At 33.2% G+C, this 57,671-nt stretch carries 48 protein-coding genes and 1 riboswitch (1 of these 49 running past the window's edge); of the genes, 16 read left to right on the forward strand and 32 right to left on the reverse strand.

Going from position 1 to position 57,671, the window contains the following annotated elements:
• Window positions 1–609: 609 nt before the first annotated feature.
• Entirely contained in the window at window positions 610–1,842 is a 1,233-nt protein-coding gene (locus B0I03_RS09945; protein ID WP_111567295.1) for an ABC transporter permease, read from the reverse strand.
• Between the two features lie 7 nt (window positions 1,843–1,849).
• On the opposite strand from B0I03_RS09945, the gene B0I03_RS09950 reads away from it, so the two are divergent.
• Window positions 1,850–3,133, forward strand: coding sequence for an exo-beta-N-acetylmuramidase NamZ family protein (locus B0I03_RS09950; protein WP_111567448.1), 1,284 nt, complete (start codon window positions 1,850–1,852; stop codon window positions 3,131–3,133).
• Between the two features lie 122 nt (window positions 3,134–3,255).
• Here the strand turns inward: B0I03_RS09950 and B0I03_RS09955 are convergent, their stop codons facing one another.
• Window positions 3,256–3,753 carry a YkgJ family cysteine cluster protein gene (locus B0I03_RS09955; protein ID WP_111567296.1) on the reverse strand — a complete coding sequence of 166 codons (498 nt, stop codon included), beginning with the start codon at window positions 3,751–3,753 and terminating at the stop codon, window positions 3,256–3,258.
• An 80-nt stretch (window positions 3,754–3,833) separates the two neighbouring features.
• Here B0I03_RS09955 and B0I03_RS09960 point away from each other — a divergent pair, with 80 nt between their 5' ends.
• Window positions 3,834–4,538, forward strand: coding sequence for a class I SAM-dependent methyltransferase (locus B0I03_RS09960; protein ID WP_111567297.1), 705 nt, complete (start codon window positions 3,834–3,836; stop codon window positions 4,536–4,538).
• Between the two features lie 40 nt (window positions 4,539–4,578).
• Here B0I03_RS09960 and B0I03_RS09965 read toward each other — a convergent pair whose 3' ends face one another.
• A complete protein-coding gene (locus B0I03_RS09965) occupies window positions 4,579–4,956 on the reverse strand; it encodes an energy transducer TonB (protein ID WP_111567298.1) in 378 nt (125 codons plus the stop codon).
• A gap of 5 nt (window positions 4,957–4,961) precedes the next feature.
• Complete coding sequence (locus B0I03_RS09970) at window positions 4,962–5,594, reverse strand: 7-carboxy-7-deazaguanine synthase QueE (protein ID WP_111567299.1); 633 nt, start codon at window positions 5,592–5,594, stop codon at window positions 4,962–4,964.
• A 141-nt stretch (window positions 5,595–5,735) separates the two neighbouring features.
• Here B0I03_RS09970 and B0I03_RS09975 point away from each other — a divergent pair, with 141 nt between their 5' ends.
• Genes B0I03_RS09975 through B0I03_RS09985 form a run of 3 tightly spaced genes read left to right on the forward strand, consistent with a single transcriptional unit; the run spans window position 5,736 to window position 7,988 of the window.
• Window positions 5,736–7,253, forward strand: a complete 1,518-nt coding sequence (locus B0I03_RS09975; protein ID WP_111567300.1) for a helicase HerA-like domain-containing protein — start codon at window positions 5,736–5,738, stop codon at window positions 7,251–7,253.
• Window positions 7,253–7,621 (forward strand): DMT family protein, encoded by a 369-nt coding sequence (locus B0I03_RS09980; RefSeq protein WP_111567301.1) that lies wholly within the window; start codon window positions 7,253–7,255, stop codon window positions 7,619–7,621. Before B0I03_RS09975 ends, B0I03_RS09980 begins: the two co-directional genes overlap by 1 nt.
• Before the next feature lie 4 nt (window positions 7,622–7,625).
• Window positions 7,626–7,988, forward strand: coding sequence for a cupin domain-containing protein (locus tag B0I03_RS09985; protein ID WP_111567302.1), 363 nt, complete (start codon window positions 7,626–7,628; stop codon window positions 7,986–7,988).
• Window positions 7,989–8,012: 24 nt separating this feature from the next.
• Here the strand turns inward: B0I03_RS09985 and B0I03_RS09990 are convergent, their stop codons facing one another.
• On the reverse strand, window positions 8,013–9,353 hold the full coding sequence (locus B0I03_RS09990) for an FAD-dependent oxidoreductase (RefSeq protein WP_111567303.1): 1,341 nt from the start codon (window positions 9,351–9,353) through the stop codon (window positions 8,013–8,015).
• 149 nt (window positions 9,354–9,502) lie between these two features.
• On the opposite strand from B0I03_RS09990, the gene B0I03_RS09995 reads away from it, so the two are divergent.
• The 4 genes from B0I03_RS09995 to B0I03_RS10010 are packed head-to-tail and all read left to right on the forward strand — an operon-like array spanning window position 9,503 to window position 13,117.
• Complete coding sequence (locus B0I03_RS09995) at window positions 9,503–10,138, forward strand: flavin reductase family protein (protein ID WP_111567304.1); 636 nt, start codon at window positions 9,503–9,505, stop codon at window positions 10,136–10,138.
• Complete coding sequence (locus tag B0I03_RS10000) at window positions 10,138–10,278, forward strand: DUF2256 domain-containing protein (protein ID WP_111567305.1); 141 nt, start codon at window positions 10,138–10,140, stop codon at window positions 10,276–10,278. The genes B0I03_RS09995 and B0I03_RS10000 overlap by 1 nt, the downstream gene beginning before the upstream one ends.
• Window position 10,279: 1 nt before the next feature.
• Window positions 10,280–11,584, forward strand: coding sequence for a DASH family cryptochrome (locus tag B0I03_RS10005; RefSeq protein WP_111567306.1), 1,305 nt, complete (start codon window positions 10,280–10,282; stop codon window positions 11,582–11,584).
• Entirely contained in the window at window positions 11,585–13,117 is a 1,533-nt protein-coding gene (locus tag B0I03_RS10010; RefSeq protein ID WP_111567307.1) for a cryptochrome/photolyase family protein, read from the forward strand. It begins immediately after the preceding gene.
• Window positions 13,118–13,140: 23 nt separating this feature from the next.
• Here B0I03_RS10010 and B0I03_RS10015 read toward each other — a convergent pair whose 3' ends face one another.
• From B0I03_RS10015 to B0I03_RS10035, 5 genes are all read right to left on the reverse strand, one after another.
• Window positions 13,141–13,716, reverse strand: a complete 576-nt coding sequence (locus tag B0I03_RS10015; RefSeq protein ID WP_026725890.1) for an NUMOD4 domain-containing protein — start codon at window positions 13,714–13,716, stop codon at window positions 13,141–13,143.
• Between the two features lie 70 nt (window positions 13,717–13,786).
• Window positions 13,787–14,863, reverse strand: coding sequence for an agmatinase family protein (locus B0I03_RS10020; protein WP_111567309.1), 1,077 nt, complete (start codon window positions 14,861–14,863; stop codon window positions 13,787–13,789).
• A gap of 77 nt (window positions 14,864–14,940) precedes the next feature.
• Window positions 14,941–16,221 carry a kynureninase gene (gene kynU / locus B0I03_RS10025; RefSeq protein ID WP_111567310.1) on the reverse strand — a complete coding sequence of 427 codons (1,281 nt, stop codon included), beginning with the start codon at window positions 16,219–16,221 and terminating at the stop codon, window positions 14,941–14,943.
• Between the two features lie 107 nt (window positions 16,222–16,328).
• Window positions 16,329–17,378 (reverse strand): tRNA preQ1(34) S-adenosylmethionine ribosyltransferase-isomerase QueA, encoded by a 1,050-nt coding sequence (gene queA, locus B0I03_RS10030; protein ID WP_111567311.1) that lies wholly within the window; start codon window positions 17,376–17,378, stop codon window positions 16,329–16,331.
• A 176-nt stretch (window positions 17,379–17,554) separates the two neighbouring features.
• Window positions 17,555–19,486 (reverse strand): LamG-like jellyroll fold domain-containing protein, encoded by a 1,932-nt coding sequence (locus tag B0I03_RS10035; RefSeq protein WP_111567312.1) that lies wholly within the window; start codon window positions 19,484–19,486, stop codon window positions 17,555–17,557.
• Between the two features lie 193 nt (window positions 19,487–19,679).
• On the opposite strand from B0I03_RS10035, the gene B0I03_RS10040 reads away from it, so the two are divergent.
• Together B0I03_RS10040 and B0I03_RS10045 are read left to right on the forward strand one after the other, a co-directional pair.
• On the forward strand, window positions 19,680–22,538 hold the full coding sequence (locus B0I03_RS10040) for a sensor histidine kinase (protein WP_111567313.1): 2,859 nt from the start codon (window positions 19,680–19,682) through the stop codon (window positions 22,536–22,538).
• A 1-nt stretch (window position 22,539) separates the two neighbouring features.
• The gene (locus B0I03_RS10045) at window positions 22,540–23,286 is read left to right on the forward strand and encodes a LytR/AlgR family response regulator transcription factor (RefSeq protein WP_111567314.1); all 747 of its coding nucleotides are present in this window, start codon (window positions 22,540–22,542) and stop codon (window positions 23,284–23,286) included.
• Here the strand turns inward: B0I03_RS10045 and aroA are convergent.
• The 8 genes from aroA to B0I03_RS10085 form a co-directional block, all read right to left on the reverse strand.
• The gene (gene aroA, locus B0I03_RS10050; protein WP_111567315.1) at window positions 23,283–24,569 is read right to left on the reverse strand and encodes a 3-phosphoshikimate 1-carboxyvinyltransferase; all 1,287 of its coding nucleotides are present in this window, start codon (window positions 24,567–24,569) and stop codon (window positions 23,283–23,285) included. The two genes, B0I03_RS10045 and aroA, sit on opposite strands and share 4 nt — an antisense overlap.
• On the reverse strand, window positions 24,569–24,895 hold the full coding sequence (locus B0I03_RS10055; RefSeq protein WP_111567316.1) for a DMT family transporter: 327 nt from the start codon (window positions 24,893–24,895) through the stop codon (window positions 24,569–24,571). Before B0I03_RS10055 ends, aroA begins: the two co-directional genes overlap by 1 nt.
• Window positions 24,896–24,952: 57 nt before the next feature.
• Window positions 24,953–25,315: a four helix bundle protein gene (locus B0I03_RS10060; RefSeq protein ID WP_111567317.1), complete on the reverse strand. Its 363-nt coding sequence runs from the start codon at window positions 25,313–25,315 to the stop codon at window positions 24,953–24,955.
• A 30-nt stretch (window positions 25,316–25,345) separates the two neighbouring features.
• Window positions 25,346–25,672 carry a nucleotide pyrophosphohydrolase gene (locus B0I03_RS10065; RefSeq protein ID WP_026725899.1) on the reverse strand — a complete coding sequence of 109 codons (327 nt, stop codon included), beginning with the start codon at window positions 25,670–25,672 and terminating at the stop codon, window positions 25,346–25,348.
• 1 nt (window position 25,673) lies between these two features.
• A complete protein-coding gene (dtd, locus tag B0I03_RS10070) occupies window positions 25,674–26,126 on the reverse strand; it encodes a D-aminoacyl-tRNA deacylase (RefSeq protein WP_111567318.1) in 453 nt (150 codons plus the stop codon).
• A 61-nt stretch (window positions 26,127–26,187) separates the two neighbouring features.
• Window positions 26,188–27,165, reverse strand: a complete 978-nt coding sequence (gene rsgA / locus B0I03_RS10075) for a ribosome small subunit-dependent GTPase A (protein ID WP_111567319.1) — start codon at window positions 27,163–27,165, stop codon at window positions 26,188–26,190.
• An 88-nt stretch (window positions 27,166–27,253) separates the two neighbouring features.
• On the reverse strand, window positions 27,254–28,336 hold the full coding sequence (locus tag B0I03_RS10080) for a bifunctional 3-deoxy-7-phosphoheptulonate synthase/chorismate mutase type II (protein WP_111567320.1): 1,083 nt from the start codon (window positions 28,334–28,336) through the stop codon (window positions 27,254–27,256).
• 39 nt (window positions 28,337–28,375) lie between these two features.
• Window positions 28,376–29,206 (reverse strand): prephenate dehydratase, encoded by an 831-nt coding sequence (locus tag B0I03_RS10085; protein WP_111567321.1) that lies wholly within the window; start codon window positions 29,204–29,206, stop codon window positions 28,376–28,378.
• 265 nt (window positions 29,207–29,471) lie between these two features.
• Between B0I03_RS10085 and gldA the strand changes: the two genes are divergently transcribed.
• On the forward strand, window positions 29,472–30,377 hold the full coding sequence (gldA, locus tag B0I03_RS10090) for a gliding motility-associated ABC transporter ATP-binding subunit GldA (protein WP_111567322.1): 906 nt from the start codon (window positions 29,472–29,474) through the stop codon (window positions 30,375–30,377).
• A gap of 56 nt (window positions 30,378–30,433) precedes the next feature.
• Here the strand turns inward: gldA and B0I03_RS10095 are convergent, their stop codons facing one another.
• The 8 genes from B0I03_RS10095 to B0I03_RS10130 all read right to left on the reverse strand — a co-directional run bounded on the left by B0I03_RS10095 (window position 30,434) and on the right by B0I03_RS10130 (window position 42,396).
• Window positions 30,434–30,823, reverse strand: coding sequence for a tetratricopeptide repeat protein (locus tag B0I03_RS10095; protein ID WP_111567323.1), 390 nt, complete (start codon window positions 30,821–30,823; stop codon window positions 30,434–30,436).
• 463 nt (window positions 30,824–31,286) lie between these two features.
• The gene (gene metF, locus B0I03_RS10100) at window positions 31,287–32,243 is read right to left on the reverse strand and encodes a methylenetetrahydrofolate reductase [NAD(P)H] (protein ID WP_111567324.1); all 957 of its coding nucleotides are present in this window, start codon (window positions 32,241–32,243) and stop codon (window positions 31,287–31,289) included.
• Window position 32,244: 1 nt separating this feature from the next.
• Window positions 32,245–34,917, reverse strand: coding sequence for a methionine synthase (gene metH, locus B0I03_RS10105; protein ID WP_111567325.1), 2,673 nt, complete (start codon window positions 34,915–34,917; stop codon window positions 32,245–32,247).
• 143 nt (window positions 34,918–35,060) lie between these two features.
• The gene (locus B0I03_RS10110; RefSeq protein ID WP_111567326.1) at window positions 35,061–36,047 is read right to left on the reverse strand and encodes a homocysteine S-methyltransferase family protein; all 987 of its coding nucleotides are present in this window, start codon (window positions 36,045–36,047) and stop codon (window positions 35,061–35,063) included.
• 81 nt (window positions 36,048–36,128) lie between these two features.
• Window positions 36,129–36,234, reverse strand: a riboswitch (SAM riboswitch).
• Window positions 36,235–36,386: 152 nt separating this feature from the next.
• Window positions 36,387–37,559 (reverse strand): trans-sulfuration enzyme family protein, encoded by a 1,173-nt coding sequence (locus B0I03_RS10115; protein ID WP_111567327.1) that lies wholly within the window; start codon window positions 37,557–37,559, stop codon window positions 36,387–36,389.
• Window positions 37,560–37,650: 91 nt separating this feature from the next.
• Window positions 37,651–40,065: a bifunctional aspartate kinase/homoserine dehydrogenase I gene (thrA, locus tag B0I03_RS10120; protein WP_111567328.1), complete on the reverse strand. Its 2,415-nt coding sequence runs from the start codon at window positions 40,063–40,065 to the stop codon at window positions 37,651–37,653.
• Window positions 40,066–40,072: 7 nt separating this feature from the next.
• Entirely contained in the window at window positions 40,073–41,038 is a 966-nt protein-coding gene (locus tag B0I03_RS10125) for an alpha/beta fold hydrolase (RefSeq protein ID WP_111567329.1), read from the reverse strand.
• Window positions 41,039–41,103: 65 nt separating this feature from the next.
• Window positions 41,104–42,396, reverse strand: coding sequence for an O-acetylhomoserine aminocarboxypropyltransferase/cysteine synthase family protein (locus B0I03_RS10130; RefSeq protein ID WP_111567330.1), 1,293 nt, complete (start codon window positions 42,394–42,396; stop codon window positions 41,104–41,106).
• 627 nt (window positions 42,397–43,023) lie between these two features.
• Between B0I03_RS10130 and metK the strand changes: the two genes are divergently transcribed.
• Window positions 43,024–44,274, forward strand: a complete 1,251-nt coding sequence (metK, locus tag B0I03_RS10135; protein WP_111567331.1) for a methionine adenosyltransferase — start codon at window positions 43,024–43,026, stop codon at window positions 44,272–44,274.
• 96 nt (window positions 44,275–44,370) lie between these two features.
• Window positions 44,371–46,455, forward strand: coding sequence for a tail fiber domain-containing protein (locus B0I03_RS10140; RefSeq protein WP_111567332.1), 2,085 nt, complete (start codon window positions 44,371–44,373; stop codon window positions 46,453–46,455).
• Window positions 46,456–46,484: 29 nt separating this feature from the next.
• On the opposite strand, the gene B0I03_RS10145 is transcribed toward B0I03_RS10140, so the two are convergent.
• Together B0I03_RS10145 and B0I03_RS10150 are read right to left on the reverse strand one after the other, a co-directional pair.
• The gene (locus tag B0I03_RS10145; RefSeq protein ID WP_181452380.1) at window positions 46,485–49,253 is read right to left on the reverse strand and encodes a carboxypeptidase-like regulatory domain-containing protein; all 2,769 of its coding nucleotides are present in this window, start codon (window positions 49,251–49,253) and stop codon (window positions 46,485–46,487) included.
• A gap of 16 nt (window positions 49,254–49,269) precedes the next feature.
• The gene (locus tag B0I03_RS10150; protein WP_111567334.1) at window positions 49,270–50,175 is read right to left on the reverse strand and encodes a GLPGLI family protein; all 906 of its coding nucleotides are present in this window, start codon (window positions 50,173–50,175) and stop codon (window positions 49,270–49,272) included.
• Window positions 50,176–50,295: 120 nt separating this feature from the next.
• On the opposite strand from B0I03_RS10150, the gene B0I03_RS10155 reads away from it, so the two are divergent.
• Both B0I03_RS10155 and B0I03_RS10160 read left to right on the forward strand, forming a co-directional pair.
• Complete coding sequence (locus B0I03_RS10155; RefSeq protein WP_111567335.1) at window positions 50,296–51,093, forward strand: hypothetical protein; 798 nt, start codon at window positions 50,296–50,298, stop codon at window positions 51,091–51,093.
• Window positions 51,093–51,707: a deoxynucleoside kinase gene (locus B0I03_RS10160; protein WP_026725924.1), complete on the forward strand. Its 615-nt coding sequence runs from the start codon at window positions 51,093–51,095 to the stop codon at window positions 51,705–51,707. Before B0I03_RS10155 ends, B0I03_RS10160 begins: the two co-directional genes overlap by 1 nt.
• A gap of 31 nt (window positions 51,708–51,738) precedes the next feature.
• Here the strand turns inward: B0I03_RS10160 and B0I03_RS10165 are convergent, their stop codons facing one another.
• The 4 genes from B0I03_RS10165 to B0I03_RS10180 form a co-directional block, all read right to left on the reverse strand.
• Window positions 51,739–54,198 (reverse strand): beta-mannosidase, encoded by a 2,460-nt coding sequence (locus B0I03_RS10165; RefSeq protein WP_245903014.1) that lies wholly within the window; start codon window positions 54,196–54,198, stop codon window positions 51,739–51,741.
• A 50-nt stretch (window positions 54,199–54,248) separates the two neighbouring features.
• On the reverse strand, window positions 54,249–54,926 hold the full coding sequence (locus B0I03_RS10170) for a copper homeostasis protein CutC (RefSeq protein WP_111567337.1): 678 nt from the start codon (window positions 54,924–54,926) through the stop codon (window positions 54,249–54,251).
• 143 nt (window positions 54,927–55,069) lie between these two features.
• A complete protein-coding gene (locus B0I03_RS10175) occupies window positions 55,070–56,071 on the reverse strand; it encodes an isoaspartyl peptidase/L-asparaginase (protein WP_181452381.1) in 1,002 nt (333 codons plus the stop codon).
• Window positions 56,071–57,671, reverse strand: the 3' portion of a protein-coding gene (locus tag B0I03_RS10180) for a glycoside hydrolase family 20 protein (protein WP_111567450.1). Its footprint extends 661 nt past the window's final position; the window shows 1,601 of its 2,262 coding nt (coding positions 662–2,262); its start codon lies off the right edge, out of view — the gene reads right to left on this strand; it ends in the stop codon at window positions 56,071–56,073. Before B0I03_RS10180 ends, B0I03_RS10175 begins: the two co-directional genes overlap by 1 nt.

Consider the following 57,671-nt stretch of genomic DNA (forward strand, 5'->3'; position numbering starts at 1 on the left):
TTTTTCAACTTTTTTTAAAGTTTTTTTGATTTGTTTAATCTTCAGCTTGTGTATGAACTTCTGCTCTAATGCGGGTGCAAAAGTAGAAATCTTTTCCGTAACCACAAGTCTTTTACAATCTTTTTTTATTCTTTTTTTTCATGTTTTTCTTAACATACTGATAACAAGGATTTAATATAAGAAAGTTTTTTTTGGTTTAACCGCAAGTCCCGAAGCCTCGGGACGCGAAGGTGGCGCGATGGTCGCGAAGAGGTTTATTAAACATATAAGTCAGATAAGTTTTTCTTTACTTATATTATAGTATAGATAAAGTTCATAAAAGAGGTTTGGTGGGTTGTGGGCTTAACTGCGTTAAGCGGTAGCCTGCTGCGCAGGAGATTCCTACTTCGGCGGAATGACAAGTTCAAATTCAAGGGCAAAGTGTTGCTCGCTTCGCGAGCTAGTGGGATGGTTATCTGAAATAGAAGAAGTCTTATCTAGCCCCGATGGGAGTGGAAATCCTTTTTTTGCTTTATTTCGACAAGCTCAGCATGACAAAACTTTAAAAAAAATTGTAGCGGACAGCGGGACTGATAGTTTTATGGAATGCCGAACATGTGCTTCTAAATATTAATCGAAACGTATTGCTTTTACTGGTGAAATTTTGGTGATGATGTAAGATGGAATTAATAAAACCAACAAACAAACGATTACGGTTCCGATATTTAATAATGCGATGTGGAGTAAATTGATACTTACTGGTGCTTCGCTTACGTAATAGTTCTCTGGATTGAGTTGGATTACGCCGAAGAATTTTTGAATTAACAATAAAGAAATAGCGATTAGATTTCCCCAAAATAATCCGCGGGCGATTAAATAAAAAGCGTTATACAGGAATATTTTTCGAACATTCCAATTATTAGCTCCCATAGCTTTTAGAATTCCAATCATTTGGGTGCGTTCTAAAATTAGGACTAATAATGCGACTACCATGTTGATGGTGGCAACAACAATCATTACGATTAGAATCACCAAAATGTTAAAATCAAACAATTTTAGCCATTCGAAAATGCTGTAATATTTTTCTTCGATGGTGATACTATTATAAGTAGGCGGAATTTCTTTGTAGACCTCCTCACCTTTTTCTTTGATTTTTGAGAAATCGTCTACGAAAACTTCGAATGCTCCGACTTCTGTTGGTTGCCATTTATTGATGAGTTGCACGTGGCGAATATCTCCTATTATATAAGTAGCATCGAATTCTTGAAAACCTGAGTTGAAAATTCCGGTGATTAGAAAGTTTCTTTTGTTCGGAAGTTTTCCGTTTTCTTTCATGAAAAAGGTTAGGAACTTATCTCCTACATTTAAATGAAGACGCTTGGCTAAGTATTCCGAAATCAAAACTTCGGTATTTAATTCGGATTTTAGATTTGGAATTTTACCATCGACTAAATATTCTTCTAAATTGGTGAAATTATAATCTTTCCCAACACCTTTATATATGATTCCTTCGAATGCTTTTTCTGTACGAATAATTCCAGCTTTGCTTGCTACGGCTTGCACGTGACTAATTCCTTCTACATTTTTAAACTTAGGATAAAAACTTTGATTGATAGAAATGGGTTCGGTAGTAACTTGCGATTGATTATCATCGAAATTAGAAATAATAATGTGCCCGTTGAAAGCCGAAACTTTCTCGCGAATTTTATCTTGAAGTCCAACACCCGTAGCTACCGCCATAATCATCATAATAATTCCGATGGCAATTGCCGTAATCGCAATTTTTATAATTGGCGAAGAAATACTACTTTTATAACTTTTAGCAGCAATTAGTCTTTTGGCTATGAAATATTCTAAATTCAAGGTTTTTATGACATCTAAATTATTTTTCAAAAGTACATTATTATTTTTTTCTTTACTAATCGTTTCGTGTGGAAGTAGCAAAAAGGCTATTCCGCAGATAAAACCGAGTGCTGATTATAGTATTCCTAAAAACAGCCGAATTGAAACTGGTGCAGAAACCTTATTTATGAGAAATATTGAATTATTAAAAGATAAAAAAGTAGGGGTTGTTGCAAATCAAACAAGTATTTCAGGTACAATTGAAGTTCATTACACCGAATTTCCAAAAGAAGGGATTGAATCTTTCTATAAAAAAGAATATGTTCATTTAGTAGATGAATTAATTTGGGATAAAATAAATATCGTTAAAATCTTCGCTCCTGAACACGGCTTTAGAGGAACAGCTGATGCTGGTGAATTAATCGTTGATGGAAAAGACACCAAAACAAATTTACCGATTATCTCCCTTTACGGAAACAATAAAAAGCCAAAACCAGAGCAATTAGAAGGAATTGACATCTTGGTTTTTGATTTGCAGGATGTAGGTGCACGATTTTACACTTATATATCTTCGTTGCATTATGTAATGGAAGCTTGCGCTGAAAATAATATTCCGCTTTTGGTTTTAGACCGCCCAAATCCGAATGGAAGTATTATTGATGGTCCGATTTTAGAAAAGGAACATAAAAGTTTTGTTGGGATGCATGAAATTCCTGTTTTGCATGGGATGACGATTGGCGAGTATGCCAAAATGATTAACGGTGAAAAATGGCTGAAAGACGGTTTACAATGTAACTTGACTGTTATTCCGTGTTTGAACTATTCGCACGATATGAAATACAGCTTACCTGTGAAGCCTTCGCCAAATTTACCGAATGACCAATCGATTAATTTATATGCGAGTTTGTGCTTTTTTGAAGGTACGAATGTGAGTTTAGGTCGCGGTACCGAAAAGCAATTCCAAATATACGGTTCGCCATTTTTACCTGAAAGCGAATTTGATTTCAGTTTTACTCCGCAACCTAATTTTGGAGCAAAAGATCCAGTTCATAATGGAAAGTTATGCTTTGGTGAAGATTTAACCGAAATTAGAAAAATACATCGATTAGAATTAAAATGGTTATTAAAAGCCTACGAAAACACAGCAGATAAAACCGCTTTCTTTAATGATTTCTTTACCAAATTAGCCGGAACCAAAAAACTCCGCGAACAAATTGAAGCCGGAATGTCCGAAAAAGAAATTAGAAAAACCTGGCAAGAAGGTTTGGAACAGTTTAAAGAAGTAAGAAAGAAGTATTTGATTTATGAGTGATGATGGAAGCTGGATGTTAAAACACGAATTTCACGAATTTTCACTAATAAAATTTTAGATTCCTAACGGAATGACAAGGTTGCGACAAAAACTGAACACTTTCAACTGAACACTGACCACTTTTAAAGCGGCAACTTCTCCTTCATTTTCTCCACAATATTAAACGCTGCTGGACAAATCGCAACATTTTTCAAAGTTAAATCTGAGATTTGTTGAAATTTCTTTCTGTCCGTATGAGGGAATTCTCGGCAGGCTTTTGGGCGGACATCGTAGATAAAACATTTGTTGTCACTATCTAAAAACGTACATGGAACACTTTTTAAAACGTAATCATTATCTTCATCAATGCGAAGATATTGGTCAATAAATTGTTGTGGTTTTTGACGAAAACTCTTTGAAATTCGTTCAATATCAGCCGAAGTAAACAACGGTCCGGTTGTCTTGCAACAATTGGCACACTCCAAACAATCCGTTTTTTTGAATTCGGCATCGTGTAAATCTTGCATTACATAATCCAAATTCTTGGGTGTTTTCTTTTTTAACTTGTCAAAATACTTTTTGGTTTCGTTATGCGTATCTTTGGCAAGTTTTCCGAGTTCGTTTAAATTTGGCTTTAGCATTTTATGAATTTTCTACTGCAAAGTTACGATTTTGAATTTCGAATTTAGAATAACGAATGTTGAATTTTGAAATACAAACCATGAAAGACCTTTTCGGAAAAGCCATTTTAGATTACCAAACCCATAATTCTCCCGAAGATTTAATTACTGAAACTTCTATTTCGGAAGCCGATGAAATGAGCGTTTCTTATTTGTTTCGTGATTTTAAAGAGATGCCAAAATTGGAACAAAAAGCGTTACAATTGGCGAAAGGAAAAGTGTTAGACGTAGGCTGTGGTGCAGGAAGTCATGCTTTGTATTTGCAAGAAAAAGGTTTTGATGTTACGGCAATTGATATTTCAGAAAACGCAATCAAAGCTTGTGAATTACGAGGTTTGAAAAATTGTAAAGTTTCGGATGTATTGAATTTAGATACTTCGGAAAAATTCGATACTATTCTTCTTTTGATGAACGGAACAGGGATTTTCGGAAAAATGAATCAAATTTCGAAGTTCTTGCAAAAATTAAAATCGCTATTAAACGAAGGTGGACAAATTTTTATTGATAGTTCGGACCTAATTTATATGTACGACCAAGACGAAGACGGTGCTTACGAAGTTCCGGCGAATGGTTATTATGGCGAATTAACGTTCACTATTCAATATAAAGGAGAAACCGAAGACACTTTTGATTGGTTGTATTTGGATTATAACACACTTCAAAACGCAGCAATTGCAAATGGTTTAGAATGCGAATTGATTTTAGAAGGCGAACATTTTGATTATTTAGCTAAGTTATCGATATAAAAACAAAAAATCCCAAAACTAATGATTTGGGATTTTTTATTTATTTAAATGTCAAAGGCATTTTTAAATTAATACTGACTGGCTTTCCTCCTCTTGAAGCGGGTTGCCATTTTGGAGCTTTTCGTAAAACGCGAATTAACTCTATCGCCGAATTCGTTCCTAAATCGCGAAGCACTTTTACATTTTTTACTTCTCCATTTTCATTAACAGTAAATTCAAAAACGATTTGTCCTTTTTTCTCTACTGTTTGGGTGTCAAAATTTGCAATTATATAATCGTAAAATTTATCAATCCCTCCGTTTTGAAATTTGGCATCAATAAAATCGCCTCCCAAATACACTTCGTCTTCTCCTCCAATTTGAGAAAAACTTAGATTAGAAAACAAAACAAATACAGCTAATACTAAAAACTTCTTCATATAATTTAAGGAATATTCAAATATTTATGTGTTTGTAACGAAACTCTCCATTTTGGATTATTCATCACATAATCAACTATTAAAGGTGTCATTTCTTCTTTTTTGCTCCACTCGGGTTGTAAAAACAAAATTGCTTTTGGATTTACTTTTGCTGCTTGTTCTTCGGCAAAAATAAAATCGTGTTTATTGTAGATGATTACTTTTAATTCATTAGCGATATCGTAAGCACTTTGAACTGGCAATTTATTTTTCTTTGGCGACAAACAAAACCAATCCCAAGTTCCAGAAACTTCATAAGCTCCAGAAGTTTCAATATGTACTTTTAAATTTTGTGATTTTAGTTTAGAAGTCAGTAATGTCATATCCCAAGTTAAAGGTTCTCCTCCTGTTACCACAACTGTGTCGGCGTATTTTTTGGCATTGGCAACAATCACATCGGTATTCGTTGGTGGATGCAATTCCGCATTCCAACTTTCTTTTACATCGCACCAATGGCAACCTACATCGCAACCGCCAATTCTAATGAAATAAGCTGCTGTTCCTGTATGATATCCTTCGCCTTGAATCGTGTAAAACTCCTCCATTAAAGGCAACATTTCGCCTTTTTCAACCGCTAATTGTACTTCTTTTTGTAACATCTTAAATAAAAATAGTGGGCAAAGATACGACTTGGAAGTTAGAATTTAGAAGTTAGCCCTCAGAATTTTGAAATTGTACTTGTCATTGTCCTTGAAATTTCCTCTGATTTTAACTACATTTGAAATTCAAAATACATCAAAATGAGCAAGACAGAAGATTTTAGCAAACATATAAACGAAGGCTACGCTTGTAAAGGCGAATTCATCACATTAGGTGGCGGAATTTTAGATGGCGAAGCGATTCCAAATACCCACGTAAATATTCCTTTGAAAACCTTAAACCGTCACGGATTAATTGCAGGAGCAACAGGTACTGGAAAAACCAAAACCATTCAAGTACTTTCGGAACAATTATCGCAAAATGGAGTTCCGGTTTTAATGATGGATATTAAAGGTGATTTCTCTGGAATTGCTATGCCTGGCGAAGAAAAATCGTTTATTACAGAACGTCATGCTAAAATTTCGATTCCTTATGAAACGAAAGGGTTTCCTGTGGAATTAATGACAATTTCAGAACAAAATGGAGTTCGACTACGAGCTACGGTTTCTGAATTTGGACCGGTTTTATTTTCTCGAATTTTAGATTTGAACGATACGCAAGCTGGCGTGGTTTCTATCATTTTTAAATATTGTGATGATAATAGTTTGCCATTATTGGATTTAAAAGATTTCAAAAAAGTTCTTAATTACGCAACCGAAGAAGGAAAAGCAGAATTTGAAGCCGAATACGGAAGAATTTCAACCAGTTCAACCGGTTCGATTTTGAGAAAAATTATCGAATTAGAACAACAAGGTGCGGAATTATTCTTTGGCGAAAAATCATTCGATATTCAAGATTTAATGCGAATTGACGAAAACGGAAATGGTTACGTGAACATCATGCGATTAACCGACATTCAAGACAAACCGAAATTATTCTCAACTTTCATGCTAAGTTTATTAGCCGAAATTTACAATACAATGCCCGAACAAGGCGATGCTGGACGACCAGAATTGGTGATTTTTATTGATGAAGCGCATTTGATTTTTGACGAAGCAAGCAAAGCTTTATTAAATCAAATTGAAACGATTGTGAAATTAATTCGCTCGAAAGGAATTGGAGTATATTTCATTACCCAAAATCCGATGGATGTTCCAACGGGAGTTTTAGCGCAATTAGGTTTAAAAATTCAACATGCGTTAAGAGCTTTCACGGCAAATGATAGAAAAGCGATTAAAATGACAGCTGAAAATTATCCCGATACTGATTTTTATGAAACCGATGAAGTATTAACTTCGTTAGGAATTGGAGAAGCTTTTGTAACTGCATTAAGTGAAAAAGGAACTCCAACACCTTTAGTTGCCACTATGATGCGCGCACCAATGAGTAGAATGGATGTTTTAACAGAAAGTGAAATTGAAGCAAGCATCGCAAAATCGAAATTAGCGAAAAAATATAACGAGGTTGTTGACAGAGATAGTGCTTACGAAATGCTAAATAAAAAAATTGCCGAAGCGCAAGAAGTCGCAGCCGAACAAGAAGCAGAAAAACCAACCCGAAAAGCAAAAGAAGAACCAAGCACGGCTGAAGTAGTTGGGAAATCAATTACCAAAGTAGTTACGAGTGCGAGCTTTATCCGCGGCGCTTTTGGTTTATTAATGAAAATGTTTAAACGTTAATGAAAGGATTTATTACTATTGGATTACTCATCCTTTCTAATGTTTTCATGACATTGGCTTGGTATGGACACTTAAAATTCAAAGAGTTAAAATGGTTTGAAAACGCTGGGTTAATCACTATTGTTTTAATCAGTTGGGGATTGGCTTTGTTTGAATATTTCTTTCAAGTTCCTGCGAATAAAATTGGATATGAAGGCAATGGCGGTCCGTTTTCATTAATGCAATTGAAAGTGATTCAAGAAGTAATTACTTTAGTGATTTTTGTGATCTTCTCAATGGTTTTCTTTAAGAACGAAACTTTTAAATGGAATCACGCAGTTGGGTTTTGTTTTTTAGTATTGGCGGTTTATTTTATATTTAAGAAGTAACAAAATGAAAAAATATTTTATCCAAAAAGCACCATTCGTAGTTCCAACCACTGATGGAAAATTGATTGAAGAACATCACGGATTGGCAACTACAAACAATTCAGCGATTTCGATTGCTCACATGATTGCGCCACCTGGTTGGAGCGAACCTTTTCAAACTCCAGAATTTGATGAATACACGTATATCATCAAAGGGAAAAAGCAATTCATCATCGAAGATGAAGCTGTAGTTTTAGAAGCAGGTCAATCGATTAAAATTGAGAAAAACACTCGCGTTCAATATTCAAATCCGTTTGATGAACCGTGCGAATATTTGGCGATTTGTACGCCTGCATTTAGTATGGATTTGGTGAATAGAGAAGAATAAAAAAAGAGGCGATTGCCTCTTTTTTTATTTTAATAACTCTAAAATCTTATTTTCAACTTCTTCTGAATTCCAATTTTCTTGAATATTATCCATTTTCAAAACTTCTTGCATAATTTCATTTTGAAAATCGCCAATTGCCATCGCTTCTGAATAAGGTTGTAAACTGAAAGTTACTCTACTATATAACGGCATCCATTTTTCGGGATGCTTGTCGGAAAACCATTTTTCGATTTTCTTTTGTAGTAAGAAATTGGTATCGACAGTTTTTGCACTCATTTCTTCAAAATTTCTTCTCGAAAGTTCGGCAATCGCATCAGCATTTGGCTTTCTTGAAATTTCGTAAGCTTTAAAAATTCGATCCCAATCGTCGCCATATTGTTGCATTAATTCATTCAGAATGGTAATATCTTCAAAACCTGCATTCATTCCGTGACCGTAGAAAGGCACAATCGCGTGCGCAGAATCACCAATTAAAGCAATTTTATCGTTGAATGTCCAAGGAAAACATTTCATAATCGCCAAATAACTATTCGGATTTCTGAAAAAATCACGCACTAAATCTGGAATTACATCTTTTGTATCTGGAAAATAAGTCGCGAAAAACGAAACTAATTTTTCTTCATTAGTTAACGATTCAAACGAATTTTCTCCTTCAATCGGCATAAACAAAGTACAAGTAAACGAGTTGTCCAAGTTAGCCAATCCCATCAACATGAAATTTCCTCTTGGCCAAATGTGTAAGGAATGAATATCAATTTTTGGAGATCCATCAGCATTGGCTGGAATATGCAATTCTTTGTAACCAATTTTCATGAACTCTTGCGAATAATCAAACATCGATTGACGTTGCATTCTGTGTCTAATTCTCGAAAAAGCACCATCGGCTCCGAAAACTTTATCGTATTTTAACTCGGTCCACTCGCCTTGTTCGGTTTCGCCTTCCCACAAAGTGGCGGTGGCTAAGGTTACATCCCAAATTTTACGTTCGAAAAAGAATTCTACACCTTCAGCTTCAGCTAAATCGACCATTTTTCTATTCAAAACGCCTCTTGACAATGAAAAAATAGCTTCACCTTCTTTTCCGTAATATTGATAATTCAGCTTTCCATCTTGTAAATGAATCGCTCTTTTATCCACTGGAATTCCGATTTTTCTAATTTCTTCATCTAAACCTACATCTTCCAATGCTTTCCAACCACGATTTGACATCACCAAATTAATGGAACGACCTGAAAACTCAACCGTTCTAATATCGGGACTTCTGTCGAAAACATGTACTGTATGTCCGGCTCTTTTTAAATAGATTGCCAATAAAGTTCCTACTAATCCAGAACCTACAACAGCAATTTTTTGTGGCGTTTGCATGAAGACTTTTGTAAAAATTTGGACTGCAAAAATACGGAATAATAAATTTCTAAACCCGACTTTAATTAGATTTTTCATTTTGAATTCAAATTTTGTTTAATTATTTTTAATATTAGTTAAACAAAATGTATCTTTGAATAAAAATTGCTATGAGAAAGATTACGAAAGACGAATTGTTCTACATGTCAAAAGTGCCGCGACTGAACTTAGTCAATTGTGTTACCGGTTACAAATCCGCTAATTTAATTGGAACAGTTTCAACTGAAGGCATTTTGAATATTGCTGTTTTCAGCAGCGTTACGCATTTAGGTAGTGAACCACCATTATTAGGATTTATTTTAAGACCCACAACGGTTCCAAGAGACACTTATAAAAACATAAAAGAAACCGGATATTTTACTGTAAATCATATTACCGAAGAAATGATTGCTGATGCGCATCATACGTCTTCAAGTTACGAAGAACACATTTCAGAATTCGACAAAACGAAGTTAGAACCCGAATTTATTGACGACTTCAAAGTTCCCTTTGTAAAAGGAAGTCCGGTACAATTACTTTGCAAATATGTAAACGAATACAAAATTGAGGAAAACGATTGTATTCACATTATCGCCTCTATTGAAATCTTTTATGCGGATGAAAATCTTTTCCACGAAGACAATTGGATGCAATTGGATAGAGGAAATGTAGTAGCTATTAATGGTTTAGATGGTTATGCTCTTCCGAAACTATCCGACAGATTTCATTATGCGCGACCTGACAAACCTTCAACTTCGATGTTATAATGGCGCATAAAAAAGTAAATCTTCCCGAAAAAATATGTAAAACCTGTCAACGTCCTTTTTCATGGCGAAAAAAATGGGAGAAAAACTGGGAAGAAGTAGTGTATTGCAGTGATAAATGTAGAATGAATAAAAACAAATAGCATGAACGGATTAGTATGGTTTAGAAATGATTTACGCACAATTGACAATCATTCGTTGTACAATGCTTGTAGAGAAAATGAAAAGGTAATTGGAATATATTGTCTAGATCCAAGACATTTAGAAACAACTCAATACGGTTTCAAGAAAACAGAAAAATTTAGAACGCAATTTCTTTTAGAAACTTTAGCCGAATTACAACAAAATTTAGCTGAGAAAAATATCACATTATTAGTTTATTACGGTTATCCCGAACAATTAATTCCAGAAGTAGCGGCAAAATATCAAATCGATACGATTTATAGTCAAAATGAATGGACGCAAGAAGAAGTGGATGTAGAAAATGAAGTAAGAAATCTAATTCCAGCGGTGAATTGGAAAACATATTACGACCAATTTCTATTTCATCCTGATGATGTACCGTATGAAGATTGGGAAAAGATTCCAGAGGTTTTTACCGAGTTCAGAAAACAATTGGAAAAGAAAATTCGAGTGCGACCAACTGTTTCAATAACTGCAAAACCGATTTCTAATCTAATTAAAGAAAAAACTACAATTCCTACATTAGAAGATTTAGGATTTGACTCCGAAACTTCGGAGTTCAAACAACCGAATAAAACGGCTTTTCCTTTTAAAGGCGGGGAAAATAAAGCTAAAAAAAGAATCAGAGACTACTTTTGGGACACCAAAAAACTAGCGGTTTACAAGAAAACTCGTAATGGTTTGGTTGGAAAAGATTATAGTTCGAAACTTTCGGCTTGGTTGGCAAATGGTAGTATTTCGGCACGAATGATTTATTGGGAAGTCCAACAATTTGAGAAAAAAGTTGTCAAAAACGAAGATACGTATTGGTTGATTTTCGAGTTGATTTGGCGCGATTATTTCAAATACATTTCACTAAAACACGGAAACAAAATATTCCAATTGAATGGAATTTTGCAAAAAGAATACCATTGGAATCAAAATACAAAAGCTTTTAATCAATGGACAAATGGCACCACACCTGAACATTTCGTTAATGCCAACATGATTGAATTGCAAAAAACAGGTTGGATGAGCAATCGAGGCCGTCAAAATGTAGCGAGTTATTGGGCAAAAGAATGGGAACAAGATTGGCGAATTGGCGCAGCTTATTTCGAAAGTATGTTGATTGATTACGATGTGCACAGTAATTATGGCAATTGGATGTACAATGCTGGTGTTGGCAACGATCCAAGAGATAGAAAATTCAACATCAAACGTCAAGCAGAAATGTACGATAGCGATGGAAAATTTCAGAAAATGTGGTTAATTCCTGAATTATTTTAGATGAAAACACTTCGATTACTTTTGGGCGACCAACTCAATTCACAACATTCTTGGTTTGATGAAGTCAATCCAGATGTGACTTATATAATGGCAGAAATGCGTCAGGAAACGGATTATGTGAAACATCACATTCAAAAAGTAGTCGCGTTTTTTCTTTCGATGCGAAATTTATCGGACGAATTGACAAAACAAGGTCATCAAGTTGTTTATTATAAAATTTCGGATGCCAATAATCCTCAGAATTTGGAACAATTGATTTTGGATTTGGTTGAAAAGAATAAAATCGAGCAATTTGAATACCAACTTCCAGATGAATATCGGTTGGATGAACAACTGAAATCCATTTGCGAAAAACTTTCTATTCCCACAAAAGCAGTAGATTCCGAACATTTTTATACTTCTAGAACTGAATTAGCTGATTTTTTCAAAGGGAAAAAGCAACTTTTGATGGAAAATTTCTATCGCATGATGCGAAAAAAACACGATGTTTTGATGGTCGGCGATCAACCGTTAGATGGAAAATGGAACTTTGACCACAACAATCGCAATCAATATAAAAACGAAGTTCCGATCCCGTTTCCTTTGGAATTTCATAAAAATGTGAGTGAAATTGTTACAGAAATTAAAAGTCAAAACATCACCACTTTTGGAAGTATTGATAGAGAAAATTTCAGCTGGCCCACTTCCAGAAATGAAAGTTTGCAATTGATTGATTATTTCTGTGAGTATTTGTTGGCACATTTTGGAACATATCAAGATTCGTTATTTTCTGGACATAATTTTTTATTTCACTCGCGTTTGTCTTTTGCGATGAATTCCAAAATGATTAGTCCGAAAGAAGTAGTTGATGCAGTGGTTTCGTATTATTATCAAAATCAAGAAACTATTGAATTGGCACAAGTAGAAGGCTTTGTACGACAAATTATTGGTTGGCGCGAATATGTCAGAGGAATTTATTGGAAAGAAATGCCGAATTATGCTAAAATGAACGCCTTAGAAAACTACAATCCGCTACCTGAATTCTTTTGGACTGGAAAAACCAAAATGAAATGTATGCAACATTCGATCTCCCAAAGTTTAACGGAATCGTATGCGCATCACATTCAGAGATTGATGGTTATTGGCAATTTTTCTTTGTTAGCCCAATTGCATCCTGATGCAGTTGACACTTGGTATTTAGGCGTTTACATCGATGCGATTGAATGGGTTGAAATGCCAAACACACGCGGTATGAGTCAATATGCGGATGGTGGAATTGTGGCAACCAAACCTTATGTTTCGTCAGGAAGTTACATTAATAAAATGAGCAATTACTGTGGAAGTTGCCATTACAAAGTAAAGGAGAAATTGGGCGAAAAAGCCTGTCCGTTTAACAGTCTGTATTGGAATTTTTTAGATGAGAAAAAACAACATTTTGCTAATAATCAAAGAATGAGCATGATGTTAGCACTACTAAGAAAAATGAAACCAGAAGAGTTAGCAGCAACAAAAGAAAAAGCGATTACGATTTTGGAGAATATGGAGAATTTATAAAAAAACCGAAGCAATGCTTCGGTTTATACTTGTATATGTCCCCAATTTTGACCCCATTTAATGCGGTAAATTTGCATTTCGGAAACATTAAATTCTTTTGCGGTTTTTCTAACGCTGAACTTTTCACCTTGTCGTTTCATTTTTAATTTAATTCGAATGACTTGTGTAGAAGTTAGCTTTTTACCATCTCTCTTAATATTATTTTCTTGAAACTTCTTAAAAGCTTCTTTTACAGCTGGACTTTTATGACCGTGAGCGCGCATCTCATTGTAAGTTGCCCATTTTAAATTGTACAACTGATTATTCATTTTATCATAATCAAGATGTAAAACATATTCTTGGTCTTCACTTACTCTTGGAATAAAAAGCTCCGCTACCATTTTATGAATGGCATGAGAATAATAACTTTTTTTTCCGTTAACCGATCTAACATAACGTAAAAATAGAAAACCTTCAGTTGGAGCACCTTTTAGAATTTTCCCGTTTTCAATTTTATCGGTAAAACTTTTAAGTCTACCATAATTAGAAACAGCATATCTAACCTTACCTGGAACTTCAATTGGATATTCTCTCCATTGTTCAATTACAAAATGACTCATATTTTTGTCTTTAAATAAATTAAGGGGCGAATTATTTAAGACTTTCGTCTGATTTAATGCAAGATATAAATTATTTGTTAAACTTGATTTTATTTCCAACATTCATTTTCTGAGATTTTGCAAAAGCACCACACATGTGAAATAACATTCTTGCTCCTACATTTCCATCCCAATCGTCATCACCTGGCGCTACTTCAACTAAATCAAATCCAATGATTTCTTTATTAGTTTCAGCTAAACGACTGAACAAATAAGCGGCTTGTTCAAATGAAAATCCGCCTGGAACAGGAGTTCCAGTATTTGGACTATACCAAGGATACATTCCATCAATATCAAAAGAAATACATACTTTTTCTGGTAACGAAGCGATAATTTGATCGCATTGTTGTTGCCAAGTTTTACCTTCGAATGCTTCTTGTTTTAAATCGCTATCGGTATGAACTAAAACTCTGTCTTTTAAAGCGACTTCTACTTCTTGCTCACAAAAATCGCGAATTCCTACTTGTACAATTTTTGAAACTTGAGGAATTTGTAACGTATTGTACATGATGGAAGCATGCGAATAAGTAAATCCTTCATAAGCAATACGTAAATCCATATGCGCATCTAAATGTAAGATTCCGAAATTGTCGTATTTAGTTGATAAAGCTTGGTAATATCCTAGCGGTGTTGAATGATCTCCACCTAAAAGCACTACTTTTTTACCTTTGTTCATCCAACTTAATGTTTGCTCACGAACGGCTTCCACCATATCAGAACACGCATAATTGATTTCTTCTAAATCTTTCATTAATGAAGGATGATGGTCTAAAATCATTCCGCTTTCTAAAGCTTTGATAATTGGAGCCGCTTGTTTTTTGAACTTTTTAGATTTCTTTTTTAACTCTTTAGCGGGTTTATCTATATAAATTCCTAATTTCCATAATTCTGGAAATTCTTGATGATTCAAATCTACCTGAAAAGAAGCGTCTAAAACCGCATCTGGACCTTTAGAAGCTCCAGAACCATAACTCACTGTAACTTCCCAAGGCACTGGAATTACAATAATTTCACTTTGCTCTGCCGAAAAAGGCAAACCAAAAATAGTAGCATCTGCCAACCCTGGTTGGGATGGATCAAAATTTTCTAAAATTTGTTCTTTAGTCATGATTTCATGTAATTCGGTTATACCGTACAAAGATAGTTTATTTAACAAAAAAGCCGAACAAGATGTCCGGCTTTTAATTATTTATTTGAAATTAATTCTTTCAATATTTGACCAAATTCATACATATCTTCGAATGAACAATAGAATGGTGCTGGTGCTAAACGAATCACATTTGGCTCTCTCCAATCAGTGATAACACCATTTTTCATCAATCTTTCAAACAATTCTCTTCCTTGTCCGTGAAGATAAACGGATAATTGACAACCACGTTCTTCTTGATTAGATGGGGTTAAAATTTCAAAATCAGCTCCTTCTAATTCTTTGTCAATTTCGTGAAGAATGAATTCTAAATAAGAAGTTATTAAATTTCGTTTTGTGATTAGTTTATCCATCCCAACTTCAGCAAACATTTCTACCGAAGCTAAATAAGGTGCTAAAGACAAAATTGGAAGATTACTAATTTGCCAGCCATCTGCTCCATGAACAGGGTCAAAATCAGGCTCCATTTTAAAACGACGTTCTTTGTTGTGCCCGTACCAACCTGCAAAACGTTTTAATTCTTTATCGTTATGATGTTTTTCATGAACAAAGAATCCTGAAGCATTTCCGGGTCCAGAATTCATATACTTATAACTACACCAAGCGGCGAAGTCAACATTCCAATCGTGCAAATCTAATTTGATATTTCCAGCAGCGTGTGCTAAATCCCACCCCACATAAGCTCCGTGTTTTTGCCCGGCTGCCGTGATGGTTTTCATATCAAACACTTGTCCTGTATAATAATTTACACCACCAATTAAGACCAAAGCTAATTCGTTTCCAACCTCATCAATTTTGGCTAAAACATCTTCTAAACGAATATTTGCTTCTCCTTCTCTTCTTTTGATTTCAACAATTGCATCTTTTGGGTCAAAACCATGAAATTTTACTTGGCTTTGGAACATATATTGGTCACTTGGAAATGCTTTTTCCTCACAAATAATTTTGTATTTCTGTGGTGTTGGATTGTAAAAAGACACCATTAATAAGTGAAGATTTACCGTCAATGTATTCATCACTCCAACTTCCGTAGGTTTTGCTCCAACGATATCGCTCAAAGGAACGGCAAAACGTTCTTGATAATCCCACCAAGGTTTATCGGAATAAAAATGACCTTCTACTGCTAAATTTGCCCAATCACTCATTACTTCATCTACATAAGATTTTGTTCTTTTAGGTTGTAATCCTAAAGAATTTCCTGTAAAATAAATTACTTGTTTTCCGTTTACATGAGGAAAATGAAATTCATCTCTGTATTTTCTCAATTCGTCTTGAGCATCTAAACTTTGTGCGAATTCGCGTGTGTTTTGAAAAGTCATTAGGTAGTTTTGTTTGAAGGGTAAAATTAGGTAAAAGTTTCAAAGCAGCAAAAAGCGAAACCTGTTAAAATAAAAAATCTCAACCTTTCGATTGAGATTTTTAAAAATTATATAATTAACATCGCGTCTCCATAAGAGTAGAAACGATATTTTTCTTTGATAGCTTCTTCGTAAGCTTTCTTCATTAAATCGTGACCACAAAAAGCAGAAATCATCATTAATAAAGTTGATTTTGGTGTATGGAAATTAGTAATCATACAATCTGCGATACTAAAATCGTAAGGAGGATAAATAAATTTATTTGTCCAACCTGTGTAAGGATTTAATGTTCTTTGAGAAGAAACAGAACTTTCCATTGCTCTCATAGAAGTTGTTCCTACGCAACAAATCTTTTTCTTTTTAGCTTTTGCATTATTAACAATATCACAAGCTTCTTGCGTAATAATCATTTCTTCAGAATCCATTTTGTGTTTCGATAAATCTTCTACCTCAACTGGATTAAAAGTTCCTAAACCAACGTGTAATGTTACTTCTGCAAAATCAACACCTTTAATTTCTAAACGCTTTAATAAATGTTTAGAAAAGTGTAGACCAGCAGTTGGAGCTGCTACAGCACCTTCTTCTTTTGCATAAATGGTTTGGTAACGCTCAGCATCTTCTGGAGTTACTTCACGATTGATGTATTTAGGTATTGGAGTTTCACCAAGTTCTACTAATTTTTCTCTGAATTCTTCGTAAGAACCATCGTATAAGAAACGTAATGTTCTTCCACGAGAAGTTGTATTATCAATTACTTCAGCTACTAACGAATCGTCATCACCAAAATACAATTTGTTTCCAATACGAATTTTACGTGCTGGATCTACTAAAACATCCCACAAACGTTGTTCTGCATTTAATTCTCTTAATAAAAAAACTTCAATACGAGCTCCCGTTTTTTCTTTATTTCCGTATAAACGTGCTGGAAAAACTTTTGTATTATTTAACACCATTACATCGCCATCATCAAAATAATCAATAACGTCTTTGAATAATTTGTGCTCAATAGTATTCGTTTTTCTGTTAACCACCATTAAGCGAGATTCATCGCGATTTTCAGCTGGAAATTCAGCTAATAATTCTTCTGGTAAATTGAAATTGAAATGAGATAATTTCATTAAAAAATGTTTAAGTGTTTAAAAATTAAAGTGTTTTAGAATTCTATTCATAAAACACTAAAATTCAGTTGGCAAATATACGATTATGAAATAGGCGTTGTCAAGTAAAATGCGGTTTATTTTACAAAACCCTTGTTTTACTTGACAACGCCCAAAATTTAAAACCAAAAAACTAACTATTTAATTGCGATTTTCTTAGTTGCCATATTGTTATCGATGTCTTGAATTCTTACCAAATACATTCCAGAAGCTAAATCTGAAACATTGATTTGGTTTTGATTAGATGAAAGTACTCTTTGCCCTTGAATGTTGTAAATTTCTACAGATTGAATATCGTTTTCGCTTTCAATGTTTAAAATATCGCGAACTGGGTTTGGATATAATTTTACTTCAAAATTGTTTTGAGAGAAATCTGATGATGATAATACATTATGGTTATACAAATTTGAAATTTCTGTTGGAGATAATTCGTAATTGTAAATTTTTAAATCGTCTACAGTTCCTTCAAATGAGCCTGAAGACAAATTAAACGTTGTATTATTTGCAGTATTCCATGCAGATTTAACTGCACTTGTAATTAATACACCATCAAGATATATTGATGCTACATCAGTTACACTATTAAAAGTAACTACCAAATGCTTCCATGTATTTAACGGAATACTTGTAGCACTAGTTAAATCATTAGCCCATGCATAATTGTTAATTTGACTAGAAGTTAACGAAAAACCATAATACTGATTAGCAGATTGAGTCCCATAACCAAATAAATAATTATCGCCCCAATAGTATTGCATTTTTAACCAAATAGAAATAGAACGAGAGGAATTTCCAACAGGTAAATTTTCTAAATTAACGGTTGTTCCTGTATTTGTAAACCTTAAAGCATTATTCGGATTTCCATTTCTATCTACAGTAAAAGCACCCGTTGTTGCAAAGTTTTTATTTCCTGTTATATCAAAATAGCTATTATCAAAATTAAATTGATACACTAGAGAATTACCCATTAAAGCATTATTAGCATATAAACTTGAAATTTGACTATCATTTAATGCATAATTATAAATCTTTAAATCATCTATCGCGCCAACAAAATTTAATTCACCACCAACTCCAACACCAAGTTTAAATAAATCATTATTGTTCAAAGTATTCCAAGATTTTGCTTGAGAACTTAAAAGTACTCCGTTTTTGTATATTTTAGCTGTAGTACCATCATAAACATAAGCAAAATGATACCATGTAGAAGCATTACTGCTACTGCTTGCACTTAAATTATTAGCATAGCCAAAATAATCAACTGTAGTTGAATTGAAAGACCCTCCTATTGCATTATTCATACTACCTTGCCCATATGAAAAAGTCATATTGTAAGGTGTTTGAATCATGTTCAATTTAGCCCAAAATGAAATTGTTCTTGCTGAATTTCCATAAGGTAAACCTGGAATGGTTGCAGAAACTCCAGAATTGCTGGTAATATTTAATGCTCGGTTTGCATTTCCATTTCTATCTGTTGTAAAAGACGTATAAACTGTTGGTATAAAAGGATTAGAACCCGCTGTATTTACATAAGTTCCGTCGAAATTATATTCTGTAGAAGAGTTTGCAGAAATAGCTTGAGTTGCTTGAACATTATCAATATAAACAACTCCACCACTCACAATAAAATTTATTTGTGCTCTAAAACGAATTGGAGTCCCTGCTGGTACAACACCTGCAGCCAAAGTTGCTGATAGAGTTTGACAATTTGTAGAAAAAACATCACTTGTATTTACTTGAGTCCAAGTATTTGTATTGTTAACTTCATAGTATAGCCTTGCAATTAAATAACCAGTACTTGAACTTTGTGCTTTATATCCATAAGAAAATGTGATTGCATTTCCATTCGAAATGTAACTTGTTGTTTGAAGATTAGCATTACTACCACTTGTAAATAAAGAAGCAGTCAATGATTGGGAACCAGAACAACTAGCTGCAGTTGTTACCGAATAATTAGAATTACTCCAACCTGCTGGCAAACCTGATTCAAAACTTTCATTTAAAGTAATTTGCGAAAAAGTAAAGGCACAAGTTAAAAAGAATAAAAAAGAAAATAATTTTGTTTTCATAAATATCGATTTAGAATTTCGATGTAAAATTATTTTTATCAAGTCGTTAATTTTTAACGAGTTTACCAAATACTATTTTCGGTTAACGAAAAAAGGACAGAAACAGATTTCGTTAATTAAAAAGCAGGTTTCACAAACTGAGGTATTCCAAACACTTTAATAATTGTTTATATTTGTTAACAAATCGCTCTAATTGAAACTATTTCAAGTCATATTATTTTATTTTCTCACCCAAATAGTATTTGGACAAAACCCTTATTATTATAATATCGATCGAACAAACGGTTTACCATCTAATAGTGTGTATGATATTTTTCAAGACAGTAAAGGTTTCATGTGGTTTGCTACAGGCAAGGGATTATGTCGTTATGATGGAAATGTTTTTAAAACTTATACATCAGATAGCCAAACCTCTAAATCAGGTTCATGCATTAGAGAAGATAGTTTTGGAAGAATTTGGTATTGCAATTTTGATGGTTATTTATACTATGTTGAAAATGGTGAATTAAAAAGTTTATCTCAAAAAGAATCTAGAGGATATATCAAATACAGTATTATTCAGGACAAACTATTTTTAATGCAACTCAATGGAGTAATCGTTTATGATTTAAAAAGTTTAAAACCTATTTATTTTTACCCTTTAACGGATATAAACATTCGCTCAACTTATTCCGTTGGATCAAAATTTTATATCATTGGTGAATACATTTACGAAATTGATTATCCTAAAAAAATAAAAAAACATGAACTTTCGGATGATTTCAAGAAAACATTAGAAGTTCCTATTGTTCAAGTGATAAAAGACGAACTTTTCATCGTTTCAAAATATTCAAATTATTATTACACATATAAAGAAAATAAACTTACAAGAAAAGAATTTAGTAACTCATTTGATTTTATTCAAAACGTAGCTTTAATAGATAATGCACCTTGGCTTTGCACCCCAAATGGAATTATTAAATATGAAAACAACAAAGCAACGTCGTACTTCTCTGAATATAACGTATCTTATATTTTTAAAGATAAACAACAAAACTATTGGATTTCAACGTTAAATAACGGGTTGCTTTTTATTCAAGATTTCAAAAACAATTTCATCCCACTAGATCCAAAGCCGACAATTTTTTCTCCATATAACGATCAACTATTAATAGGAACAGAAAACGATTTAATATATGGTCTTCAATTAAATGATTTATCAATTAAAACGGTATACAAAAACAATAGCAACCACCCTATTAACCAAATTATTGGAAACGAAAAAAGTCAAAACATCTACTTTACCTCATCAAAATTTAAAATCTTAGACAAAAAAAACACAATTACAAAAGAATGGTCAACAGCTGTAAAAGACATAAAAAAAATTGATAACACTTATTACGCTGTCGCTGCAAGTGGCGTTTGTGGGTTATTTAAAGTAGGCAACCAAAAAAGCAAATGGGATGCTATTTTTAAAAAACATTATAATGTACCTAACGGATTTAACGAAAGTTCAATTTTTAGATTAAATGGCAAATCAACAGCATTTAATTCTGAAAATAATTGCATTTATTATGCTACCAACATGGGATTGAAATTCGTTAATTTAAACGACGTTAATGAATTAAAATTTCAAAATAAACCGCTATTCATTACCAATTTACAATCTTACAAAAATGTAGTTTATGCGTTATCTACTAGCGAAGAATTATACAAAATTGATGCTAATAACAAAATTACAAAGGTTTCTATTTTTGAAGAACATTTAAAAGAGCGTTTTACCAAGTTTAAAATTCAAGAGAATTCTATTTTTCTTTTTACTACTAACGGTATAATTGAATATAATTTAATCAACAACAAGTACCGAAAAATTCTACCTTTAACAAGTGATTTAGAAGTTACAGATGTTGCAGTAATTAAAAATGAAATTTATTTTGCCACTTCAAAAGGAATTATCGTTAAGAATAAATTCAAGAATAAGGAATTTGCAAAACCAGAACTTATTATAAACGAAATAAAAGTTAATAATGTTCTTCAAAACGAAAACAACTTAAGTAATTTAGAATACAATCAAAACAATATTACCGTTAATTTTTCTGTGCTTTCTTTTAATCCAAATGAGAAAAATAGCGTCTTGTACAAAATAAATGATGGCAATTGGAACCGATTAGAAATTAACAACCGAAATCTAATTTTATCATCTGTTTCTCCTGGAGATTACAAATTATACCTAAAAATTGATGCTAATTATGAAACTCCTATACAGCAAATCAATTTCAAAATCAACAAACCATTTTGGCTAAACACTTTTTTCTTAATTTATTTAGGATTAATTATCATTGCGCTGGCTTATACTTTCTACAAATATCAAATTCAAAAAATTGAGAAGAAAAACCAACTTTTATTAGACAAAGTCAATTTAGAAAAGAATTTAAATCAATCGAAACTAAAAGCAATTAAATCGCAAATGAATCCACATTTCTTTTACAATGCTTTGAATACTATTCAATCCTTTATTTTGACTAATGATAAAAAACAAGCTGTTTCTTATTTGTCTAAATTTTCCACACTTACTAGAACTATTTTAGAAATGAGTGAAAAGGAAAACATAACGCTTTCAGAAGAAATTAAAACTTTAGGCTTGTACTTAGATATTGAAAAAGCGCGCTTTGATGAAGATTTTAGTTATGAAATTAATATTGGTTATGGCATTGATATTGAAAACATCAAAATTCCATCGATGCTTTTGCAACCTTATGTAGAAAATGCAGTAAAACATGGTTTATTACATAAAAAAGGAGAAAAAAAACTAACCATCGATTTTGAACGCATTTTTGATTCTTTAAAAATCATAATCGATGACAACGGAATTGGTAGACAAAAAAGCGCCGAGTTAAAAGCCATCAAAAATAAAGATCATTTATCATTTGCAACTGAAGCTATGCAAAATCGTATTGAGTTACTCAATCAATATAAACAGCAAAATATTGCCATTAATTTTGAAGATAAATTAAATAAAAACGGTCAGTCATCAGGAACTAAAGTTATTATTGAAATTCCAATTACATACTAAAATGAAAGCCATTATTATAGACGACGAAAAAAGAGCACGAATTTCACTCACTTATATTCTACAAGAATATTGTCCTGAAGTTACTGTTGTTGCTGAATGCGAAAATTTACCCGAAGGTGTAAAAGCCATCAGAAAACACCAACCCGATATCGTTTTATTAGACATCGAAATGCCAGGGCATAGTGGTTTAGAATTATTAGATTTTTTCGATGAAAACGAAGTGAATTTTTCAATTATTTTCACAACTGCTTATAACGAATATGCTTTGAAGGCATTCAAATTTTCAGCGGTTGATTATTTATTAAAGCCTATCATTCCAGAAGAATTAGCCGAAGCCGTTGAACGCGTTGCTAAACAAAAACAACGTTTTGAAAATTTCAGAGCTTTTAAAGAAAACTTGCAACAAGAAACCTTAACAAAAATAGCCGTTCCATCTGGAAATTCATTGTTGTTTTTAGACACCGATAAAATAATGTACATTAAAGGAGACGGTGCTTATTCAGAAGTATTTTGTAACGATAGCAGCAAACAATTGGTTAGCCGAAACTTAAAGAATTTTGAAGACATTTTATGTTCAGATTCCCGATTTTTACGCATTCATAAATCGTATATCGTAAACTTCAACTTTGTAACAGCTTACAACAAATCAGATGGTGGAAGTCTTGAATTGGAAAACAAAATTCAAATTCCGGTTTCTCCAGATAAATCGCAAACTATTTTAGATCAAATTCAGATTATAAAACGTTAGTTGACTTCTGAACCAATTATCCCAACAAGTGCTAAATCGTTCCAAAAATCAGGATACGACTTAGAAACCACCTCAGCATTATTAATAATTACAGGAACTTTTAACGCTAATGGTGCAAATGCCATTGCCATTCTGTGGTCTTGATAGGTAGCCACCCCGCCCTTCGGGCACCCCTCCAAAGGATGGGAATTTCCACTTTTAAATAAATCGTTAGGTTTCAAATGCAAAGAATCATTAGTTACTGAAATTTCAGCTCCTAATTTTGTTAGTTCTGTTTTTAAAGCTTCTAATCTATCTGTTTCTTTGATTTTTAGCGTATGTAATCCTGTTAAATCACAACCTATTCCTAATCCAAAGCAAGTAACTGCAATAGTTTGAGCAATGTCGGGAGAATTGTTGAGTTGTGAGTTGTGAGTTGTGAGTTGTGAATTATGAATTCTTTCTTTTGAAATCGTGATTGAATTATCCGTATTAAAAGTAGTTTCAACACCAAAATCTTGATATATGTTTACCAAAGCACTATCGCCTTGAAGGCTATTTTCTTTATAGCTTGAAAGCGTAACTTGAAAACCTATTTCAGACAAAGCAACAATAGAATACCAGTAGGATGCCGAACTCCAATCAGACTCAATTGTGAATTGTGAATTGTGAATTGTGAATTGTGATTTTACAGAAATTTTATTTCCAACAAATGAAGTTGTCACTCCTATTTCATTCAATAACGCTAAGGTCATTTTGATGTATGGAATTGAGGTGATTTCGCCTTCCAAAGTTAATTCTAAACCATTTTTAAGCTTTGGAGCAATTAACAAAAGTGCCGAAATATATTGACTACTCACATTCGCAGGAAGCGAAACTTTGCTTTGTGTTAACTTCTTTCCTTTGATTTTTATTGGTGGAAAACCTTCGTTTTCTTCATAACTAATTTCAGCGCCTAACTGATTTAAAGCATCAACTAAAATTTTTATCGGACGCTCTTTCATTCTTGAAGAACCTGTTAAAACCACTTCTTTACCTTCTTGAATGGCGAAAAAAGAGGTTAGAAATCGCATGGCGGTTCCGGCGTGGTGAACGTCTATGAGTTGTGAATTGTGAATTGTGAGTTGTGAATTTAGCGCTCTAGACATCACTTCCGAATCATCAGAATTTGAAGTATTTTCCAAAGTCAAATTAGGATATAAAGCTTGCAACAACAACAATCTATTGGTTTCAGATTTTGAACCAGTGATTTTTACTTTTCCCTTTTCCCTTTTCCCTTTTCCCTTTTCTAAATGTAAATTCATTATTTCGTAACCATTTTTAGTCCAACGATGGATAAAATTAATGTAGTAATGAAAAACACACGCCAAAAAGTTGCCGGTTCTTTAAAAACGATGATTCCTACTAAAACACTTCCCACGGCTCCAATTCCTGTCCAAACGGCATAAGCGGTTCCAATGGGTAATTCTTTGGTGGCTTTTACTAATAATATCATACTAATAGAAAGACATACCAAAAAACCGCCGTACCAAAGTAAGGAAGTATTTCCAGTTGATTCCTTTGCTTTTCCGAGGCAAGTAGCAAAACCTACTTCGAATAATCCTGCTATAATGAGTAAAATCCAGTTCATGTTTTTAATGGTGAGTTGTGAATGGTGAATTCATAATTTACAATTCACCATTCACAATTATTTCTTCCCTATTCTTTGTTTTGTTGTAATAATTATTGAAGCTAAAATTTTATTTATTTCAATAATATCATTTTTTAATGATTGAAATTGTGTTTCGTTAAGATATTCTGACTGAAACAAAAGTTCCAACCAATAATCTGTTTCATTTGCTTCTTTTTGAGCAATGGCGAGCTTGTGAATAAAATCTAATTTACTTTCTGCTTGCTCTGATTCACGAACCAAAGCACCAATAGCAGTTCCACTTCTTAGAAGTTGTTTACTTAAAACATATTCCTTCTTTTCCTGATTCAGAAACTGATATAATTTAACTATTCGTAATGCAAAATTAAATGACTTATTTTTAATAACATTATCTCCCATAATTCATCATTTACAATTCACAACACACCATTATTTAAGTTTCTCGTTGTTATGATGACGGTCGTGATCGCGTTTCGTTTTTAAATCCATTTTTTTGTCAAAAGCGGCTTGTAAATCAACACCAGTTTGATTGGCTAAACATAAAACTACAAAAACTACATCGGCTAATTCTTCACCTAAGTCTTTGTTTTTATCCGATTCTTTTTCTGATTGTTCGCCATAACGACGAGCTATAATTCTAGCAACTTCACCTACTTCTTCGGTAAGTTGTGCCATATTTGTTAATTCATTGAAATAACGAACTCCGTGTTCTTTAATCCAATTGTCTACTTCTTGTTGGGAGTTTTTTAGGTTCATTTTATTGTTTATTTTTTGTATCAATAATTATAGTCACAGGTCCGTCATTAACCAAACCAACTTTCATATCTGCTCCAAATTGTCCGGTTTGTACTTTTTTGCCCAATTCAATTTCCATTTGTTGCACAAAAGATTCATAAAGAGGAATAGCAATTTCAGGTTTTGAAGCTTTGATGTAACTTGGGCGATTTCCTTTTTTTGTAGCCGCTTGTAACGTGAATTGCGAAACTACAATCATTTCGCCATCAATGTCTTTTAACGACAAATTCATTACTTCATTTTCGTCTTCAAAAATTCTTAGATTGGCTATTTTTGAGGTTAACCAATTAATATCTTCTTGATTATCGGCATCTTCAATTCCAACTAAAACTAATAAACCCTGTTGAATTTGAGCTACAATTTCGTTATTTATTGTAACTGAAGATTGAGAAACTCTTTGAATAACTGCTTTCATGATAGTTGTGAATGGTGAATGGTGAGTTGTGAATTTACAATTTATAATTTATCATTCACAATTATTTTCTGGTTTCATCGCTGGCTCTTCGCTCGGCATCGTAAATGTCAGCACGATATTGTTCTTCGTCGCCTTCTAAAATTTGAGTATAACTTTTATAGCGCGACCATGAAATTTCATCATTTTCTAATGCTTTTTTGATGGCGCAATGTGGTTCATCTTTATGCAAACAGTTATTGAACTTACATTGGTCTTTCAAAGCAAAAAATTCTGGAAAATAATCTCCGATTTCTTGCTTTTCCATATCTACAATTCCAAAACCACGAATTCCTGGCGTATCGATAATTTTAGCTCCAAAAGACAAATCAAACATTTCAGCAAACGTTGTGGTGTGCTTACCTTGCGCGTGTGATTCCGAAATTTGTTTGGTTTTTAAATTTAACGAAGGTTCTAATGTATTTACCAATGTAGATTTTCCAACACCCGAATGCCCTGAAAACATTGAAACTTTGTCTTTCATTAATGCTTTTAGCTCGTCAATTCCTTTTCCGTCTTTAGCAGAAACGCGTAAACATTTATAGCCAATTGATGAATACACATGTTGTAAATACAATTGTTCGTCTAAAGTAGCATCATCAAACGTGTCTATTTTATTGAATACTATAATTGCTTCAATTCCGTAAGCCTCAGCAGTAACTAAAAATCGGTCTATAAAACTTGTGGTTGTTGGCGGATTATTAATGGTTACCAATAAAAAAACCACATCAATATTGGATGCAATAATATGCATTTGATGCGATAAATTTACTGACTTTCTAACAATGTAATTTTTTCTATCGTGAATCGCTGTGATGACACCAGTAGTTTCATCAGTTGTATTTTCAATATCATAATCTACAACGTCTCCCACCGCAATAGGATTGGTACTTTTGATACCTTTCATTCTAAATTTACCTTTTATACGGCACTCCAAAAAATCACCATTTTCAGTTTTAATGGTGTACCAACTTCCGGTAGATTTATATACGATTCCTGTCATTCAAAGTTAGAAGTTAGAAGTCAGCCTTTCGACAAGCTCAGGATGACTAAATAATTATTTCAACAAAGATAGTGTTTCTAGCTAAAATTTATTTATTTATCACTTTTTCTTGATGAGTTATACTTTCTTGATGTATCGCCTTAAACAATTGCATCACAAACTCATTACTCAATCCTTTTTCTTCGCCCTCTAAAATCATTTTCCCTAAGATTTCGTTCCAACGTTGGTTTTGTAAAATAGCCACGTTTTTTTCTTTCTTAAGCAAACCGATTTTATCAGCAACTTTCATTCGGTTACCCAAAATTTCTAACAGTTTTCCATCAAATTCATCAATTTGCATGCGCAGTTTTGCCATTTTTTGGTTGTATTCGCTTTCATCATCCGACACTTTTCTAACGCGTAAATTGATGAACATTTGTTTCAATGTTGCTGGTGTTACTTGTTGGGCAGCATCACTCCAAGCGTTATCTGGGTCAATATGGGTTTCGATAATTAATCCGTCGTAATTCAAATCTAAAGCTTGTTGCGACACTTCTTGAATCATATCGCGCTTTCCAGTAATGTGCGAAGGATCGCAAATCAAAGGCAAATCAGGGAAACGATTTTGTAAATCGATTGCTATTTGCCACTCCGGATTATTGCGGTATTTTGTTTTTTCGTAAGTTGAAAATCCTCTGTGAATTACGCCTAATTTCTTAATATTCGCATTATACAATCTTTCTAAACCACCAATCCATAAAGACAAATCAGGATTTACAGGATTTTTCAACAAAACGATTTTATCCGTTCCTTGCAAAGCATCGGCAATTTCTTGAACGGCGAAAGGATTTACGGTGGTTCTAGCACCAATCCACAACACATCGATATCGTGTTCCAATGCTAATTTTACATGAGCTGCAGTAGCGACTTCCGTTGCCATTAACAAACCGGTTTCAGATTTGGCTTTTTGCAACCATTTCAACCCGATTTCGCCCACACCTTCAAAGCCACCTGGACGTGTTCGAGGTTTCCAAATTCCAGCACGGAAAATAGAAACATCAGAATTCTTTAATTCGTGAGCTATTTTTAAAACTTGATCTTCGGTTTCTGCGCTACATGGTCCTGCAATTACAAGCGGATGATTCAACTGAAAATCATCTAACCAAGTGCGTAATTCTTTTTTATTTTCCATAACCTTTATTTCACTGTAAAATTACTATTTATTCTTAAATTACAATTGCTTACTTCTTTCATATTCGCCCAAAACTTTAAAATGGGTTGTCATAATTTCCATTACTTTTTTCGCTTTTTCAAAATGCTTGTATTTTTCAAAAACCACATCCACAAAAAAAGCATAGGTAAAAGGGGTTTCGATAATAGGTAACGATTGAATTTTTGTTAGATTCAATTTACAATTATTCATCACATTTAAAACCGTTGCCAAGGAGCCTGGCGTGTCATCTAATTCAAATTTCACTGAAGCTTTATTGATGAGTTCTTTTGAAATTTCCTTATTACTTGCTTTTAAAACCACAAAGCGTGTTTTATTACTTTTTATGGTATGAATTCCATCAGCGATAATTTCCAAATCATAAATATTAGCCGCAACTGGACCTGCCAAAGCACCAATTCCTATTAATTGATTTTCCTGAATTCGTTTTGCAGTAATTGCAGTATCGGAACTTTCGACCAATTTAATATGCGGATATTGACTAAAGAAATTAGCACATTGCAACAAAGCAATTGGATGCGAATGTACTTCTTTGATATCTTCAATCGTTTGGCCTGGCAACACCATCAAATTCATGTGAATATCCAAAAAATATTCACCAATAATGTGTAAATCATTTGAATCGATTAATGCATAATTTGGCAAGATTGAACCCGCGATAGAATTTTCTAACGCCATTATTGCTTTGTCCGATTGGTTGGTTTTTAAACTTGTAACCACATCTCTAAATGTGGCACATTCATCCAAACCAATTGCCTCACCAAAGTAACGTTGTGCCACTTGGTGATGAAATGACCCATGAATTCCCTGAATTGCGACTTTAATTCCCATAATTTTGAGCAAAAAAAAATCCCGATTTACATCGGGATTGTATGTTTATAAAATAAATTTCTTTCATTTATATAATAGCACAACAATCCCTCATCTGTCTCCAGAAAAAATAAAAAGAATTGTTATAAAAAAATGTGCTATGTGTAAGCATTATGCCATTTATTTTTTGATTGTGTAAAAGTAATAAAAAAATGAAAACGAAATACTTTTTTAAATAAATTTGAGTTCTTTTAAAAAAAGTTACTTTTGCTAAAATTTACAAGCTATGTCGATAGAAGTTCAAAATATTTCAAAAAATTACGGAGACCAAAAAGCGTTAGACAACATTAGTTTTTCTGTAAAAAAAGGAGAAATCGTAGGTTTTTTAGGTCCAAATGGTGCCGGAAAATCCACTTTAATGAAAATTTTGACCACTTATTTAACGGCAGATAGCGGAACTGCTGTTGTGAACGAACACGATGTAACTTCGGCACAAAAAGAAGTACAAAAATCGGTTGGATATTTACCAGAACACAATCCGTTATATTTGGATTTGTATGTGAGAGAATATTTGGCTTTTAATGCCGATTTGCATAAAGTTGCGAAATCGAGAATTGATGAAGTAATTGCTTTGACAGGATTAACACCTGAAAGTCATAAGAAAATAGGCGAATTATCAAAAGGATATCGCCAACGTGTAGGATTAGCAACGGCTTTATTACACAATCCTGATGTAATGATTTTAGACGAACCTACAACAGGTTTAGACCCAAATCAATTAGTAGAAATTCGTGATTTGATTAAAAATATTGGAAAAGACAAAACAGTTTTTCTTTCCACGCACATCATGCAAGAAGTGGAAGCGATTTGCGATAGAATTATCATTATCGATAAAGGTAAAATCGTAACTGACAAAAAACTAAACAATTTAGTTACCGAAGAAGCCGAACAAATTATTGAAGTTGAATTTGATAAAAAAGTAGATGAAACTATTTTTGCTTCTCTTCCAAATTTAAAATCAGCAAAAAATACGCACGATTTAGTTTGGGAACTGACTTTTACCTCAACAACCGATATGCGTCCAGCGCTGTTTGATTTTGCTCAAGACAATCAGTTAAGAACACTTCAAATTGTATTGAAAAGTAAAAACTTAGAGCAGATTTTTAGAGAAAAAACAGCTAAGAAGAAATAAAAAAATCTCCTTACAACTGAAACTGTAAGGAGATTTTAAAAGTATTGTAACGTTAATTAATTTAAAGTTACCAAATACTTTTGTCTGAGTTTGTCGTAATCATCGTAAACCACAGAAAGTGCGTAACTCGACAAATTTTCATTCAACAACGAATTGTAAATGAAATCTTCTTCCGTAAAACCATATTTGGTAATGGCCTCTTTGATGTATTTTACGGCAACCTCTTTTTTATTCTGATAAAAGTAACAATTGGCTACTTCAATATAAACATCTTTTAAATTTTCACCCTTAGACAATTTAATGTAATTTTCATACTCTTTAATTGCTTCAGAATAATTTTTCTTCTCGGTTAGTGATCTAGCTTTTGTTAAGATAGAATCTAATTCATTTGCGAAGGTTAACTGGGAAATGAATAAAATTACGAATGAATAGATAATTTTTTTCATGGGTATAGTTTTTTGTTATTATAAATTTACAATTATTTTTTGAATAAAAAATATATTTTTTTCAATCACAATCATTTTAAAGAAAATTAAAATTAAATATTTAACATTTTTATTGAATTATATTTAAATAAAATCTCGTAAAAACACATTAATATAAATTAAACCTGTCAAAACAATCAAAAAATAGAAAAATTCGAAAAAATACACTTTTTAAAAAATAACAAAATGTCATTAATCGAATTTCTGTGTTTTTCGTCGATAAATTTATTACTAAATAGGTAATTAAAAATCATCTTTCATTTAAAATAACAATTTGTTAATTTAAAATCTTAATGATTACAACTTAATAAACAACTTTTTTGAAACACTAACTTTACTTACGAATAAAAGCTTAACTTGGATTTAAAAAAAATCTCCTAAGTACAAAATACTTAGGAGACCTAACTTTAAAAAGAACTATAATTTAAAAAATTTCTGTTGCAATTGCTTTAACATTCTCTGCTTTTCCCATAGAATAATAATGTAAAACTGGAATTCCTGCCGCGATTAACTCTTTACTTTGTTGGATACACCATTCAATTCCAATTTGTTTTACAGCATCATTATCTTTAGCTTTTACAACCGCCATAATTAAATCATCAGGCAATTCAACACTAAAGCGATGTGGAATTAAATTCAACTGTTTCTTTGTTGCAATAGGCTTTAATCCTGGAATAATTGGAACCGTAATTCCAGCCGCTCTGCATTTGGCTACAAAATCGAAGAACTTTTTATTATCAAAAAACATTTGGGTAATAATATAATCAGCTCCGTTTTTAATTTTTTGCTTTACAAAATGAATATCGCTATCTAAACTTGGTGCTTCCATGTGTTTTTCTGGATAACCTGCTACTCCAATGCAAAAATCGGTTTTGGTGGAATTTTGCAAATCTTCGTCCAGATAAATTCCCTTATTCAAGTTGCTAATTTGCGTTACTAATTCCGAAGCATAAGCATGACCTTCTTTTTCAGGTTTGAAGTAAATTTCGCTCTTAACCGCATCACCACGAAGTGCTACAACATTATCAATTCCTAAAAAATCTAAATCAATTAATAAATTCTCTGTGTCTTCTTTGGTAAAACCACCACACAAAATATGAGGAATAGCATCTACTTCATACTTATTCTGAATTCCAGCACAAATCCCAACGGTTCCAGGTCGTTTTTTAACTACTTTTTTCTGAAGTAAGCCATTTTCTAGCTCTTTGAATTCATATTCCTCACGATGATAAGTCACGTCAATAAACGGTGGATTGAATTCCATCAACGGATCAATACTATCAAAAATCGATTGAATATTTTGCCCTTTTAAAGGTGGTAAAATCTCGAAGGAGAACAAAGGTTTTCCGTTGGCGTTTTGTATATGTTCAGTTACTTTCATTTTAATCTGCTAAATTGGGTGAGAGCCATTTTTCGGCTAAATCAATGCTAATATTTCTTCTTTTGGCGTAATCTTTTAATTGGTCTTTTTTAATTTTTCCTAAACCAAAATATTTACTTTCTGGATTCGCAAAATAATATCCTGAAACCGATGCTGCAGGCCACATCGCCATGCTTTCGGTTAACTTAACACCTATTTCTTGTTCTACATTTAATAATTTCCAAATCGTTGGTTTTTCTAAATGGTCAGGACACGCAGGATAACCTGGCGCAGGACGAATTCCTTTGTATTTTTCTTTAATTAATTCATCATTTGACAAAACCTCATCAGAAGCGTAACCCCAAATTTCTTTACGTACTTTTAAATGCAAGTATTCTGCAAAAGCTTCGGCTAATCTATCGCCTAAGGCTTTTACCAAAATCGAATTGTAATCATCTAATTGCTTTTCAAATTCCGAAGCTTTTTCATCAACACCAAAACCAGTTGAAACACAGAAACATCCAATATAATCTTGTTTACCAATTTCTTTTGGAGCAATAAAATCTGCTAAAGCAATGTTTGGAGCTCCCACTGTTTTTTGTGATTGCTGACGAAGCGTTAAAAACTTCTCAACTTCGCTTGAAGTAATAACCTCAACATCGTCATCATTTATTGAATTCGCAAGAAAAATTCCTAAAATTCCTTTTGCTGTGAACCATTTTTCTGAAACAATTTGAGATAACATTTTTTGCGCATCTTCAAAAAGATTAGTTGCTTGTTCACCTACAATATCGTCGGTTAAAATCGCTGGAAATTTCCCGTACAATTCCCATGACTGAAAAAACGGTGTCCAATCTATAAAATCTACTAATTCTGAAAGTTCTACTTCAATAGTTTTTGTACCGATGAAATTTGGTTTTACAGGTTCGTAAGTATCCCAATCGATTTTGAATTTATTTTTCCTTGCTTCTTCAATAGATAAGAAATTTTTCTCGCGACTTCGGTTTAAATAACCTTCACGAAGCGCATCATACTCTCCACGAAGCGATTTTGCATAGGTAACTTTAGTATCGGGTTGTAATAAATTGGTTGCAACCGTTACTGCTCGAGAAGCATCGTTCACATGAACCACGGTTTCCTTATACTCTGGTGCAATTTTCACTGCTGTGTGTGCACGAGAAGTTGTCGCACCACCAATCATTATTGGAATTTTGATATTCAGTTTATCCATTTCTTTGGCTAAATACACCATTTCATCCAACGAAGGCGTAATCAAACCACTCAAACCTATAATATCTACATTTTCTTTAACCGCAGTTTCTATGATTTTTTCGGGCGGAACCATCACACCTAAATCGATGATTTCAAAATTATTACACGCTAAAACTACAGATACAATGTTTTTTCCAATATCATGTACATCACCTTTTACAGTTGCCATCAACACTTTTCCGGCCGAAGACGATTTTCCATCTTTTGAAGCTTCAATGTAAGGAAGTAAATAAGCCACCGCTTTTTTCATAACACGTGCCGATTTCACCACTTGTGGCAAGAACATTTTTCCACTTCCGAATAAATCACCAACCACATTCATTCCAGCCATCAAATTGATTTCGATAACTTCTATAGGTTTTTCAACTAACTGACGTGCTTCTTCTACATCAATCTCAATAAACTCGTCAATTCCTTTTACTAAAGAATGAGTTAATCGATCTTGAACCGAACTATTTCGCCATTCTGCCACAGCTTTTTCATTTGATTTTATATCGCCTTTGAAACTTTCCGCTAATTCCAACAAACTTTCGGTAGCATCGTCTTTTCTGTTTAAAAGAACATCTTCAACATGTTCAAGCAAAACCTTGTCAATTTCATCATAAATCTCTAACATTTCTGGATTTACGATTCCCATTGTCATTCCATTTTGAATGGCATGATATAAGAAGGCCGAATGCATCGCTTCACGAACTTTATCGTTGCCACGGAAAGAAAATGATACATTACTAACTCCGCCCGAAATATTCGCATACGGAAGATTTTCGCGAATCCATTTGGTTGCTCGGAAGAAATCTAAAGCATTTAATTTATGCTCTTCCATTCCGGTTGCGACTGGAAAAATATTAGGATCAAAAATGATGTCTTCAGCTGGAAAACCAACTTTTTCAACTAATATATCGTAACTTCTTTTACAGATTTCAATACGTCTTTCGTAAGTATCGGCTTGACCATTTTCGTCAAAAGCCATTACGATTACAGCGGCTCCGTATCGTTTGATTAATTTGGCATGATGAATAAAAGTAGCTTCTCCTTCTTTTAAAGAAATCGAATTCACCACACCTTTTCCTTGAATGACTTTCAACCCAGCTTCGATGATTTCCCATTTTGAAGAATCAATCATCACAGGAACTCGGGCAATATCGGGTTCGGCCGCGATTAGATTTAGGAATTTGGTCATAGCATAAACACCATCTAACATTCCTTCATCCATATTAACATCGATGATTTGCGCGCCACCTTCTACTTGAGCACGTGCAATTTCTAAAGCTTCATCGTATTTTTCTTCTTTAATTAAGCGAAGAAATTTTCTAGAACCGGTTACGTTTGTTCGTTCTCCAACGTTTACAAAATTGGTTTCTGGAGTTACAATCAAAGGTTCTAAACCTGATAATTTTAAATATTTATCGGAATTATAACTCATTACTTATTCTTTTATAATGTTTCGCAACATCTTTCCAAAAGGATTTACTGTTGCTGACGTATTGACAAACCCAACATCGTTGCGACTGTAAAAATGTTTCGAATTGTATTTTTATAATATTGTTTTTCATTGTATTTCTTTGCTTAAACCAAAACACTTTCTCTTGGTTTGAATTCTCTTGCTACCTCAGCAATTAATTTAATATGGTCAGGAGTCGTTCCGCAACATCCACCGATGATATTCACTAAATTTTCTTGTAAATACTCGCGAATTAATTGTTGCATTTCTTCTGGTGATTGGTCGTATTGTCCGAAGGCATTAGGCAAACCTGCATTGGGATGCGCTGAAATATTTAATGACGTATTATTTCCTAATCGCTTCAAATACGGTTTCAATTGATCGGCTCCTAAAGCGCAATTAAACCCTACACTCAACAAAGGAATATGCGAAATCGAAATCAAAAAAGCTTCCACCGTTTGTCCCGATAATGTTCTTCCAGAAGCATCGGTAATTGTTCCGGAAACCATTACTGGAATATCGATATTTCGTTCTTCTTTTACTTCTTCAATAGCAAACAAAGCGGCTTTCGCATTCAACGTATCAAAAATCGTTTCTACCAAAAGTAAATCGCAACCGCCATCAACTAAAGCTTCGACTTGTTGTTTGTAGGCAATTTTTAAATCGTCAAAATTCACTGCTCTGAAACCTGGGTCATTAACATCAGGACTCATAGAAGCGGTTCTATTTGTTGGACCGATGGAACCCGCCACAAATCTTGGCTTATCGGTAAATTCACCCGCTACTTCACGAGCGATTTTAGCCGATTGAAAATTCAATTCGTAGACTAAATCTTCCAAATAATAATCGGCCATTCCAATAGTCGTTCCCGAAAAAGTATTGGTTTCTACAATATCAGCACCTGCTTCAAAATAAGCGCGATGTACTGATTTTACAGCTTCTGGTTGGGTAATGGAAAGCAAATCGTTGTTTCCTTTTAAAGGATGTGGAAAATCTTTGAAGCGCTCGCCTCTAAAATCTTCTTCTTCAAATTTATAACGTTGTAACATCGTTCCCATAGCTCCATCGAGCACGAGAATTCGGTTTTTGATTTCTTCTTGAATTTTTGACATTGTATTCTCTCTCAAAGGCTAATTGCCTAATTTTCTTGATTAACTTAATTTGTTACCGTAGAAAGTTGGAGAGCAATTCTAACGTTATCTGCTTCCGATAAAATCGGAATAGAATGTAGCACCTTCTACAAGTGTAGGGTTGCTAAGCTTTCGCAGGGTCTATTCCCTCCAGCTTTCGTGATAACAAACACTATAATTATGAACACTGCAAATGTAGTGACAAAATTGAAATAATGAAATATTTTCTAAAATTTCATTAATAAAATAATTTTAATAGATTTATATTCTAAATTAATCGTCTTAAAAAGAATAAAAATCTATAAAATAGTTTGAAAACTTTTATTCTAACGCTTGTTTTAAGTCGTTAATTACGTCTTGAACGGTTTCCAAACCAACAGAAACGCGCACCAAACCATCCGTAATACTAACTGCCAAACGTTCTTCTTCTGTTAATTTACTATGCGTTGTAGAAGCTGGATGTGTTACAATAGAACGCGTATCACCTAAATTCGCAGACAACGAACACAGTTTGATTTTATCTAAAAACTTTCTCCCGGATTCAATTCCGCCTTTGATTTCAAACGCTACAATATTTCCGCCTAATTTCATTTGCTTTTTAGCGACTTCATATTGGGGATGCGATTTCAAAAAAGGATATTTTACTGAAGCGACATTTGGATGATTTTCTAAAAATTCAGCAACTTTTAAAGCATTTTCACAATGTTTTTCGATACGAACCGGCAACGTTTCTAAACTTTTAGACAACACCCAAGCATTGAATGGCGATAACGCTGGACCAGTATTTCGGGAAAACAAATAAATTTCACGAATTAAATCAGAACGCCCAACAGTTACGCCTCCTAAAACACGCCCTTGACCATCGATTAATTTGGTTGCAGAATGAATCACTAAATCGGCGCCGAACTGAATAGGATTTTGAATGTAAGGAGTCGCAAAACAATTATCGATAATTAAAATCAGATTGTGCTTTTTTGCAATTTTACCCAACAATTCTAAATCTAGAATATCAACTGCTGGATTGGTTGGTGATTCCGCATAAAGAATTTTCGTATTCGGTCGAATGAAATTTTCAATTGTTTCTGGTTTATTGACATCGAAATAACTTGTTGTAATATTCCATTTTGGAAAATATTTGGTAAACAACGTATGCGTGGAACCAAAAACACTACTTGCCGAAACAATATGATCGCCCGAATTTAATAAAGCAGCAAAAGTAGAATATACCGCTGCCATTCCTGTTGCGAAAGAATAGCCGTCTTCTGCTCCTTCCATTAGGCAAATTTTCTCAACAAATTCAGATGTATTGGGATTGGAAAATCGGCTGTAAATATTACGTTCTTTTTCCTCCGCAAATGAAGCGCGCATGTCTTCAGCATCTTCAAAAATAAAACTGGAAGTTAAATATAAGGGAACGGAATGTTCTAAATATTGAGTGCGCTCTAATTGCGTTCTAATGGCTTGTGTTTCTAATCCTAAATTTTGGTTGCTCATTGTTTTTGCTTGTTGAATTGTTTAATCGTTGAACTGTTAAAGTGTAAAACCCACAAGACTTTTACATCTTGCAGGTTTTGAGTTTGGGTGGTTATAATTTTTTTTCAGATAAGCGTAAAATGTCGCCAAAAACGCCTCTAGCGGTTACCGATGCTCCAGCTCCAGCGCCTTGAATTACGATAGGTTGCTCTCCATAAGATTCGGTATAAATTTCGAAAATAGAATCAGAACCTTTTAAAGAACCTAAAGCTGAATTAGCTGGAACGGAAATTAATTTCACTTCTAATTTTCCTTTATCTTGTTGCAAATCACCTGATAATTCTCCGATGTAACGTAACACTTCATTTGAACCTTGAGCGTCTTTGATGTTTTGGTAAATTCCATCTAATTCCGAAAGACGCTTTAAGAAATCTGCTGCACTTCCTTCTCGTAAAGCTTCTGGAATTAAGTTTTGAATTTGGATTTCTTCGAATTCGTTTTGTAAATCTAATTCGCGTGCTAAGATTAATAATTTTCGTCCAACGTCGTTTCCATTTAAATCTTCTCTTGGATCAGGTTCAGTGAAACCTTTGTCGATGGCTTCTTTTAAAACTTCGCTGAATTTTTTGTCTTCTATCGAAAAATTATTGAACAAATAACTCAATGTTCCAGAGAAAACACCTTTAATTTTAGTGATATTTTCACCTGATAAATGCAACAATTTAATCGTATCAATCAATGGTAATCCAGCACCAACATTCGTTTCATACAAATATTCTTTTTGGTTATCTTTTAATACTTTTCGAAGCTTTTTATAGAAATCAAAGCTTACCGTATTAGCTACTTTATTTGACGAAATTAAATCGAAACTATTTTCGGCTAACGAAATGTAATTTTCAATGAAAGTCGAACTTGCGGTATTGTCAATTGCGATTAAATTTTCCAAATGATGTTCTTTGGCGTAAGCAATTATGTCTTCAACTTTGTATTCCTGACCTTTATCTTCTAACGTTGCTTTCCAATTTTCACTGATTCCGAATTTATTCAACAACACTTTCTTTGAATTCGCGATAGCAAACACATTCAACTTAATCCCTTTACGCTTTTCGATATTTTTTGCTGATTCTAAAATTTGGGAAATCAAAGTTCCACCAACCGTTCCGTGACCGAAAATCGCGATGTTGATTTTTTTCGCCACACCAAAAATTTCGCCATGAATCACATTTAAAGCGCGTTTGAATTCATCTTGACTAATCACCAAACTGATATTTCTTCCTGTAACCGTATTATTCAACAAAATTGGGGTGATTTTATTTCGAATTAAAGCCGTGTAGGGTTTATGGAAATTCGTTAAATCTTGCCCAATAATCGAAATCACAGCAATGTTATCGTTTACCGAAATTTTATTGACATCTTTCGTATAAAAATCGGTTTCAAATTCTTTTTCCAAGCCAACTAACGCTTTGGAAGCCTTATCCGAACTCACAACTAAACCAATTCCTCTTTCTGAAGAACCTTGCGAAATGATGCTTACGCTAATGTCGTTTTCAGCCATTACACGGAAAATTCTTGCATCAACCCCTGTTTTACCTAACAAACCTCTTCCTTCAAGATTGATCAGCGAAACATTTGTCAAAACAGAAAGCGATTTGATGCCTTCATTAGTTTGTTCGGAAGTTATTAAAGTTCCATCATTTTCAGGATTGAAAGTATTTAAAATGCGTAATGGAATATTTTTTTCCACCAAAGGAATAATGGTTTTGGCATGTAAAATTTGTGCTCCAAAATTTGCCAACTCATTCGCTTCATTAAAGGACAAACGCTCGATTTTTTTTGCGTCAGCCACTAAATCGGGATTAGCGGTGAAAATTCCGTCTACGTGTGTGTAATTTTGAAATTCTTCGGCATTCAGATAATTCGCTAATAAAGAAGCGGTATAATTACTTCCGTTTCTGCCTAAAGTCGTGGTTTCATTGTGTAACGTTGAACCAATAAAACCCGTTACAATATTGACTTTATCCGTATTTTTCTCGAAATAATCCAAGACATTTCGCTTTGAAACAGCATCAATTGGTTGCGCATTTCCAAAATTCAAATCAGTTTTAATTAACTGGCGTGAATCGGTGAATTGAGCTTTTATGCTATTTTCGTTTAAAACATAAGCGACATATTTTGCCGATAGAATTTCACCATACGCAATAACTTGGTCTTTGATTTTTTCGCTGTAATCTCCTAAAAGCGAAACGCCTTCTAATAATTTCTGTAAAACAGAAAATTCTTCTTCGAAGATATTTTCTTTCAAACCTTCCAATTGGTATTTTTTGAATTGTTCAAAATCCGCTTGAAAATTGATGTTGGCTTGTGCTTTTTTTAATAGAATTACCAATTCGTCCGTTGCGTTTCCTCTTGCCGAAACTACTACTGCAATGGGTTCGTTATTGAAATATTTTTGAGCAATCGTTTGAATTACTTTTTGCAATCCTTCTCCGTTTGCTAATGATTTTCCTCCAAATTTTAATATTTTCATTTGATTTCTAATTAAATATAGGTTTTAGTATGTTGTTTAGTTGTTCAAATTCTATCAAGAAAGCATCGTGTCCATGAATGGATTTGATTTCGTGATAAAATGCATTGTTTTTGTAATTTTTGACTTCCTGAAAAGCGGTTTTGATTTCGTTTGCTGTAAAAAAGTAATCTGTGTCCACACTTATTAGATGAATATTTGACGAGATACTTTTGATGACATCTGATTTATTATTGTTTTTAAAAATATCTGTAGTTTTCAATAAATGATTCATGAGTTTGTAAGCCGAAAGTTGAAATCGATTATGCAATTTTTCTCCGTGATGGAACAACCAACTTTCCACTTGAAACAATCCATCCGAATTTTGCAATTTGTTGTGAAATTTTTCTTGGAGTGATTCAGGTGTTCGGTACAATAACATGGCGTGAATTCTGGCATCGTGAATTGGATTTTTGGAATTATTCAGAATCAAATCTTGAATTAACACATTTCCAATCAACCAATCAGAAGCTTTCCAATTTGTTGCGACGGGAATTAAATTCGCAATCGCTTTTGGTCGAATTGCTGCCATTTCCCAAGCAATTGCACCGCCTAAACTTCCACCAATAACAGCAAAAACTTGATTCACTTTAAACGAATCGATTCCTTTCCAAAATAAATTGGCAATATCGTAAGTGGTAAAATCTTGATAATTTTCAATCAAATTTTCTTCATCTTGATAACCGTTTCCAGGAATATTGAAAGCTAAAACCGCATATTTTTTGGTGTCAATAATTTTATTCTCACCAATTAACGATTGCCACCAACCGTTTTCTCCAATAACTTGCGAATTTCCCGTCAACGCATGATTCACCACCACCAAAGGAGCTGAACCAACGGGTTGCCCGAACAATTGATAGGACAAAATCACTTTTGCTTGCACAACTCCATTTTGCAATGGAACATTTTGGAACACTATTTTTTGAATTTTACTCATTTCTCTTTTTAAAAAAAAGACTGCCTTTAGGTAGGTCTATCGGCAGTCTTCAAACAAACAAAAACCTAAACTAAATTTTGAACGGGCAATTTTTCGAAAACACCTTGTAAATCGGCTTTCAAGTCTTCAATATCTTCTAATCCAACCGATAAACGAATTAAATCTTTCGTTACTCCAGTTGTAATTTGTTGCTCTTCTGATAATTGTTGGTGCGTTGTACTTGCTGGATGAATAATCAATGATTTTGTATCACCGATATTTGCTAATAATGAGAAAAATTGAGTTTCATCAGCTACTTTTTTAGCCGCTTCATAACCTCCTTTTAATCCAAAAGTTACAATACCGCTTTGTCCTTCTGGTAAATATTGTTGGGCTAAATCATAATATTTTGAAGAAATCAATCCTGGGTAATTTACCCAAGCCACTTCTGGACGTTTTTGTAACCATTTAGCTAATTCCAAAGCGTTTTCACTGTGCTTTTTGATTCGGATAGCTAATGTTTCCAAACCTTGAATAATTTGAAATGCGTTGAATGGACTTAACGAAGCACCTAAATCTCGTAAACCTTCGATTCTAACTTTTGCTATAAACGAGGCAGCGCCTAACACTTCATAATATTTTAATCCGTGATAACCTGCAGAAGGTTCTGTAAATTCTGGGAATTTTCCGTTGCTCCAATCGAAATTTCCTGCATCGATGATTACTCCTCCAAGAGAAGTTCCGTTTCCACCTATGTATTTCGTTAACGAATGAATTACGATGTTTGCTCCGTGTTCGATTGGGTTTAGCAAAAAGGGTGTTGCCACTGTGTTATCCACAATAAAAGGCACTTTGTAGGTTTGTGCTGCTTTTGAAATGGCTTTTAAATCGAGTACATCTAATTTTGGATTTCCTAAACTTTCGGCAAAGAACACTCTTGTATTTTCTTGCGCTGCATTTAAAAAATTCTCAGGATTTGTTGGATCTACGAATGTTGTTGTGATACCTAATCTTGGTAAAGTCACGTTTAATAAATTGTATGTTCCACCATATAAACTGTTAGAAGCCACAATGTGGTCGCCAGCTTTTAGCAACGTTAATAAAGCAGTTGAGATTGCTGCGGTTCCTGATGCAGTTACAACAGCTCCAATTCCACCTTCTAATTTGGCTAAACGTTGTTCTAAGATATCGTTTGTTGGATTATTTAATCGTGTGTAAATAAACCCAGCTTCGGCCAAACCAAAAAGATTGGCAGCGTGGTCTGAGTTATTGAACACGTAGGAAGTAGTTTGGTAAATTGGAACGGCTCTTGTTCCTCCTTTTTTAGTTACGTCGTGTCCTGCGTGTAATGCGTTTGTTGCAAATTTATTTGTGCTCATGATATTTTATTTTTGATGTTATTGTGTGTTTTTTAAATGTATTTTTTTGATTTTACTGAGTTTGATTCAGCTACACATTCGACAACATCGTCTTGGATTGTAAATGGCTATTTTCATTATTTTGTTGTTTTTTAGAAATAAAAAAACCTCTGCTTTCGACAGAGGTTATATTGAATTAATTTACTTTTAAAATTATGCAATAGGCTTCCTCTGCGGATTGTTCCACATCATCATACACATATTGCACATTGTAAAGTTCATTTTCTATTTCTTTTAGTTTAACAGGGCAAAATTAGATTTATTTTCTACAATAAAAAAATAAATAGATTATTTTTCTAAATTTTGTTATTTAAAAGTAATTATTTAGAATATTTTTCGTTAAAAACGAATTTCAATCCGAAAATTTATCTAAAGAAACCTCTATTTGTAATTTCCGAAGAAAAAAATAAAAAAAAGTTAACAATCATTTGGAATTCAATTTCATTTCATACATTTGCATCCGAAAACTAAGAGGAAAAATTTGAACTGATTGCAACCTCATTAAAAAATGCTAAAGCAGTAATTACTACTTCTTTAGGCACTACCTGCAATTATTTTTCCTCGCTTAAAATTTAAAAATATTTTATTATGGCTTATTTATTTACGTCAGAATCAGTGAGTGAAGGACATCCAGACAAAGTTGCGGATCAAATTTCAGACGCATTAATTGACAACTTTTTAGCATTTGACCCTGAGTCAAAAGTAGCTTGTGAAACTTTAGTTACAACAGGTCAGGTGATTTTAGCTGGTGAAGTAAAATCAAATACTTATTTAGATGTACAAACTATCGCAAGAGATGTAATCAAGAAAATTGGTTACACAAAAAGCGAATATATGTTCGAAGCAAATTCTTGTGGAGTTTTATCTGCAATTCATGAGCAATCTGCCGATATTAACCAAGGTGTTGACAGAGCTAGCAAAGAAGAGCAAGGTGCTGGTGACCAAGGAATGATGTTTGGTTATGCAACAAATGAAACTGCTGAATTCATGCCGTTAGCTTTGAAATTATCTCACCAAATTCTTCAAGAATTAGCGGACTTAAGAAGAGAGAACAAAGAAATCACTTACTTACGTCCAGATGCGAAATCTCAGGTTACTTTAGAATATTCTGATGATAACAAACCGGTTCGTATTGATGCCATTGTAGTTTCAACTCAACATGATGATTTTGCTGATGAACCAACGATGTTAGCAAAAATCAAAAAAGACATTATCGAAATTTTAATTCCTAGAGTGATTGCTAAAAATCCTCAATACGCTCATTTATTTAATGATGCAATTAAATACCACATTAACCCAACAGGAAAATTCGTAATTGGAGGACCTCACGGAGATACTGGTTTAACAGGAAGAAAAATTATCGTAGATACTTACGGTGGTAAAGGAGCTCACGGTGGTGGTGCATTCTCAGGAAAAGACCCATCTAAAGTAGACCGTTCTGCTGCTTATGCTACACGTCATATTGCTAAAAATTTAGTAGCTGCAGGTGTAGCTGACGAAATTTTAGTACAAGTTTCTTACGCTATTGGAGTTGCTGAACCAACATCAATCAACGTAAATACTTACGGGACTGCAAAAGTAAATTTAACTGACGGAGAAATCAGTAAAGTAGTAGAAAGCATTTTTGATATGCGTCCTTACTTTATTGAACAACGTTTAAAATTAAGAAATCCAATCTACAGCGAAACGGCTGCTTACGGTCACATGGGAAGAACTCCTGAAACCGTAACTAAAACGTTTACTGCTCCAGGTGGTTTAACAAAAACGGTTACAGTTGAGTTATTTACTTGGGAAAAATTAGATTTCGTAGATAAAGTAAAAGCAGCTTTTAACATCTAATAATCTACTGAATACAAAATAGTTAAACCCATTTATTTTAAAATAAGTGGGTTTTTTATTTTCAGATTTTATACTTTAGCAAAAAATTCATTTTTAATGAAAACCATTATACAAATATTCTTTTTTGTGATTTTTTTAAATAGTTTCGCAATCTTTTCACAAATTGGAATAAACACAACAAATCCAAAATCTACATTAGATATTGTAGCTACTGATAGTAACTCACCCTCAAATACGGATGGAATTCTAATTCCAAGAGTTAATAATTTTCCGGCCACTAATCCAACAAGTGATCAAAATGGCTTATTAATTTACCTAGCAACAACAGTTGGCAATAACGCACCTGGTTTTTATTATTGGGACAACAATAGTGTTTCTTGGAATTCTGTAACAAACACAAAAAATGTTTGGTTGATAAATGGAAACACCAACACCAATCCAAACAACAACTATATTGGAACAAAAGACAATACGGACTTCATTTTTAGAAGAAACAACAATCATTCAGGAATTATAGCTATCAATAATACTTCTTTTGGAAATAACTCTTATCGACCTGTTGGAAGTAGCTCTAATAATACTGCGTTTGGTAGTTTTTCGCTAAGTAGCACTACTAATGGAAACTCTAATACAGCCGTAGGATTTAATACTCTAAAAAACAATACTACAGGGTATTCCAACAGTGCAATTGGAGCCTTATCTATGACCAATAATACCGTTGGAAATTCTAATACAGCTTTAGGAATATATTCATTAAACAACAATACTACTGGAAATTCAAATACATCAATTGGATCAAATTCATTATTAATGAATATTTCAGGAAATGAAAATTCTTCTTTAGGAAACAACAGCCTATACAACAATACTAATGGAAACTATAATGTTGCAATAGGAACTTACTCGCTATACACCAACACAAGTGGAAATAATAATACTGGAATTGGTTCTTATACACTAACTGCTAACTCAACAGGTAGTAATAATGTTGCTGTAGGACTAGCCTCTTTAAGTTTCAACACCACAGGTTATCAAAACACCTCAATTGGCAATAATTCTTTAAACAATAATACTATTGGTTTTCAGAATACTGCCGTTGGAACTTTTTCTTTGTACAAGTCTAAAACTGGAAATCAGAATACTGGATTAGGCAGCAACTCCTTGTACAACAACGATTCTGGCTCAAACAACACAGCCATTGGCTTTAATAGTTTATACAACAACCTATCAGGAAACAATAATAGTGCTTTTGGAAGCAATGCTTTGTTTAGTTCAACCATTGGAATAGGAAATTCCGCTTTTGGAAATCAATCATTATACGCAAATACTGGAAATTACAATTCTGGTTTTGGGGAATTCACTTTAAAAGCAAATACAACTGGAAATAATAATGTAGCTGTTGGATCAAATTCATTGGAAAACAATACAACAGGAAGTTTCAACACTAGTATTGGTAGAAATGCTTCAAAAAACAACAATACAGGAGAAAACAATATAAGTTTAGGCTACAATGCTTTAATGAATAATACTTCGGGAAATCATAATATTTCCTTGGGAAACAACTCTTTATCAAGCAACAATGGTTCTTTTAATACTAGTATTGGAAACAACGGGTTGGTTTCAAATAATTCAGGAAATTACAATACCGCAATTGGCTACAATGCCTATAATTCGGGAGATTACAACAATTCAACCGCAATTGGATATAATACATATGTTTCAGGCGACAATCAAATTAGACTTGGTAATTTTGATGTTACAAGTATTGGCGGAGCAGTTGGTTGGTCTAACATCTCGGATGGACGCTTGAAAGAAAACATACAAAACAATGTTGTAGGATTGGATTTTATCTTAAACCTAAAACCTGTTACTTATAATTATAATTTTAAAGCTATTGATTCAAAAAGTCAAAACAACAACATTAGATATTCTGGATTTATAGCTCAAGAAGTAGAACAAACGGCAAAAAAAGTTAACTACGATTTTAGCGGTGTTGATGTACCAAAAAACGAAAATGATTTTTACAGTTTACGTTATGCTGAATTTGTTGTTCCAATAGTAAAATCAATACAAGAACAACAAAAAACGATTGAAGCATTAAAACTAGAATTAGAACTCCAAAAACAAAAAAATGAAGCTTTAGAAAAGAGATTAAAAGCAATCGAAAAAAAACTTAAATAAAAAAGACCTGAAATTTCAGGTCTTTTTTATTATAAAGTATATTTCAAACTCAGAATAACAAATCGTGGTTGCACTCTATAGCTTGAAAAAGTACTAGTTCCTCCTAACTGACCAAAACTATTAGTATCTAACGATTTAGTATCTAATAAATTAGTTCCTGAAAGTTTCCATTCCCATTTACTGTCTTTCTTTTGATACATTAAACTTGCTGTTAAGAAATCGTATTCGCTATCAATTGTTTTTGCTTTATTTCTATTGTGAAAATAAGAATATTCCGAAACAAAGGAAAAGGCATCTAAGAAATAATATTCTAATGTTAATGTTGGACTATCCACATAAATCATATCTGAAAAGTTATCATTAACAGTAAAATTATATCCTAATGTTAAGTTTGGCAAAGTTTTATAATTTGTAGAAAAACTCAAATTATAATTCTGAGAATACGATTCAATCGTTTGTAATTCTGTTGGATTATTACTTGGATTAGCATCTGTATCTGGATAAACACGAATGTTATTTGATTTTGACCAATTAAAACCAGCTCTAAAATTTACTTTATAATATTTTGCAAATGAACGTCCATAATTTCCAATTGCCGAAAACGTTTCATCTGGAAAACTTGAATCCATATTTTCTGCAGAAGAAATTTGGTTTACACCTAATAATAATGCTCTATTTTTGATAGCTTCTAATTGTCTGGTGTAAGTAATATTCGCAAAAATATTCTCAAAATTAAACATGTTGTATTTAAAATAACGTAGCGAATGTACTTGGGAAGTTGAATTCTCTAAAAATCTATTTCCACTAAATAAACTGTTGTAGTTTGAAAACACATAACCTTGCGCTAATTTATTGATATCGGTAAAATTGTTTGTTAACGAGTAATTATAGGTTAACGTTTCCGATTTTTTAATTTGCCACAATGCATATACATCAGGCAAAAATCTAGTAAATGATTGCTTGTTTGATGTACCAAGTTGCTCATCATTCATATTGTATTGATGCACACTAAATCCTGGGTTAAATGTAAATTTTCCTAACATGAATTTATAATGAACTCCTAAAAATACATCATTAAAAGCATAATTCACATCGTTAATTTCTGAGCTATCCGTTAAATTATTTTGCGTTCCATTTTCCAAAATTTGAAATATAGAAGAATCAAAATTTTGATATGAATAGGTGTTTCCTAAAGTCAAATTGATATTACTTTTTGGAGTTAACATATAGTAATAATCAAACTTTGAATCGAGTTTATTCGTTTGAACAAATCTTTTTTGAGAAACATCGTCTCTAATATTTGCCTGATCAACAGGATCTAATGGATTTCCTTCTGTTATATATGAAGGCAATAAAGCTCCAAATGGCAATACACTTAAATTAGCATTATAAAACGGATCTTCTTTTTGATACAAGTGTTGCATTTCAAAAGCAAATACGTGTTTTTCGTTTAAAGTGTAATAATAGTTTAGATTTTGATTGATTGAAAACGGATTTTGATCTTTTCCTGTATAAATATCAGATAATAAATTTGAAAACAGACTTGTATTTTCTTTTTGATCTGAAAACTTAACTAAAGCATCGTAATCGAAATGCTTTTTTTCAGAAGGCACATAACTAGAACTTAGTTTCAATAACACTTGTTTACTGTCTTGTCTCGTAAACTCTTCGCGATTTTCTGTTATGGTTTGTGAAGAGCCATCTGGCAAATTATCAATACGATTTGAAATAGTAGTAGTTTCAATTTCTGTCTTGTTTCCTAATAAAATTCCAAAACCACTCAATGTCCAAGCTTTTGATGGATTATAACTAAAGTTAGCCGCTCCAAAAGTAGATTCAATATTAGCCGCTTGATTGTTACGAAGTCCCATAATTCCTAAGTCGTTAGAAGCTACATTAAAAGAAGAACCTCCTTTACGCATCATATTTTTGAAACCTCCCGTAAACTTGAAATAATCTTGAGCTGTTAATGGCAGTTCACCGATATTATTCACATTACCAATAACATTTAAACTGTATTTTGGACTATAGAAAAACAACTTCGGATTAACAATATAACGTGTATCTTCCATTCCAACACCAATTCCCGCGGTCATATCTCCAAACCAGAAGTTCTTTTTTCCTTCTTTTAATTTGATGTTCAAAGCAATACTTTCCTCGTTATTTTCCAATCCTTTCAAATTAGAAACTTCGTTATAATTTCGTAAAACTTGTATTTTATCTAAAGCATCTGCCGGAATGTTTTTGGTAGCCAACTTCGTATCACCATCAAAAAAATCCTTTCCTTCCACCATTACTTTTTGAACCTTCTTCCCTTCAACTTCTATTTCACCATCTTTATTAACTTCAACACCTGGAAGCTTTTTCAAAACATCTTCTAACTTTCGTTCTGTACCATTTGTAAAAGAATCCGAATTATAAATAATGGTATCGCCCGAAACACTCACTGGCATTTCATGTACAATTTCTACTTCATTTAATTGTGTTCCTTCTTTTAGAACTACTGGATAATTCATATTAGTTGCTCCAGTTGTAACCGATTTTTCATAGGTTTGAAAACCAATATAACTTACTTTTAAAGTATAAGCTGTATTGGCTTTTAAATTTAAAACATACTTCCCTGTTTCATTGGTAATAGCATAAGCATCCATTGCCTTTGTTTGTTTATTAATTGCCATAATATTAGCCATTTCTAAACCAACTCCTGTAGTATCTTTAACAGTTCCTTCGAAACGTATATTTTGAGAAAAGGCACTTGTAGTAAGTGCCATTATAAGGATAAAAAATATTTTTTTCATGTTTGATTTTTGAAAATTAACGTCCGCCTCCCATTCTAAATCCGCCACGTTGACCGCCTGGACCTGAATTCATTTCGCGCATTTCTTCCATTTTCTTTTTAACAGTTTCGTCAAACTCTTTTTGGGTAACCACTTTCCCTTTTGAAACAGGCTTGATTTCAACCTTATCTTTAGAATTTAAAACTATTTTAGAACATAAAATTACAGTTTTGCCATCGTTAACTTCTAAGATTAAACCAGGTAATCCCCAATAATTTTCTGGACCTTGATTTATAGGAATTTCTGGGCAATACCAAGCGGTAATCGTATTTTCTTTCGGCATTTCCCAATCGTCTGTGAAATTGGTTTTTTTAGCTTTTGCAGTATCTTTTACTGTTTCTGCTTTTTTATCGCCTTCTTTTGCATTGTTGTTTCTAAATCTAAAATTTCTAAAATCAGACTCGCTTACTTTAACAACCGCTGTGGCTTTAAAACAAGTATAGTTACCAATTTGTTTTGATTCGCCTTCTAATTTCCAATCATATTTTGGCAACGAATCTTTTATTAAAAACTCCTTCCCAAAAAACTCTTTATCAACAACATATTGCTTTTCTTTAGCATTTTTATAAAAGGTGCCACCACCACCCATCATAGACATCATCATTCTTCCACCACCTTGCTGTCCTGGTGCATCTAATTTTTCTTCTTCTTTGTAAATAGAAGCTGATTTATCGAAATTTAAAATAAACGTTTTCTCAAACATTTTTTTCATTCGTTCTTCAATTTGTTTTTGCATTTCGGGAGTAATCTCACGGTTTCCACCCATTCCTTTCATAAAATCGGCTGTACTGGTTTTAGATTCATAAACCGCCATTCCTTGGAAATTCTGAGCATTTAGTAACCCAGAAATCATTAAAATCGAAGCAATAATAATTTTTTTCATTCTTTTCAGATGTTATAGATGTATATATAGACTATCAATAGTGCATTTTGTTACACATTTAACTGCTATTTTTGTGTTAAAGTAGTATATTAGACCCTGATTTTCAGAAATAGTTTAACAATGTCATTAAAAAAAACACTATTTATAACCTTTATAAGTTTATGTCACTTTTCTGTAAGTAGTCAGGAAATTATCCCTGTCACAAAATTAGAAACTGCAAAAATAGAATGTGATGCATTTTTAGGTTTTGATAATCAAATAAATAGCTACAGTATCAAGAACAATATCTTAATCAAAAATAGCGAATCTAAAACCTTTCAATACAACAATTTAGGCTTAGGAAAAATTACTCGAGTTGACTTTCAAAATCCATTACAAATTGTAGTTTTTTATAAAAATTTCAACACCGTAGTACTTTTGGACAATCAATTAAACGAAATTAAAAAGATAGATTTCAATTTAAAATCAACTCCAATTACTTTAGAAGCTGTGGCTTTGTCTTCTCAAAACCAAATTTGGATTTACGATGGTATTTCATCAAAAATTGGTTTATACAATGTAAATACCGATGCTTTCAAGTGGATTTCTACCATGCTTGAAAATCCAATTTCATATTACGAATCCGATTACACGCATTTTTATTGGACCGATGTAAATTTGAATTTATACCGCATTTCGATTTATGGTACGATTGAAAAATTAGGAAATCTATCAAAGTTTGATGCAATTCAGTTTACAAAAAATGGCAATTCCATTTATAAAACAGATGATAAATTATATTACTACGAATTAACTTCTAAGAGTAGCAGCAAAATAGCAATTGATGAAAAAATCATTTCAAAATTTTTCTTTAGAGATGGAATTTTGTCTATTTTTACCCAAAATGAAATTACTAATTACAAAATAATTTTACCATAATGCACATAGCAGTAGCAGGAAATATTGGAGCAGGAAAAACGACACTTACTAAGTTATTAGCCAAACATTTTAAATGGGAACCGCATTTTGAAGATGTGGTAGACAACCCATATTTAGATGATTTTTACCATCAAATGGAACGTTGGAGTTTTAATCTTCAAATCTATTTCTTAAACAGTCGTTTTCGTCAAGTATTGCAAATTCGCGAAAGTGGTAAAAACATTATTCAAGACCGAACCATTTATGAAGATGCGCATATTTTCGCACCCAATCTTCATGCTATGGGATTAATGTCTAATAGAGATTACAACAACTATACTTCGCTTTTCGAATTAATGGAAAGTTTAGTAGGTTCGCCAGACTTATTGATTTATTTAAGAAGTTCTATTCCGAATTTAGTAAGTCAAATTCATAAAAGAGGAAGAGATTACGAAAACTCTATTTCGATTGATTATTTAAGCCGTTTGAACGAAAGATACGAAGCTTGGATTCAAACCTACAACAAAGGAAAATTGGTAATCATTGATGTAGATAATATTGATTTTGTAAACAATCCAGAAGATTTAGGAATGATTATCAATAGAATTGATGCCGAATTAAACGGATTATTTTAGATATACAAAACGCCTCAATTGAGGCGTTTTTTTATTTCATCGTATCAAACAACGATTTTACTTTTATCTCTTTTGCAGCTTTATACAATTTGACAATTCGCTTTTCATTCGGTAGCAAATCAAAATAATTATCTTCAAAAAACACTTCATTTTCAGATGAGAGAAAAACATCTTTAGCTAAAACATCCGAAGAAATTTCGATCATAAAATCATTTATAATTTTGATTTCTATGTTGGGTTTTTGAAGTTTTAAATCTTTTGGTTTAGCGAAGAAATAATTTATTTTTACTTCTTCCCAATTCACTTTTAAAACCGAACTTTTCAAATCAAATTTTTCAAATTCATCTTTAGGAATTTCATAAACATTTATACTTGTATTTTCTTTAACCGTAACCTCTTTTGAATTTTCCCAAAGCGATTTCCCATCGAAAGAAAGTAATTCTAACTCCAATCTTACTGAATAACTTTCAAAGTTATCATTTACCAAGAACACTTTATATATCTCATTTTCTTCATTTACCGAAAGCAGTAAATTTTCAAAACTTCTCTTAGCTTGATAATGAAACGCTTTCCAATTTCCATAATAATCCAATGAACTCCAAGATGTAACTGGCCAACAATCATTAAATTGCCAATATAACGTTCCTTTACAATAGGGTTTGGCTCTTCGGTGGGCTTCAATTGCCGTTTTCATTCCGCGAGCTTGCAACAATTGGGAAACATATGTATAATCTTCAAAATCTTTTGGAACTACATAATCGCGTTCCATGTATTCGTTTATGGTTTCGTAACCTGTTGGGTGTTTTTGATGATTTTTAAAAGCTTCGGAAGTGAAATTCAAATCCTCCTTATTCATGACTTTTTGTAACGTTTCTAAATTTGGCATACCTTGAAAACCGTATTCGCTCATGAAACGTCCTACTTTTTTCTCATAAATTTCAAACGGCTCTTTTCCCCACCAAACGCCCCAATAATGGGAATCGCCTTGCAATAAACTTTCCTTTCTTCCCCAACCAATCGATGGCGAAGACGACCAATAAATATTTTTTTCTTTTGGAAGTAAACTATCTAATGTCTGCGGAATCATTTCATTAAATACTTTTTTGTAATCGTTCCAAATTTGGGTTGAATCTGCTTTTGAATAATTGAATTGCTTTTGCCATCCCCAATTGTGCCAACCTTCGTCGTTTTCATTATTACCACACCAAATCGCAATACTTGGGTGGTTTTGTAAGCGATTTACGTTATCAATTACTTCTTGTTTTACATTTTCTACAAATTTTTCATCGCCCGGATACATCGAACACGCAAACATAAAATCTTGCCACACTAAAATTCCGTTAGAGTCACAAGCTTCATAAAATACATCATCAAAATACACCCCGCCGCCCCAAACGCGAAGCATGTTCATATTCGCTTTTTTAGCATTTTCAACTAATGAAAAATAAGTAGCATCCGAAACTCGTGATAAAAAACTATCGGGTGGAACTATATTTGCTCCTTTCATGAACACGGGTTTTCCGTTTAATTTGAAGTAAAAACTGCTTCCAACTTGGTCTTTTTCCTGAATTAATTCGATAGTTCGTAGACCAATTTTAAGTTCTTTCTCTTCAATTTTTTGTTGGTTTTGTTCCAATGAAAAACGAAAAACATATTGATGTGGCACGCCCAAGCCATTGCTCCACCATAAAATAGGATTCGGAATAGATATAGGAACTTTAACCACATTTTGTCCTTTTTTCAATTCAAAGGGAAATGATTTTTGACCTAATTTGATTTGATACTTTCCTGATTTTTGGGCGAAAATGGTGAAAATAAAATCTAAATCAGCTATCGATTCATTCAAAACTTTTTGATTGTACTTTACACTTTCAATTTTAGCCGAATTCCAAAATTTTAATTGGACTTTTTTCCAAATTCCTGCCGTTACGAATCGTGGTCCCCAATCCCAACCGAATTGATACTGCGCTTTCCGAACAAAAACACGTTCTTTTTCAGGTAAAGTATAAGATAATTTTTTCGCTTCCTCTTTTCCTTTTTGAACTGCCGAATGAAAAACAACTTTTAAATGATTGGTCCCTATTTTCAAATGTGCTTTTGCAGAAATGGTCCATTTTCGGAACATATTATCAGCTTCTAAAACTAAGTTTCCGTTCAAAAAAACAGTTGCATAAGTGTCCAAACCCTCAAATTCTAATTCGATGTTTTGATTTTTTAATTCGGATTCTGACAATGTAAAATGTGTTTCATATTCCCAATTCTCATTCTCAATCCACTGCAATTGCTTTTCATTGGCTCCAAAAAATGGATCAGGAATTAATTGGTTTTGAAACAAATCAGTATGAATAGTTCCGGGAATTGTTGCCTTATGTTTTTTATTTTCATTTTGTTTGTTGAATGTCCAGTTTTCTGATGACAAATTGAGATAGGAAGTCTGTGCTGAAACGGAATAGCAGATGAAAATTACAAATAATGTTATTTTTTTAAACATATAAGTCACATAAGTTTTTAGAGTGAAAGCTTAAAATTTAAGAAGTTCATTTAAGATTGTAGCTTTTTCTTTAGTTGGATGATTTCTTCTGGATTAGCAATTTCACTTCCATCTGTAATCGCTGATGAATGATACCAATTCGCTTTTACCATTTCATTTAATTCCGATATATTAGTCGAACGCAATCCGCCACCGGGCATGATTTCGATTCGATTATTCGCTTGAATGACTAATTGTCTTAAAACTTCTTTTCCTTCCATGACATTTGGAAAAGTTCCAGAAGTTAGAATCGTTGAAAATCCACAAGAAATAGCATCTACTAAAGCTTTTTTGTAATCTAAAACTTCATCAAAAGCTCTGTGAAATGTACATGGAAATGGTTTTGCTAAATCAACCAAAGCTTTATTTTGTTCAATATTAATCGTATTATCATATTTCATAATCCCGAAAACAAAGCCGTTGACTCCTAATTTCTTGATGGCTTCGATTTCCGATTTCATTTGTTCAAATTCAGCACCAGAATAGACGAAATTTCCTCCTCTTAGTCGAATCATCACATATAAATCAATAGTCAAATTTTCTCGAGCTTGTTGAATCGTTTCAATTGTTGGAGTTGTACCACCAACGGACATATCAGCGCATAATTCTACTCTATCAGCTCCAGATTTTTGTGCAATTAGAGCAGATTCAAGGTTAAAACAAGCTATTTCGATTTTTTTTAAATTCATAAATATGTTTTTAACCACATAGAAACATAGTTTCTTTTGGAATGTAATAAGTCGTTTCACTAACATAGGAAACATATACTTTGTGAATCCATAAATGGACTCTGTAAAACTTTTCTATCTATGTTTCTATGTGGTTAATAAAACTAAGTTTTTAAATAATAATTCGCATCAATTAATTTATTTCCTGTTGCGTCGTGAACGGCATAATTGAAACCTCCTTGTACACAATACGAACCATATTCTCCTTTTTTATTTAGAGCGATGAAACCAACTTGAATATCTTTTAAATTTTTTCCACGATTTTGCGTCAGTTTTACAATTCGCATTACCGCTTCTTCACATGCTTTTTGAGGTGATTTTCCTTGACGCATTAATTCCACTACCAAATGACAACCCGTAATTCGGATTACTTCTTCACCATGACCTGTTGCTGTTGCGGCTCCAATTTCGTTATCCACATACAAACCAGCACCGATAATAGGAGAATCACCTACTCTTCCATGCATTTTGAATGCCATACCACTTGTAGTGCACGCGCCCGATAAATTGCCATGCGCATCTAACGCAATCATTCCGATAGTGTCGTGATTTTCAATGTTGGCTTTTGGTAAATATTCACTGGTTTTTAGCCATTCCTTCCATTCTTTTTCGGAAGCTTCCAACAATAAATTTTCCTTTTGAAATCCTTGAGATAAGGCAAATTGCAAAGCACCTTCACCAACCAACATTACATGAGGCGTTTTCTCCATCACCATTCTTGCTACAGAAATAGGATGTTTTATGTGCTCCAAACACGCTACCGAACCAATATTCGAAAATTCATCCATAATACAAGCGTCTAATGTTACGCGACCATCTCTATCTGGACGACCGCCGTAACCTACACTTCTTTCATTTGGATCGCCTTCTGGAATTTTCACACCAGCTTCTACTGCATCTAAAGCGCGACTTTTATTTTTCAGTACTTCCCAAGCAGCTTCGTTGGCTTTCAAACCGAAATTCCATGTAGAAAGTACGATTGGTTTGTTAGTTTTTCCTGAATTGGTATCAATTTCATTCTCCTCAGATTTTCCATTGAAAGCCTGAAACGCTACGCCTGCAGTTGCTAATGCGGTTGTCTTTAAAAAATTTCTTCTGTTTGTCATTATTCTACACTTATTTCGTCTACAAATAACCAACTATTGGAACCTGCTCCTGGATTTCCATCGGCAATGATTCCGTTATTTTCTGCAATGACTTTTATAAATTGAACGTTTTGTTTGTCAAATTCCACCACAATTTTTCCTTTATTTTCCTGAATTTCTTTGGAAGAAACAATTGTGATTGGAATATAATTTTTACCATCTTTTGAAACTAAAATTCCGATTCTTTTGGGATAATAAATCCAACTTCCTTCTGAAGAAAGCGTATTGATGCTGATTTTTGAAATTGTTTCTGTTTTTCCTAAATCGATAGTGGCATTCATATCTTTTCCCCAAAAACCTAACCAATCTCTACCGAATTTTGAAGGATTTCCTTTCATTCCATCTACCAAAGTAAAACTTCCACCGATTCCATAATTTTCATGTGGTTGATGAACCAATTCAATCTTTTTCCCAGTTGATTTAGTTATGAAAAACGATTGTTCGATAGTAGCACTTTTTGCTTTTCCATTTTCGAAATAAGCCGCTTTTATGGTTTGATTTTTAGCAACTAGAATTGGTTTTTCATAAGGTATCGAATTCGTATTCGGTTCCGAACCATCGGTTGTATATTTGATTCCGTTTGGATTTGCTGATTTTAATTCGAATGCTACTCCATTTTCGGCTGGTTGTACTTTTGAAGTTACTTCAAAAATAGCTTTGCTGTAATTGATTCCTTTTTTATCATATATTTCAAAATGTGAAATCAATCTTTTTTCGAATTCTTTGTATTCTTTCGGATTGGATGTTCCCCAAACGACTTCTGAAAGCGCTACTATCCTTGGAAAAAGCATATATTCAACGTGTTCTGTTGTGTTGATATATTCCGTCCAAAGATTAGCTTGAGCACCTAAAATATATTTCGATTCTTCCGCAGAAAGTTCTTTTGGAATAGGATTAAAAGAATACACTTTTTCCACATTGGTGTAACCGCCAAAAGCAATCGGTTCGTTCTTAGGTTCGCCTTGATAATGGTCGAAATAACAGTGCGATCCTGGCGACATTACTACAAAATGTTTTTGTTTCGCTGCTGCAATTCCGCCTTCGGTGCCACGCCAACTCATTACGGCTGCGTTTGGGGCTAATCCTCCTTCTAAAATTTCGTCCCAACCAATGATTTTTCGACCTTTGCTGTTGACAAATTTTTCGATTCTTTGAATGAAATAACTTTGTAATTCGTGTTCGTCTTTTAAGTTTTCATCTTTGATTCTTTTTTGACAATGCGGACAACTTTTCCAACGTACTTTTGGAGATTCATCGCCGCCAATGTGAATGTATTCAGAAGGAAATAAAGCCATTACTTCTGTCAAAATATTTTCTAAAAATGTAAAGGTTTCATCTTTTGGACAAAAAACATCTTCTAAAACACCCCAAGTTTTTCCTACATCAAAAGGTCCGCCAGTACATGAAAATTCAGGATACGATGCTAATGCCGCTAGAGCATGACCTGGCATTTCGATTTCGGGAACAATGGTAATGTGTCGCTCTTTGGCGTAGGCTACAATTTCTTTGATTTCATCTTGGGTATAAAATCCACCATAGCGAATGTTGTCGAAAGTTTGGT

It is taken from the genome of Flavobacterium aquaticum (genome assembly GCF_003259835.1).
In the GTDB taxonomy this organism is placed as follows: domain Bacteria; phylum Bacteroidota; class Bacteroidia; order Flavobacteriales; family Flavobacteriaceae; genus Flavobacterium; species Flavobacterium aquaticum.

What these genes read in the sequence shown, in the direction of transcription:
- B0I03_RS09950 (WP_111567448.1), top strand. Translation starts at nt 1,850, where the DNA reads ATGACATCTAAATTATTTTTCAAAAGTACATTATTATTTTTTTCTTTA.
- B0I03_RS09955 (WP_111567296.1), bottom strand. Translation starts at nt 3,753, where the DNA reads ATGCTAAAGCCAAATTTAAACGAACTCGGAAAACTTGCCAAAGATACG.
- B0I03_RS09960 (WP_111567297.1), top strand. Translation starts at nt 3,834, where the DNA reads ATGAAAGACCTTTTCGGAAAAGCCATTTTAGATTACCAAACCCATAAT.
- B0I03_RS09965 (WP_111567298.1), bottom strand. Translation starts at nt 4,956, where the DNA reads ATGAAGAAGTTTTTAGTATTAGCTGTATTTGTTTTGTTTTCTAATCTA.
- B0I03_RS09970 (WP_111567299.1), bottom strand. Translation starts at nt 5,594, where the DNA reads ATGTTACAAAAAGAAGTACAATTAGCGGTTGAAAAAGGCGAAATGTTG.
- B0I03_RS09975 (WP_111567300.1), top strand. Translation starts at nt 5,736, where the DNA reads ATGAGCAAGACAGAAGATTTTAGCAAACATATAAACGAAGGCTACGCT.
- B0I03_RS09980 (WP_111567301.1), top strand. Translation starts at nt 7,253, where the DNA reads ATGAAAGGATTTATTACTATTGGATTACTCATCCTTTCTAATGTTTTC.
- B0I03_RS09985 (WP_111567302.1), top strand. Translation starts at nt 7,626, where the DNA reads ATGAAAAAATATTTTATCCAAAAAGCACCATTCGTAGTTCCAACCACT.
- B0I03_RS09990 (WP_111567303.1), bottom strand. Translation starts at nt 9,353, where the DNA reads ATGCAAACGCCACAAAAAATTGCTGTTGTAGGTTCTGGATTAGTAGGA.
- B0I03_RS09995 (WP_111567304.1), top strand. Translation starts at nt 9,503, where the DNA reads ATGAGAAAGATTACGAAAGACGAATTGTTCTACATGTCAAAAGTGCCG.
- B0I03_RS10000 (WP_111567305.1), top strand. Translation starts at nt 10,138, where the DNA reads ATGGCGCATAAAAAAGTAAATCTTCCCGAAAAAATATGTAAAACCTGT.
- B0I03_RS10005 (WP_111567306.1), top strand. Translation starts at nt 10,280, where the DNA reads ATGAACGGATTAGTATGGTTTAGAAATGATTTACGCACAATTGACAAT.
- B0I03_RS10010 (WP_111567307.1), top strand. Translation starts at nt 11,585, where the DNA reads ATGAAAACACTTCGATTACTTTTGGGCGACCAACTCAATTCACAACAT.
- B0I03_RS10015 (WP_026725890.1), bottom strand. Translation starts at nt 13,716, where the DNA reads ATGAGTCATTTTGTAATTGAACAATGGAGAGAATATCCAATTGAAGTT.
- B0I03_RS10020 (WP_111567309.1), bottom strand. Translation starts at nt 14,863, where the DNA reads ATGACTAAAGAACAAATTTTAGAAAATTTTGATCCATCCCAACCAGGG.
- kynU (WP_111567310.1), bottom strand. Translation starts at nt 16,221, where the DNA reads ATGACTTTTCAAAACACACGCGAATTCGCACAAAGTTTAGATGCTCAA.
- queA (WP_111567311.1), bottom strand. Translation starts at nt 17,378, where the DNA reads ATGAAATTATCTCATTTCAATTTCAATTTACCAGAAGAATTATTAGCT.
- B0I03_RS10035 (WP_111567312.1), bottom strand. Translation starts at nt 19,486, where the DNA reads ATGAAAACAAAATTATTTTCTTTTTTATTCTTTTTAACTTGTGCCTTT.
- B0I03_RS10045 (WP_111567314.1), top strand. Translation starts at nt 22,540, where the DNA reads ATGAAAGCCATTATTATAGACGACGAAAAAAGAGCACGAATTTCACTC.
- aroA (WP_111567315.1), bottom strand. Translation starts at nt 24,569, where the DNA reads ATGAATTTACATTTAGAAAAGGGAAAAGGGAAAAGGGAAAAGGGAAAA.
- B0I03_RS10055 (WP_111567316.1), bottom strand. Translation starts at nt 24,895, where the DNA reads ATGAACTGGATTTTACTCATTATAGCAGGATTATTCGAAGTAGGTTTT.
- B0I03_RS10060 (WP_111567317.1), bottom strand. Translation starts at nt 25,315, where the DNA reads ATGGGAGATAATGTTATTAAAAATAAGTCATTTAATTTTGCATTACGA.
- B0I03_RS10065 (WP_026725899.1), bottom strand. Translation starts at nt 25,672, where the DNA reads ATGAACCTAAAAAACTCCCAACAAGAAGTAGACAATTGGATTAAAGAA.
- dtd (WP_111567318.1), bottom strand. Translation starts at nt 26,126, where the DNA reads ATGAAAGCAGTTATTCAAAGAGTTTCTCAATCTTCAGTTACAATAAAT.
- rsgA (WP_111567319.1), bottom strand. Translation starts at nt 27,165, where the DNA reads ATGACAGGAATCGTATATAAATCTACCGGAAGTTGGTACACCATTAAA.
- B0I03_RS10080 (WP_111567320.1), bottom strand. Translation starts at nt 28,336, where the DNA reads ATGGAAAATAAAAAAGAATTACGCACTTGGTTAGATGATTTTCAGTTG.
- B0I03_RS10085 (WP_111567321.1), bottom strand. Translation starts at nt 29,206, where the DNA reads ATGGGAATTAAAGTCGCAATTCAGGGAATTCATGGGTCATTTCATCAC.
- gldA (WP_111567322.1), top strand. Translation starts at nt 29,472, where the DNA reads ATGTCGATAGAAGTTCAAAATATTTCAAAAAATTACGGAGACCAAAAA.
- B0I03_RS10095 (WP_111567323.1), bottom strand. Translation starts at nt 30,823, where the DNA reads ATGAAAAAAATTATCTATTCATTCGTAATTTTATTCATTTCCCAGTTA.
- metF (WP_111567324.1), bottom strand. Translation starts at nt 32,243, where the DNA reads ATGAAAGTAACTGAACATATACAAAACGCCAACGGAAAACCTTTGTTC.
- metH (WP_111567325.1), bottom strand. Translation starts at nt 34,917, where the DNA reads ATGAGTTATAATTCCGATAAATATTTAAAATTATCAGGTTTAGAACCT.
- B0I03_RS10110 (WP_111567326.1), bottom strand. Translation starts at nt 36,047, where the DNA reads ATGTCAAAAATTCAAGAAGAAATCAAAAACCGAATTCTCGTGCTCGAT.
- B0I03_RS10115 (WP_111567327.1), bottom strand. Translation starts at nt 37,559, where the DNA reads ATGAGCAACCAAAATTTAGGATTAGAAACACAAGCCATTAGAACGCAA.
- thrA (WP_111567328.1), bottom strand. Translation starts at nt 40,065, where the DNA reads ATGAAAATATTAAAATTTGGAGGAAAATCATTAGCAAACGGAGAAGGA.
- B0I03_RS10125 (WP_111567329.1), bottom strand. Translation starts at nt 41,038, where the DNA reads ATGAGTAAAATTCAAAAAATAGTGTTCCAAAATGTTCCATTGCAAAAT.
- B0I03_RS10130 (WP_111567330.1), bottom strand. Translation starts at nt 42,396, where the DNA reads ATGAGCACAAATAAATTTGCAACAAACGCATTACACGCAGGACACGAC.
- metK (WP_111567331.1), top strand. Translation starts at nt 43,024, where the DNA reads ATGGCTTATTTATTTACGTCAGAATCAGTGAGTGAAGGACATCCAGAC.
- B0I03_RS10140 (WP_111567332.1), top strand. Translation starts at nt 44,371, where the DNA reads ATGAAAACCATTATACAAATATTCTTTTTTGTGATTTTTTTAAATAGT.
- B0I03_RS10145 (WP_181452380.1), bottom strand. Translation starts at nt 49,253, where the DNA reads ATGAAAAAAATATTTTTTATCCTTATAATGGCACTTACTACAAGTGCC.
- B0I03_RS10150 (WP_111567334.1), bottom strand. Translation starts at nt 50,175, where the DNA reads ATGAAAAAAATTATTATTGCTTCGATTTTAATGATTTCTGGGTTACTA.
- B0I03_RS10155 (WP_111567335.1), top strand. Translation starts at nt 50,296, where the DNA reads ATGTCATTAAAAAAAACACTATTTATAACCTTTATAAGTTTATGTCAC.
- B0I03_RS10160 (WP_026725924.1), top strand. Translation starts at nt 51,093, where the DNA reads ATGCACATAGCAGTAGCAGGAAATATTGGAGCAGGAAAAACGACACTT.
- B0I03_RS10165 (WP_245903014.1), bottom strand. Translation starts at nt 54,198, where the DNA reads ATGTTTAAAAAAATAACATTATTTGTAATTTTCATCTGCTATTCCGTT.
- B0I03_RS10170 (WP_111567337.1), bottom strand. Translation starts at nt 54,926, where the DNA reads ATGAATTTAAAAAAAATCGAAATAGCTTGTTTTAACCTTGAATCTGCT.
- B0I03_RS10175 (WP_181452381.1), bottom strand. Translation starts at nt 56,071, where the DNA reads ATGACAAACAGAAGAAATTTTTTAAAGACAACCGCATTAGCAACTGCA.